The sequence below is a fragment of the Thiothrix lacustris DSM 21227 genome (genome assembly GCF_000621325.1).
Taxonomy (GTDB): Bacteria; Pseudomonadota; Gammaproteobacteria; order Thiotrichales; family Thiotrichaceae; genus Thiothrix; species Thiothrix lacustris.
In genome coordinates this window covers 1-55,181 of sequence record NZ_JHYQ01000023.1, presented here as the reverse complement: position 1 = coordinate 55,181, position 55,181 = coordinate 1, and the positions used below count along the sequence as shown (strand labels likewise).

Below are 55,181 nucleotides of genomic sequence, written 5' to 3'. Positions count from 1 at the left end.
GCGCTGCTGTTGGACGAAAATGAAGAAACCACCCTGTTAGCCGCCAAAACTGCGTGGCTGGATGCCCCCGTATGGCAACCGTTGCGCCATGCGATGGAAGACACCTTCGTTCTGGATGACTGGTTTGAAATCATGGTGGCGCAAAACATCGTGCTGGATGGGCTGATTTACCCGCTGGTGTACGAACGTTTCATCCCCGCGTTGACCGCGCAAGGTGGCGGTACTTTCCTGATGCTGACCCAGTTCATGAATGAATGGTATGGCGAAACGGTGCGTTGGACTAATCAGCTCATGAAAGTGACCGCTGCTGAATCCCCTGCCAACGCCGAGTTGCTAAGCGCATGGACAAGCCAATGGGTGGCACGTTTGGAGCAGGCTGTCCTGCCGCTGGCACAACTGGCGTTCGGCGAGAATGCTGCTGCGCAACAGGTGGCAGAAGTGAAACAGGAGTTGTTGGCACGGTTGGCGAAACAAGGCATCAAGGTGTAAGGAGGCTGATATGTCTGATGGCAAAGTATTCATGATTTTTCAGGACACGGCGGATGCGCGTCCTTTCATCGAGGCACTGACGCAGGAAAATCCTGCTGCCACCATCATCCATCAACCGGGCATGATTCGGTTTGAGGCGATGGGCGAAATTGGCATTACCCGCGCGGTAGTGGAAGAGCTGGCAGGCCGTGACGTGGACTTGCAGGAACTGCACCTGACGCTGATTTCACTGTCCGGCAACATTGATGAAGACGACGATTATTTCCGCATTACCCGTCATTGAACAGAGGAGGACTGAACATGGCAAAAAAATTAAACATGCGTAAGCGTTACGAGTTACTGACCCGTGGCTTGGGTTGGGAACCGACTTACCAATCGAAAGAAAAAGTGTTTTCCAACGAAAGCTACGAGGGCATCAAGATCACCGACTGGAGCAAATGGGAAGATCCGTTTCGCCTTACCATTGATGCTTACTGGAAATATCAGGCGGAAAAGGATAAGAAACTGTATGCTGTGATGGACAGTTTCGCCCAAAATAACGCCCATTTGAATTTGGCGGATGCCACCTATGTGAATGCGCTCAAGCTGTTCATTCAGGGAGTTACCCCGCTGGAATATCAGGCGCACCGTGGCTTTGCACGGCTAGCCCGCCAGTTCAGCGGCGAAGGTGCACAGATTGCCTGCCAGATGCAATCGCTGGATGAATTGCGCCATACCCAGACGCAAATCCACACCATCAGCCATTACAACAAGCATTTCAACGGGATGCATGACCCGTTCCACATGCACGACCGTGTGTGGTATTTGTCCGTACCGAAATCGTATTTTGACGATGCCAAATCTGCTGGGCCGTTTGAGTTCATCACATCGGTATCGTTTGCGTTTGAATACCTGCTGACCAATTTGCTGTTCGTGCCGTTCATGTCCGGCGCGGCGTTTAACGGTGATATGGCAACCGTGACCTTTGGCTTTTCCGCACAATCGGACGAATCACGCCACATGACGTTGGGCTTGGAACTCATTAAGTTCCTGCTAGAACAGCATGAAGATAACATCCCCATCGTGCAGGGCTGGATCGACAAACATTTCTGGCGTGCTTACCGCGTACTGGCGTTGGTGTCAGCGATGCAGGACTACATGTTGCCGGAAAGCCCGATGTCGTGGAAAGAAGCGTGGGAAATCTACTTTGTCGAGAATGCAGGTGCGCTGTTCAACGACCTTGCCCGCTATGGTCTGCGGATGCCGAAATACCACGAACAAGCGACTGCTGAAGCTGAACACTTGAGCCATCAGGTGTGGGGCACGCTGTATAACTACGCCCATGCTGCCTCCATGCATTTCTGGTTGCCGGACGAGAAGAAAATGGATTGGTTGTCTGAAAAGTATCCCAACACCTTCGACAAATATTACCGTCCGCGCTACGAAATGTGGGCGCAAATGGCGAAAGAAGGTAAGCGTTTCCAAAACGGTGGCTTGCCGCAATTGTGTCAGGTATGCCAGGTTCCGATGCTGTTTACTGAAGTCAGCAAAGATGACCCGATGCAGATTTCCTACCGCAGCAGTGAATTCAACGGTGAGAAATTCCATACCTGTTCCGACGGTTGCAAGGACATTTTCGATCACGAGCCGGAAAAATACGTTCATGCGTGGCTGCCAGTGCATCAAATTTTCCAAGGTAATTGTGGCGGCGCGGCGATTCCCGACATCCTCAACTGGTATCACTTTAAGCCGGAAGATGGCGGTGATTACGCCGGTTCTGCCGATGAAACCCGCTGGAAAGCCATGCACGGTGAAACCACGGGCGCAGCCAGCAGCGACACCGAATCCGCCGAAGAAAAAGCAGCAGCGTAAGGAGCAGAAATATGACTGTTAAAGCAATTCATGGTGAATACCCGGTGGTGATGATGGATAGCGTTGACCGCTTCCACGGCAACCAGTTGGTGTACATCGGTTGGGATTACCACACCAGCATCTCCACTGCTAATGCCTACCCGCTGCCGCCGGACATGCCGTTTGCGGCATTGACGGGCGCAGTGTTACCCAGTGTATTGGGGCCGCACCCAGAGTTCCCGCTGATTGAGTGGGACAAGGTGGAATGGATGCTGGATGGCAAACTGTTCCACCCCAATATGGGGCTGAGCCTCAAGGATAACGGTATCGGTCACAAGTCGCTGATCCGTTTCCGCACGCCGGGGCTAAAGGGTTACAACAATACCGGCAACTGACTGACTCCTCCACTGTCCGGTCTCCGCTTTGTCTCATGAGGGCAAAGCGGCTTTTTCAAGGAGATATTTGCCCATGACATACGAAATAACCATAGACCCCACTGGCGACACCATCGAGGTGGAAGCGGGACAAACGCTGCTGGATGCGGCGTTGCGGGCGGGGATTTACTTGCCACATGCCTGCGGGCATGGCTTGTGCGGAAGCTGCAAAGTCACGGTGCTGGAGGGTGAGGTTCTCCACGGTGATGCTTCGCCATTCGCGCTGATGGACATCGAACGCGAGGAAGGTAAATGTCTGGCGTGTTGTGCTACCCCGTTGAGTGACCTGACGATTGAGGCCGACGTTGAGGAAGAGCCGGATGCGCACAACCACCCGGTACGTGATTTCGTCGGGGTGGTCTCCAAGATCGACACTTTGACACCGCGCATCAAGAGCATCTTTCTGGCGATTGAACACGATGGCATCGACTTTCAAGCAGGGCATTACATCAACCTGCTGATTCCGGGCATGGAAGACACGCCGCGTGCGTTTTCGATTGCCAGCCCGCCATCTGAGCGTAATTTGATCGAGCTGAATGTGGCATTGGTTGACGGTGGCAAAGGTACAACCTGGTTGCATAACGAACTCAAGATTGGGGATGAAATCCGTTTCAGTGGCCCTTACGGGCGTTTCTTTGTGCGTGAGTCCGCGCCTGAGCCGATGATTTTCCTTGCCGGTGGTTCGGGGCTTTCCAGTCCCAAGTCGATGATTTTGGAGTTATTTGAGCACGGTGAAACGCGCTCGATCACTTTCATTTATGGCGCACGCAACCAAGCCGAACTGTATTACCGCGAACTGTTCGAGGAACTGGCGGCGGAACACCCCAATTTTACCTACTTGCCGGTCTTGTCCAGTGAGCCTGCTGATTCGGGTTGGGAAGGTTTACGCGGTTTCGTGCATGAGGCGGCACGGGAACATTTTGGCGGTAAGTTTGCTGGACACAAGGCGTATATGTGCGGGCCACCGCCGATGATTGATGCCTGTATCACTACCCTGATACAAGGCCGATTGTTTGAGCGCGACATGTATATGGAAAACTTCTACACACAAGCAAGCAAGGATGCCGCGCCCAAAAGCCCGCTGTTCAAAAGCATTTAAAGGAATACAGATGACGACACAAAATCCTGAAGTTGCCAATAGCCTCCGTGCTGCGGGCATTATGACCAATTACCATGACCAAGGCGCGGGCGAGCCGGTGTTGCTGATCCATGGTTCTGGCCCCGGTGTAAGTGCGTGGGCAAACTGGCGGCTGACCATTCCCGAACTTGCCAAGCAGTTCCGGGTGATAGCGCCAGATATGGCGGGGTTTGGTTTTAGCGAACGTCAAGCCAATGCTGTCTACAACATGGGTAACTGGGTGGCGCAGGCGGTGGGTTTGCTGGATGCGTTGGAGATTGAAAAAGCTTCGGTAGTAGGCAATTCCTTCGGTGGTGGCTTGGCATTGGCATTGGCTATCCATCACCCAGAACGGGTCAATAAGCTGGTGCTGATGGGGAGTGTTGGCGTGCCATTCACCATTACCGACGGGCTGGATCGGGTATGGGGCTATGAGCCATCCATCGAAATCATGAAAAGCCTGCTGGACATTTTTGCCTACAACCGTGCTTTGGTGACGGATGAATTGGCGGAATTGCGTTATCAAGCCAGCATCCGCCCCGGTTTTCAGGAATCGTTTGCCCAAATGTTCCCCGCGCCGCGTCAGCAATGGGTGGATGCGATGACCAGCCAGCAGGACGACATCCGTGCTTTACCGCACCACACGCTGATTGTGCATGGGCGCGATGACAAGGTGATTCCGTTGCAGAATTCCTATGACTTGCTGGGTCTGATTGACCGTTCTGAACTGCATGTGTTCGGGCAGTGCGGGCATTGGACGCAGATTGAACACGCTGCGCGGTTTAATGCGCTGGTGGCGGGGTTTCTTTAAGCCCCCCAAACATACGCATCCATCGCTAGCCCACCATAACAATATTCCGGCGTATAGCGGGTAAGCGTTTCATCCGCATCGCTTGCCCCTAACGTCACAAACAGCGGTAGCAAATGTTCCTCCGTAGGATGCGCTGCCGCACCATAAGGCGCTTGCTGGCGGTAATCTAGCAACGCAGGCACATCGCGAGCTGCCAGTTTTTCCCCTAACCAATCACTGAACACTTGCGCTTGTGGCACAGGTGCGCCCTGACGTGCCAGCCAGCCGAAGTTATGCGTCACCGCTCCCGATGCCATGATCAAAATCCCTTCTTCACGCAACGGTTGCAGCGCTTGCCCCAAGCGCCAATGCCATGCCGTGCCCGCCACCGGCTGAATCGCAAGCTGCACCACCGGCACATCGGCTTGCGGATACAGGCTGCGTAACGGAATCCACGCGCCATGATCCAGCCCGCGTTGGGCGTTTTGGGTCAGGGGAATGCCGTTGACCGCGAGGCATTGCGTGACCCGTTCCGCCAGTTCAGGCATTCCCGGCGCGGGGTATTGCATCTGGTACAGAGCTTGGGGGAAGCCGCCGAAATCGTGAATAGTACTGGGCTGGTTGGCAGTACTGATCACGGGTTGCGGTGTTTCCCAATGCGCCGAAATCAGCAAAATGGCACGCGGGCGCGGCAGGGTTGTACCCAGTTGTTGCCAGCATTGCAGGGTTGCACCGTCTTGCAGGGCTACATCCGGTGACCCGTGGGAAACGAAAACGAGTGGGCTAAGCATTGAGTCAGTATCCAGTGGTTAAGACATACCAACATTGTAGAGGGTGAACGTATGGTTGATAAATGCAGTAAAAGAAGATTATTTATTAAAATAAAGTTGAATATCGCAATGGAGATGACTTGATGAAATGCTTAAGCCAGCCTTGCCAGTTTCATCAATTAATCATAAAGCCAAGAGACTGATTTCATATAAATTATTGAAAATAATAGACTTTATATGATGGCATACCGATTGCTATACAAAGGCAAAGCTAGGGTTTCAACACATCAGTCGATGGAGGAGAGGAGATGAAAAAACTATTCGTTGTGGCGGTATTGAGCGGCATGTCATTGGGTGCTCACGCCGAAGGTCATTATGTGCCGGGCATTGAAGGTGTCAAAGCCGCGAGCGTGCCGCCTGCAGGTAATTACTACATTGGTTACGGCGTGAATTATTCGGTGGACTCGTTGAAAGTACCGGGGACAGACACCGATATTCCCGTCAGTAATGAAGGCAGTGTCACCGCTTTGGCACACCGTTTTGTCCACATGACTGACAAGAAAGTATTGGGTGCGGATTACGGTGTAGAAGCCATTGTGCCGATGATCCAAAAAGATTTTGACTTTACAGCGGCGGGTTACACCAAGAAAAAATCGGGGATTGGTGATGTCTATGTCGGCCCCTTAGTACTGGGTTGGCATGGCGATCGTTGGGATAGCGTCGCCGCTGCCGGTGTCTGGTTGGATACGGCTAACAGTGACGAGTTGGCTTCCCCCGGTAACGGTTACAAAGGCACGATGTTGACGGGTGGCGGGACAGCCTATCTGAATGCGGACAAGAGCGTGTCTGCCTCTGGTTTGCTGCGCTATGAAATGAATGGCGAAAAGGATACCGGTTTTGAGCCGGGTGATCAGGTGTCGCTGGAATGGGGTATCGGTAAAAAAGTCACGCCGGTACTGGAATTGGGGGTAGTGGGTTACGACCAGTGGCAGGTCAGCAAGGACAAAGGCACGGGTGCAACCGACGACAAGTTCAGCAAACATGCCGTAGGGGTAGAAGGCTCATACATGTCGAAAGCCCTGCGCGGCATCGTCGAGGCGGCTTACTACGACGAGTATGACGTGCAAGCAGGCAGCGGCCCCGCCCCTGCGGGCAGCACGTTCCGGGTTAATTTTGTGAAACCGTTCTAACCCGGCATTCATCAAGGAACCCCGTCATGTTTGGAATACCCACGCATAGCATCGCGATCCCAGCAACGGGAGAGCATTTTTCCTGCAAGGATCACGAGGCGTTGCTGGCAGCAATGGTCAAGCTCGGCAGGAGAGGCATACCCGTTGGCTGCCTCAATGGTGGCTGCGGCGTTTGTAAGGTGCGCGTCCTGAAAGGTTCAGTGGTAGCAACCGGCCCTATCAGCCGAGCGCATGTTTCGCAGGAGGAAGCAGATGCCAATATTACGCTGGCTTGTCGGACAGCCCCGACCAGCGATTTGGAACTGGAAATCCTCGGCAAGATGAAAAAGTCCTTTTTGGCGCAGTGTAGCAAACCCTAAGTGGGTGGATGCTGCGGGATTCATTACGTTTACTATCATTCAAGAGAGAGGAGAAACTCATGGGAGTGATGAGAATAGGTCATATCAATGTCAAGGTCATGGATATGGCAGCGGCTCTACAGCATTATGAAAAAGTGCTGGGTATGAAAACTGTCCACACGGATGCAGATGGCAATGCTTACCTGAAGTGTTGGGATGAATGGGATAAGTATTCCCTGATTCTCACCGAAACCGATCAAGCAGGTTTGAACCACGTTGCTTACAAGGTCGAAAAGGAAACCGATCTGGACGAACTCCAACAGCGCATTGAAGCCAGTGGCACTGCCACCGAAATGTTGCCGGAAGGCACAATGCCGTTCACCGGGCGTTTGCTGAAATTCAACCTGCCCAGCGGTCATGAAATGCGCCTGTATGCCACCAAGGAATGCGTGGGTACGGATGTGGGTTCGACCAACCCTGACCCGTGGCCGGATGACATTAAGGGTGCTGGTGTACACTGGCTGGATCACTGCTTGCTGATGTGTGAATTGAACCCGGCGGCGGGTATCAACAAGGTGGCTGAATCCACCGACTTCATGATGAATGTGCTGGATTTCAATATGGCTGAACGGGTCATGGTGGGGCCAAACGGTGATATTCCGGCAGCGACTTGGTTGTTCCGCACCTCTACACCGCACGACATTGCCTTTGTTGGCGGGGAACGCATGGGTTTGCACCATTTTGCGTTCTTCCTCAATGACTGGAGCGCTATTCTGAAGTCCGCTGACGTGATGGCGAAAAACAAGGTCAAAATCGACGTTGCCCCAACCCGTCACGGTATTACCCGTGGTGAAACCATCTACTTCTTTGATCCGTCAGGCAACCGCAATGAAACCTTTGCAGGCTTGGGTTATATGGCACAACCCGACCGCCCAGTGATTACGTGGACAGAAGACCAGCTCTGGCGCGGTATTTTCTTCCATTCCGGTGAAGAATCCGGCTCATTCACCACTGCGTATACCTGATTGCCTATGTCAAACATCAGTGTTACCCACACGCTGATTGACTGGGATGCTGCTGCCATTGCCGTGAAAGCGGCGGTGGCGGAAGCGGTGTCAATTGGGGTGAAAATCAATGTTGCCGTTGTCGACCGCTCCGGCGTGTTGGCGGCATTTTTACGGATGCCGGGTGCGCCTCTGCACTCGGTCGATATTGCCATCGACAAAGCCTATACCGCTGTGAGTTTTGGTTTGCCCACGCATTTGTGGTTGGATGCGCTCAAGGAACATTCGCCTGCGGTGCGTGAGGGGATTGTGCGGCGTCCGCGTTTCGTCGCGTTTGGTGGCGGTTTACCTATGGTGTCCAACGGGGAGCTGATCGGCGCGATTGGGGTTTCCGGGGCGAGCGAGGTACAAGACCAGCAGTGTGCACAAGCTGGTCTTAACGCCATTGGGGTCAATGGATGAACAAAGCCGGATAGCTTGCTTTTCATGTTCTCCCTGTTTGTAATGGCGTTTTAATCATTACAATCCCGGATGGGACATAGTGGAGAACAAATCTTGGACATTAATTTGCTGTTGATATTGCTGGCCTTGGGTGCTGTCGTGGGGGTTTTTGCCGGGTTATTCGGTGTCGGTGGTGGTGGTATCATGGTTCCAGCCCTGACGACCTTGTTCGTCGGCAAAGGCTTTCCCCCCGATCAGGTGGTGCATCTGGCGTTGGGGACATCAATGGCAGCCATTGTCATGACTTCCTTTTCCAGTATGCGGGCGCACCATGCCAGAGAGGCGGTGTTGTGGGCAGTAGTACGCCACATGACACCCGGTATTCTGCTGGGGACATTTGCCGCGACTTTTCTGGCAACTTACCTGTCTTCAAAACATTTGGCGATTTTCTTTGCCTGTTTCATGGGTTATGTCGCTTTGCAGATGATCCTGAACGTCAAGCCAAAACCGCATCGGGAATTGCCGGGGGCATTGGGGCTGGCTTCGGTCGGCATGGGGATCGGCGCGGTTTCGGCACTGGTAGCTATCGGTGGCGGTTCGCTGTCTGTGCCTTACCTGACTTGGTGCAATGTCAATATCCGCAATGCGATTGCTACCTCCGCTGCCATTGGCTTGCCGATTGCGCTGGCGGGGACACTGGGGTATTTGTTCAATGGCTGGGGGCAAGCCGGGTTGCCGGAACACACACTGGGTTTCATCTACTGGCCTGCGGTTGTCGTGATTTCACTGGTCAGTTATTTTACGACCCCGTATGGGGCACATCTGGCGCATTCACTGCCGATACCGACATTGAAGAAAGGCTTTGCGGTGTTGTTGGTGCTGTTGAGCCTGAAGATGCTGCATTCGGTGTTGTAGGTTGATGAAACTGAACCCCGTCCTTTTGTGTTACCTCGCCAGCCTGTTGTTGCTGGGGATGGCGGTCAGCAGTTTGTTGCACTTGCTGTATCCGTCATTGCCTGCTTGGGTCAGCGGCTTATGTGCGTGGCTGGTGCTGGGAATGTTGCTGTTGGCGGCACACCCGCGTCAGTTCCAGCAGTTTTTTCTGCTCTCTGGGGTGGGGCTGGCTTTCCTGCTATGGGGGTGGTGGCGTGGGGCAAGCGTTTCCTTGAATGATATTCTGCTACAAAACAATGGCTTGATGGTGATGTTGTACAGCGTGGGTTTCCTGCGTCTGGTGGCGACATCCGCACAGGCCGGTAACGAGCCATTACCTCAAGGGCGGCGGGCATTTGTGAATACCTTGCTGGGTGTGCATGTCTTGGGTGCGGTGATCAATATTTCCATTCTGATTCTGGTGGCGGAACGTTTGAAATCACAGGAGGCATTGGGCAGGCAAGCGGTAACTGTCATTGGGCGGGCGTTTTCGATGGCGGCGTTCTGGTCGCCATTTTTTGCCGCGATGGCGGTGGCGCTGACGTATGCGCCCGGCGCTGAATTGCATCCGGTGATCCTGACCGGGTTGGGGTTAACCGCTTTGGCAATGCTGGTGACGGTGCTGGAAATGGGCGGTAGTGGTTTGCACAAGGTGCAGGCATTCCGGGGTTATCCCATGCACGCTGGCAGTTTGCTGATCCCCATGCTGCTGGCAGTCACGGTGATGGTGTTGCATCAGTTGTTGCCTAATGTGCCGGTATTGATGCTGGTCAGTACCACGGCAGTGACGCTGGCAGTGATATTCCTGTTTTTGCGCCAGCCGGAGACAGCCAAGGCTGGGTTGAAACAGCATGTGTGGAACAGTGCGCCACGTCTGGCACGGGAACTGGGTTTGTTCATGGGGGCTGGCCTGCTGACCGTAGGTGTACAAGCCGTAACCCAGAGCTTTAGCGGTTTCCAGCCGTTCGCAGCGTTGGGAGGGCTAGAATTGAGCCTGTTGTTGGGTGGGGCGATTGTGGTGTCATTGCTGGGGGTACATCCGGTGGTCAGCGTGGCAGTGATCGGCCCGCTGGTGCAGCCCCTGTACCCAGACCCTAATGTGCTGGCGATGCTGTTTTTGTGCATCTGGAGCTTGGGTGTGGTAGCCAGCCCGTTTTCCGGCCTGAATGCCATCATGCGTAGCCAGCTTGAGGTGTCAGGGCGTGACATCATGCTCTGGAATATCGGCTATGTGGTGGTGATGTGGGTGATGGTTTCAGCAGTATTTTTCTTGATTGCAGGGAGTGCCTGATGAATCTTTAGGAGGCAACGTTATGAATCCCACGGATGCATTGCTACCGCTTTGCACTGGTTTGACTGAATGGAGGAATCCCGGATGAAATCTTTACGCGGAAGTTTTGTATCTATCGTTACGCCCATGCAGGGCGATGGTGCAGTAGATTTTAACGCCCTTGAACGCCTGATCAACTGGCAGATAGAACAGGGCAGTGACGGTATTGTGACGGTTGGCACGACGGGCGAATCCGCCACACTGGATGATGCAGAACATTGTGCTGTCATCCGTGAAACCGTGAGGATAGTTGCCGGTCGTGTCCCCGTGATTGCCGGGACAGGGGCGAATGCCACGACGGAAGCTATCCACTTGACCGAATGTGCTGCCAAAGCCGGTGTGGATGCCTGCCTACTGGTGACACCGTATTACAACAAACCTACTCAGGAAGGGTTGTTCCAGCATTACAAAGCGGTGGCTGAAGCCGTTGATATTCCCCAAATCCTGTACAACGTTCCGGGGCGTACCTGTTGTGACATGGCGAATGAAACAGTGATCCGGCTTGCTAAAGTCAGGAATATCATTGGGCTGAAGGATGCGACCGGTGAGTTGGGACGGCTACCTGCATTACGTTCCCGGCTTCCTGAAGGTTTCCTGCTCTACAGTGGGGACGATGCTACTGCCTGTAATTTCCTGTTGGCGGGTGGTGATGGTGTTATTAGCGTGACGGGGAATATTGCGCCCCAAAAGATGCAGACGATGGTTACTGCGGCTCTCTTGGCTGATGAGCCAACAGCACGAAGGTTTGACCAGCAATTACAAGGTTTGCACAAGCAATTGTTTATCGAAAGCAGCCCGATTCCGAGTAAATGGGCGCTGCATAAAATGGGTCTTATCCCTAACGGCATCCGCCTTCCCCTGACTTGGCTCACACCTGCCAGCGAAGCATCGGTTGCACAAACTATGCAACAAGCAGGAATTGAATAACGTACACGTATCAGCGAGAACAACATGGATTTACAGATTACTAACAAAACCGCGTTTATCAGCGGCTCGACCAAGGGTATTGGCTTCGCCACCGCATTGGGTCTGGCTAAAGAAGGCGTCAAGGTGTGGCTGAATGGGCGTAGTGAAATGTCGGTGGATGCTGCCAAAGCCCGCCTTCTGGCGGCAGTACCTGATGCCAGTGTCAGCGGCATTGCGGCGGATTTATCGACAGCAGCAGGCTGTAACGCAGTGGTCAATGCCTTACCTGCGGTGGATATTCTGGTCAACAATCTGGGTATCTTTGAACCCAAGCCGTTTGAGGCGATTCCCGATGAAGACTGGTTCCGCTTTTTTGAGACTAATGTCATGAGTGGTGTGCGCCTGTCACGCCATTACCTTCCCTTGATGAAACAGCAAAACTGGGGACGCATCATTTTCGTTTCCAGTGAATCGGCTATCCAGATTCCCGAGGAAATGATCCACTACGGCATGACCAAAACTGCCCAGATCGCGTTGGCGCGTGGGTTAGCAGAAAGCACCAAAGGCACGGCTGTTACGGTGAATACCGTGTTGCCCGGCCCCAGCCGTTCGGAAGGGGTGGAAACGTTCGTGCAGCAGATTGCCGACCAGCAGGGTATGACGTTTGGCGAAATGGAGCGGGAATTTTTCAACAATATTCGCCCCAGTTCCCTGATCCAGCGTTTTGCCACCCCGGAAGAGGATGCCAACATGATTGTCTACCTGTGTGGTGTTGGTGCTGCCGCTACCAATGGGGCGGCGTTGCGCGTGGATGGTGGTGTGGTCAGGGCTGCCCTTTAATTCCGACAAGACAGGAACTCTCATGCAAACCCCTTCAGCCAAAGTCTGGGACATCGCGTATGTGCGCCAGCAGTTTCCGGCGTTAAATGATCCTGAGTCAGGCAAACTGGCTTTTTTTGAAAATGCAGGCGGGACTTACGTGCCCCATCAGGTGGTCGAACACCTCAACCATTTCATGACCCATACCAAGGTGCAGCCCTATGGCCCTTACCGGGCTTCACAACAGGGTACGCAAGCGATTGAGCAGGCCACGGTGAAAATGGCGGAGATGGTTAACGCCGATGAAGATGAAGTGGTGATTGGGCATTGCACCACCATGAACCTTTACCTGCTGTCGATGGCGCTGCGCAAACAGTTTGCAGCCGGAGATGAAATCATCGTCACCGAGCAGGATCACGAATCCAACATCAGCCCGTGGTTACGATTGCAGGAATTCGGTGTAAAAGTCAGGTTCTGGCCTATCGACCCGCACAGTGGCAAGTTGGCATTGGACGATCTGGATACCTTGCTGGGTGAACGTACCCGGCTGGTGTGCATGACACACAGTTCCAACATTGTCGGTGATGTGAATGACGTGAAAGCAGTGGCTGACAAGGTACATGCCGTCGGTGGCTGGCTGTTGGTGGATGGGGTTTCCTATGCGCCGCACCATGCCATTGATGTGAAAGCCCTCGGTGTGGATGTGTATGTGCTCAGCCTGTACAAGCTGTTCGGCCCGCATCTGGGGCTGATGTATGTGCGGCGTGACTTGCACGGTCAGTTGCATAACCAGTCGCTGGAACAATTACCCAAACTCTATGCCGCCTACACCAACCCCGGTGCGCCCAATAATTTGCGTATCGCGCTGAATCCGGGGCTGGTGAACCATGAGGAAGTTGCTTGCCTGCTGGGGCTGGTGGCGTATTTCGATGACCTGCATCAGCATCACGGTTTTGCGGACGAACCTTCCTTCCAGCGACGGGTAAGCCGGGTGATGGCGATTGCCGGTGAACACGAAACCGCCTTGGCAAGGCAATGGCAAATCTGGTTGAAGACCCAGCCAGCCTTGTCACAGCTTGGTGGTGACAACACTGTTCTTAAGCAGCGTTCACCGACATGGGCGTTACAGTGTGGGAGCACGTCCCCACGTACTTTGGCGATAGCATTGGGAGAGCGTGAGATTGCTGTACAAAGTGGCAGTTTCTATGCTTGGCGTTGTCTGGAAAAACTCGGCGTCGATCCGCACAGCGGGGTGTTAAGGGTCAGTCTGGCGCATTTCAATTCCAGCGAGGAATTGATGAGATTATGTATAACTCTGGATGGGTTGCTGGAATCAGCAGGCGGCAAGCATGTATGAAGTCCTGTCAGTTGTTGTGCCTGTGTTTTTTATCGCCTTCAGTGGATACATTTACGGACGCTGGATCACAACGGATATTGGTGAGGTTAACCGCATCAATCTGGATTTATTCGTTCCCGCATTGCTGATCTATGTGCTGTCGGAGAAAATGGGCAATACCGCTGGGGTACAGGAAATGCTGTTGGCGGGATCATTGGTCGTGGCGGGTTCCGGCCTGATTGCGTGGCCTGCTAGCCGCTGGCTGAAAATTGATTTCAAGACCCTCGCGCCGCCGATGATGTTCAACAATTCCGCCAATCTGGGATTCCCGCTGGCAGTATTTGCGTTCGGGGATAGCATCCTGCCGTATGCGGTAGTGCTGTTTCTGGTGCAATCTATCAGCATGTTCACGTTTGGATTCATGATTTATGAGCGGCGTTTTTCACCGCAGCACTTGCTGAAAAACCCGATCATCATTGCCATGGGTATCGGGCTGTTTTTGTATGCTTCCGGCCTGCACTTACCTGCCATGATCCTGCCGGGGGTAAAGCTGCTGAGCGAGGTGTCGATTCCGCTGACACTGGTGACGCTGGGGGTGAAACTGGCGGAAGCAGACTGGTCGCACTGGCGTGATGGTTTGTGGGGTGCTGTCTTGCGTCCTTTGAGTGGGCTACCGTTCGGCCTGCTGGCCATCTGGCTGATACCGATGCCGGATGCGCTGAAACCGCTGGTGATCCTGTTTGCCGTGTTGCCGCCTGCTATCCTGAATGCACCACTAGCAGCACGTTACCGGCAGGAGCCGGAAAAGGTCGCCTCAATGGTAATGGTCGGCAACCTGCTGACGGTGTTGTACATGCCGCTGCTATTTTATGTTCTGCTGAAATACTGAAGCTGAGGAACGTTCTGATGAATTCAAGCTTTTCAGACAAAGCCCTGAGCGGGCGCAAGGCGTTGGTGTTCGCTGCATCACAAGGGTTGGGCAAGGCTTCGGCTGAAATGCTGGCAAGTATGGGTGCGGAAGTGGTGATCATGGCGCGTTCGGCAGTCCATTTGCAGCAGGCCGCGCAGGACATTCAGGCGCAAACCGGCAGACCTGTGCAGGTGGAATGCGTAGATATGCTGGATACCGTGGCTTTGAACGCCATGCTGATGCGGCATCAGGATAGCGATATTCTGGTGACAAACTGCGGTGGCCCACCCGTTGCGCCATTTGTGGAATTACCGATTGCTGCGTGGGATGAGGCTTACCAGATGATCGTCCGTCCGGTGGTACTGGCCTGCCAGACGCTAGTTCCGGCGATGGCGCAACGCGGTTGGGGACGGGTGGTGATGATCACCTCCAGCACGGTGGTTGATCCGCTACGGCATTTTGCCTTGTCCAATGCCTTGCGCAAATCGCTGCTGGGGCTGGCGGAAAGTCTGGCGCAGGAATACGCCGCCCGTGGTGTCACCGCCAATCTGGTTTGCCCCGGTCTGACCCGCACGGCGCGGATGGAATCGCTGGTGGCAACAACCGCAGCCCGTACTGGCAAGGATGAAGCTGCTGTCCTCAAGGAAATGCTCGCTGGAATCCCTGCCAAACGCATGGCGGAGCCGCAGGAAATCGCGGCAGCGGTAGCGTTTCTGTGTTCGGAGGCGGCCAGTTTTGTGCAGGCGCAGACTTTGGTGGTGGATGGTGGTGGCAAAGTCGGATGATAATTCAATGGCTTACTGAATTGCTGCATCGCATCTAAACCATCGTCTAATATCGGCCTCTATCCCTTCCTGATAGCATTTTTCCACACATTGCTAGGAGGAGAGATTAATGGCTGTACTCAATCGGATGGACTGGTATAACTTGGCCCGTTCCACCAACTGGACCCCCAAATACGTCACAGAAGACGAATTATTCCCACCCCAGCTTTCTGGCGACTTTGGCTTGCCGCTGAATGCTTGGGAAACATACGACGAGCCTTACAAGCAGACTTACCCGGAATACGTGAAAGTCCAGCGGGAAAAGGATGCTGGCGCGTATTCCGTCAAGGCCGCACTGGAGCGCAGCCGTATTTTCGAGAACGCCGATCCGGGCTGGAAATCGGTGATGAAGGCGCATTACGGTGCGATTGCGCGGGGCGAATATGCTGCTGCCAGTGCCGAAGCTCGCATGATGCGTTTTTCCAAAGCACCGGGGATGCGCAATATGTCGACGCTGGGCTGTATGGATGAAATTCGCCACGGGCAGATGCAGCTCTATTTCCCGCACGAACATATTACTAAAGACCGCCAGATGGATTGGGCGTTCAAGGCATACGATACCAACGAATGGGCGATGATCGCGGCACGCCACTTCTTCGACGACATCATGATGACCCGTGATGCAATCAGCGTTTCCATCATGCTGACCTTCAGCTTTGAAACCGGCTTTACCAATATGCAGTTCCTAGGCTTGGCTGCCGATGCGGCGGAAGCGGGTGACCATACCTTTGCCAACCTGATCTCGAGCATCCAGACGGACGAATCCCGCCATGCCCAGATTGGTGGGCCAGCACTGAAAATCCTGATCGAAAACGGCAAGAAAGAAGAAGCCCAGAAACGGGTGGACATTGCCGTCTGGGGTGCATGGAAGCTGTTTTCCGTACTCACCGGCCCGATCATGGACTACTACACGCCACTGGAACACCGCAAACAGTCCTTCAAGGAATTCATGGAGGAGTGGATCGTTGCTCAGTTCGAGCGGTCACTCACCGACATGGGATTGGAACTGCCTTGGTACTGGGACATTTTCCTGAATGACTTGAGTCAAACCCACCACGGTATGCACATGGGTTCCTACTTCTGGCGTCCCACCATCTGGTGGAATCCGGCGGCGGGTGTCACCCCAGCAGAGCGTGACTGGTTGGAAGAAAAGTATCCTGGCTGGAACGATACGTGGGGCGAATGCTGGGATGTCATCATCGACAATGTGGTCGATGGCAATATGGCTCAAACCTATCCCGAAACCCTGCCTTACGTCTGCAATATGTGCCAGTTGCCCATCCTCGGTACACCGGGCAAGGGCTGGAACGTCAAAGACTATCCGCTTGAATACAATGGTCGTTTGTACCACTTCGGTTCCGAGGTAGACCGCTGGGTCTTCCAGCAGGAGCCTGAACGTTATGCTGGTCATCTGAGCATCGTTGACCGTTTCCTCGCTGGTATGATCCAGCCGATGAATCTGGAAGGTGCGCTTGCCTATATGAATATCGCGCCCGGTGAATGTGGCGACGACGCCCATAACTATGCTTGGGCAGAAGTCTATCGGGCGCTGCGCACTGCCAAGAAAGCGGGCTGACCAGCAGGATTTTAACTACGGAGATTTTACCTATGGCTTTGTTTCCATTGACTTCCAATTTCGAGGGGGATTTCGTGCTGCAACTGCTGCCTATGGATACGGAAAACACCATGGACGAAGTGGCTGCCGCTGCTGCTGTCCATTCCGTCGGGCGGCGGGTGCGTGCTCGTCCCGGACACATCCTACGGGTACGTCGGCAGGACAGCACGGAGTTCCTGCCGCGCACCATGAAGGTTGTTGAGGCCGGGTTCATGCCGACCGAGACGGTGGAAATCATCTGGCAGGCAGCCGCTGCCTGACGCATGACCGGGAACAGGAGAAAAGCATGAGTTTTAGCAAGGTATGCACACTGGACGATGTGTGGGAAGGCGAGATGGCGGCCTACACGGTTAATGGTCACGAGATTGTGCTGGTCTGCGGCGATGGTGGCGAGATCAAGGCATTTCAGGGCGTTTGCCCGCATCAGGACATTGCGCTGGCAGAGGGCAAGTTCGATGGCAAGAAACTGATCTGCCGTGCCCACCTGTGGCAATTCGACGCCGCGACAGGCAAGGGAATCAACCCGGAGGATTGCGCTCTGGCTGCCTATCCCGTGCGCGTGGAAGGAGAAGACATTTTCGTGAGCACCGCAGGGGTTGAGCCTCTGTTTGCGCATACCTGATCCACACATTTGACAAGGAGATAACCATGAGCACGGTAGATTCGGGAAAAGCCTATCACAACAATAGGGTAGGGCCGGTGATGCGGGCTGGAGATTTGGCGTTGGCAGTCATTGAAGCCGCCAAACTCGACAATCCGGGTAAGGACATTTTCGTGGATGATAAACGGGCTTACATCCGCATTCACGCCGAGCAGGAAATGATCCTGCGCCAGTCCACTATCGAAGAGGAATTGGGACGACCATTCCGCATGAATGACCTGGAGGTGGATCTGAGTTCCTTCGCGGGTCAGATTGAGAGCCGGGATGACTCGGTGCGTTTTTATTTCACCAAGAAACTCTAGGAGGCATTCATGTCGGACGTTCAAGTGTTGAAACCCCAGAAAACTTGGAGCCATCTGGCGGCTCGCCGCCGCAAACCGAGCGAGTACGAAATCGTCAGTACCAACCTGCACTACAACAACCGTGATCCCAACGCGCCCTACGAGTTGGCCCCGGACGTGTTCATGAATACTTGGTACAAGCAGAACACCTTCGGCACACGCCTGAAGCACGCGGACTGGAATGCTTTCCGTGACCCGGATGAGGTGATCTACCGCACCTACAACCTGATGCAGGATGGACAGGAAACCTATGTCTTTGGCTTATTTGACCAGTTCAATGAGCGCGAGCATGACAAGGCATTAGACCCACGCTGGGCGGGTTCCCTTGCACGTCTGTATACCCCAGCACGCTATCTGTTCCACACCTTGCAAATGGCTTCCGCCTACGTGGGGCAGATGTCACCTGCCAGTACCTTGACCAACTGCAATTACTTCCAGATGGCTGACAGCTTGCGCTGGTTAAGCCATACCGCCTACCGTACCAAGGAATTGTCACTGGCTTTTCCTGACAAGGGTTTTGCTCAGAACGAACAACGTTACTGGGAAGAAGACCCTGCTTGGCAAGGATTCCGCGAGCTGATGGAAAAAGTACTCACGGTATGGGACTGGGGTGAAGCCATTGTGACCCTGAGTCTGGTGGTCAAGCCCGCCGTCGAGGAAGCGGTACTGCGGCGTCTGGGGGAATCTGCCCGGCATAACGGCGATACCTTGCTAGGTTTGCTTACCGATGCCCAGTTGATTGACGCTGCCCGCCATCGCCGCTGGACTGCGGCCTTCGTGGCAATGGCGACGGAGACACCGGGTAATCTGGAACAGATCAAAACATGGATTGCCAAGTGGGAACCCTTGGCGAATCGGGCTATCGAAGCCTACTGTGCTGCCCTGCCGGATGTATCGACAGCGGTCGAGGCCACTAAGCTGGCTACCCGTGATGTACGTCGTGGTTTGGGACTCTGACTGCCGGAGAAATACGATGAGTCATCCAGTCATTGTGAATGAGAAGGACGGTAGCCAGTTTGAGCAAATGCCAGAAGACACCGTTCTGCGGGCTGGGCTACGTGCCGGTATTGGTCTTTCCTACGAGTGTAATTCAGGTGGGTGCGGTGCCTGCAAGTTCGATCTGTTGCATGGTGAAGTTGAAACCCTGTGGGCAGATGCGCCGGGATTGGGCGAACGTGATCGGCGGCGTGGTCGCCATTTGGCCTGCCAGTGCCGCGCTTTGGGGTCGGTCACTATCAAGGCAGCGACAGGCAGGGAATACGTGCCACCGATCCATCCGCAACGGCGTCGGGCGGTATTCACTGGCTCAAGCGATATTACCCACGATCTGAGGGAATTCCGATTCACGACTGACGGCGCTGCGGATTTTCTTCCGGGTCAGTATGCCATGCTGGATTTGCCCGGAGTGGAGTCTTCCAGAGCCTATTCCCTAGCCAATACGCCTAACGAGCGGGGGGAATGGCATTTCCAGATCCGGCGGGTGCGGCAGGGCAAAGGTACGGGAATACTGTTTGATAGCCTGAGTCCGGGTGATGAGATCGGTTTAGATGGGCCTTACGGGGTGGCTTTCCTGCGGGCAAATTCGCCGCGTGACATCGTGTGCGTGGCGGGTGGTTCGGGGCTGGCTCCGATGCTTTCGATTACTAGGGGCGCAGTAGAAGCTGGATTACTAGAGAACCGTCGCCTACATTTCTTCTATGGGGCACGCACGCCGCAGGATGTTTGTGGTCGTTCAATGCTGGAAACACTGGAAGGTTTTGGTGAGCGGATCGTCTATTACCCGGTGGTCTCTGAACCGGGTGATATGGGATGGGAGGGTGCAACCGGATTTGTGCATTCACATCTCTCCACCGCTTTGCCTGACACATTGACCAGCTTTGAGTTTTATTTTGCAGGGCCTCCGCCCATGACCCAAGCACTGCAAGAAATGCTGATGGTGGATTGTGGCGTGCCTTTCGAGCAAATTCATTTCGACCGATTCTTTTGAGGCAAGCATGATTCCTGATGATGACATTGGTGGGGTGACAAAGCAGGTATCGGTGCGCGGGGTGGTGATCAATGCCGATGATGCGAAAGATGTGCGGCGGCAGAAGATGGCACAGATCATTCTGGATTCCATGTACCAGTTTTTAGGATTGCTGGATGTGGATGGTACTGTGCTGGAAATCAACCAAGTGGCCTTGGACGGCGCTGGGTTGAGCCTAGAAGATGTGGTCGGCAAACCTTTTTGGCAGGCACGCTGGTGGGCGGTATCAGAAGAAGTACGCCAGCGGGTGCGTGAGATGATTGGGGAGGCGCGTACCGGGCGTTTCGTGCGTTGCGATTTTGAGGTATTCGGTGATCTCCACGGCAGCAGAACCATTGTCATTGATTTTTCGCTGACACCCATTCTGGACGATGAGGGGCGGGTGGCTTTCCTGCTGCCGGAAGGGCGCAATATTACCGAGAAAATCGCTAACAGTGCGGCGCTTTCCCGGAAAAACGGCGAGTTGCAGGCGGCGCTGGAAAGGTTGAAGGAACTGGATAGCTACAAGACCCATTTCTTTGCCAATGTCAGCCATGAACTGCGCACGCCGCTGGCACTCATCCTTGGGCCGGTAGACCAGCTCATCAAAGAGAGTGAAGCCTTTGGGGAGCGGGAGCGTTTTCGGCTGGCAACCATTCAGCGCAATGCCCGCTTCTTACTCCAGCAGGTTAACAATCTCCTCGACTTGGCTCGCATTGATGCCGACCGTATGCCCATCGCCTATGTACACGCCAATGTGGTGGCCTTGGTACGGGAGGTCGCTGCCAGTTTTGAAGTAGTGGCGGAGGATCGGGGGATAACGCTGCTTGTGTGTGGAGAAGATGAACTCTACGCCGATGTGGATCGAGCTAAATTCGGACGGGTGCTGAGCAACCTGTTTTCCAATGCTTTCAAATTTACCCCAGCAGGTGGGCGTATCGCCTGTTTGGTGGAGCGTATTTTCCCGGAACGTCTGCTGATTAGTGTGCAGGACAACGGGGCGGGAGTATCCGATCCGATGAAGCAGCATATTTTCGACCGATTTACGCAGGGCAGTGATGGGTTGGGAGCTACTGGCAGTGGTTTGGGGCTGAATATCGTCAAGGAGTTGGTGGGGCTGCACTGGGGAAGCGTGGTGGTGGTGGATGCACCGGGCGGCGGTGCTATTTTTCAAGTGGAGCTGCCTATACGTGCCCCGGATGGGGTTTTCGTGCGTATGGGGGGAAAGGACGCTCTGGAACAGCAAGCAGTCGACATTGAGCTTTTACCTGCGCTGCCTCCATTGATCGAGGTGAACTTTCAACCAGGCAAGCCAAGGGTATTGGTGGCGGAGGATAATCCTGACCTGCGGCACTTCCTCTATGATGTGCTCTCGGATGAGTATAACGTGATTCTGCGGGAGGATGGAAAATCTGCCTTTCAGGCTTCTTTGGCTGATCCCCCGGATCTGATTATCACTGATCTGATGATGCCGGGCTGGGATGGTGAACGTTTTGTGCGGGCATTGAGTGACGAGCCAACGTTTCCGAACGTACCTGTGCTGGTGCTGTCGGCACGCGCCGACGATGCCTTGCGGGAGAATCTGCTGGAGGAACTGGTCAAGGACTACCTGACCAAACCATTTTCCGCGCAGGAGCTGCTGGCGCGGACGCGCAATCTGGTGACAGTAAAGCGCACGGTAGACATCCTTCAAAAGGAACTCAATTCCCAAGCATCGAATATCTTAGAACTCACGGCTGGGCTGGTTGAGAGTCGTAAGTATTTACAACACAGCCTTGCTGCATTGCAGGTGTCAGACCGCCGCTGGGTTGGTCTGTATGAAAATACTGCTGTTGGTATTGCCTTGGTAGATAGGGATGGAAAAATAGTGTTGGCCAATCCGGCTTTGCAACGCATGTTGGGCTACGGTCGGGAGGACATTGTTGGCGTATCTCTGATCGAGATTACCGAAGCCTCCCAGCGCGATATGACCAAGCGCAATGTGCATGGCTTGTTTGATGGTAAATTGCCTAATTACAAGGTGCAAAAGCGTTACGCGAAAAAAGAGGGGGGCTATTTGTGGGCTAATGTGTGTGCGTCACGGATTCCGGCGATTGCCCAAGATGGCCCTATGCTGGCGGTGATCCTTGAGGACATCACCTTGCGCATGGAGGCGGAACGTTCATTGGCAGCTACCCGTAATGAGTTGGCGCGAGTAGCGCGATTCACAGCCATGGGTGAACTGGTAGCCTCCATCGCCCATGAAATCAATCAACCCCTTTCAGCAGTCATCACCAACAGCGATGCGGCGTTGCGCTGGCTATCCCACGATTCGCCCAATGTGGATGAGGTGGCGGCGGCGCTTAAACGGGTCAATCGTGATGCCAATCTGGCAGGATCGGTTATTTCCCGTATCCGCAGCTTTCTCAAGGCTGGAGAGATCAAGCGGGAACGGGTCGATATTGGGCGAATGCTGGACGAGTTGTTGCAAATGCTCCAGATCATGTTGGCGGAGGTGGGTGTGAGGGTGAATGTTGACCTGCCTGCCGAGCCGCTGTATGTGATGGCTGATCAGGTGCAGCTACAGCAGGTGATTCTCAATCTGGTGGTCAATGCTGTGGATGCCATGCGTGAGTTGTACGGGCGGGAGCGCATCCTGACAATAACTGTGGCTGAAGCGTCTGCGGGAGGGCTGATCTGTTCGGTGCAGGATAGTGGCCTAGGCATTGCGGCAGGTACGGAAGAACGCTTGTTTGAAGCCTTCTTTTCCACCAAGTCGGATGGTTTGGGGATGGGCTTGGCGATTAGCCGCAGCATTGTGGAGAACCACGGAGGGCGTCTGTGGCTCGATACTGGCAAGAAACCGGGAGCGTGCTTCCTGTTTACCATACCCGATTGTTCATGAGAGGAATGCATAACATGGAATGCCGGGAACGGGTGTACGTGGTGGATGATGACCTCTCGGTCAGGGAGGCGCTCAGTAGCCTGATTCGCTCAGTAGGATTACAGGTGGAAACTTACGCATCGGCAGCAGAATTTCTGGCAGCACCTCGTCATGCCGGTGTGGCCTGCCTGGTGCTGGATGTGCGTATGCCGGGTCTGAGTGGGCTGGATTTGCAGGCTCAGTTGACCCAGTTTGGCGATTCCATTCCGGTTATTTTCATTACGGGGCATGGGGACATCCCGATGGCAGTGTGGGCGATGAAAAAGGGGGCGGTTGAATTCTTGTCCAAGCCCTTCCGAGATGACGATCTATTATCCGCCATCCGGGATGCCTTGACGCAGGCGCAGACTTCCCACCAGGAAGAGAGCGAAATCGGCGATATTCGGCGGCGCTACGCTTTGCTGACAAGTCGGGAAAAAGAGGTGGTCGCCTATATGGTAAAAGGTTCGCTTAACAAGCAGGCTGCTGCCGAACTCGGTGTTTCCGAGGTGACGGTAAAGGTACACCGTCACAACATCATGCAGAAGATAGGGGTGAAGACACTGCCTGACTTGGTGCGGATGGTGGAGCGTCTCAATGCTGTAACTGACAGCAATTGAGGTTTTTCCTCTCGATTTTCTGGGTGTTCCGCTTCCCGACTTCATGCTTGTCAGCATCCAAGGCAGCCAATGGCTGGATGTAACAAAAATCTTGACAGGTTTCCTGTATCAGATAGTATTAACGAACGTTAATTAACTTGTATGCCCATGAAACTTTGCCCGACCAAACCACGCATTCTAGAAACTGCCATCACCCTATTCTCAATGAAAGGCTACAGCGGTGTTTCCATGCGGGATATTGCCCGTGAGGTGGGGATCAGCCCACCAGCGCTTTATAACCATTTTGACAACAAGGATGCGCTCTACCGCGCAGCAGTTTCAGCCACGTTTGAAGACAAGTCCGCTCGCCTGTTTACGGCCATGTCAGCCAGCAAGGAGCCATTGCAGTGCCTGCAAGGGTTCATGGAAGCCATCACCACGGAAATCCAGGAAGACCGCAGCTTTCACCGCTTCATGCAACGGGAGATGCTGGATGCGGATGATGAACGGCTGGCGTTTCTGGGCAACTTTATTTTCAACAAGGTGCAACAGCCTTTCACCCAGTTGCTGGAAAAACTGAAACCGGGTTGTGATGCGGATTTGCTGTCAGAAATGATTTTCGGGATGGCAAAACAGCACTTCGAGATGACTCCAGTACGGCCTTACACATCCATGAATGCAGCAGGCGAGCGTACCGCAGCCGACGTGGCGAGGATGATATTGAGCGTACTTACCCCGTTTTTCCGTGAGGTGGACAAATGATCCAGTCCCGATATTCACCGTCTTTTTCAAGGAGGTTGCCATGAAATTACCACCCATACGGCGTGCACCTGCTATCGCTGGCACGATGTTGCTGCTGTTTCTGGGGGGCTGCCAGCCAGATCAGCAAGCGCCTAGCGGAGTAGGTGCTGCCCGCCCTCCGGCGGCGGTCGATGTCAGGACACTGGTCGCCAAGGATATTGAACTGAAAGAAACCAGTTCCGGGCGGGTAACGGCCTTCCGGGAGGCGGAAGTGCGTCCCCAGATCAGCGGCATTATCCAGAAGCGCTTGTTTGAAGAAGGCAGTAGCGTCAAAAAGGGCGATTTGCTGTATCAGGTTGACCCTGCGCCCTATCAGGCTACGCTGGAAAGTGCCAAGGCCGGGTTGACGGTGGCTCAGGCGAATCTGGACAGCACCCGTAACAAAGCCGAACGTTACCGTAGCCTTGCTGCACAATCAGCCGTCAGCAGGCAGGATGCGGAGGATACAGAAGCCGCGTGGAAACAGTCAGAAGCCCAGATACAGGTTGCCAAGGCTACGATCCAGAGCGCCCGCATCAATCTGGATTACACCCGGATCATTGCCCCGATCAGCGGTATTATCAGCCGTTCCAGTGTCAGCGAGGGTGCACTGGTATCGGTACAACAGGCGACTGCTCTTGCCACCATCCGCCAATTGTCCCCGGTGTATGTGGACATCAAACGTAATGCGTTGCTGGCGCTAAAATCCGCTCAGCAGGCCGAGATGGAAGTCACCCTTACCTTGGAAGACGGGACAGCTTATGCCGAAAAAGGCGTACTCAAGTTTTCCGAGTCCAGCGTGGATGAGGGGACGGGGATGCTGAATGCCCGTGTCCTGTTTGAAAACAGGGATGGTCAGTTGTTGCCGGGGATGTTCGTCCGTGCCAGCCTTGCCACGAAAACCCTCCAGAATGCGTTGTTGGTTCCCCAACAGGGCGTTACCCGTACCCCTAATGGCGGTGCTTCTGCCTTGGTGGTCAATGCAGAAAACAAGGTGGAGAGCCGCGAGGTTAGCGTTTCCCAAACCATTGGGGATCAGTGGCTGGTCAGTTCCGGCCTTGCAGTGGGTGAACGGGTGATCTATTCCGGTCTGCAAAAAATCAAGGTTGGCGATACGGTACAACCGCTTGAGGATGGCAAACCTGCTGGCGGTGGCAATAAGCCCACCACCGGGCAGAAACAGGAGTAGGTCATGGCTAACTTTTTTATTGACCGCCCGGTTTTCGCTTGGGTGATTGCCCTCGTGATCATGATGGCGGGTATTTTGTCGCTTAACCAGTTACCGATACAACAGTATCCAACCATTGCACCACCAGCTATTTCCGTCAGTGCCTATTATCCGGGTGCTTCCTCGAAAACACTGGAAGACAGCGTTACTCAGGTCATTGAGCAAAGCATGACTGGGCTGGACAACCTGCTGTATATGTCTTCACAAAGCGACAGCTCAGGCAACGCCACGGTTTCCCTCACGTTTGCTTCCGGTACAGACCCGGATATTGCCCAGGTGCAGGTGCAAAACAAGTTGAAGGCGGCAGAAGCGCTGTTGCCCAATTCAGTCAAACAGCAGGGGGTAAATGTCACCAAATCTTCCAGTGCGTTCCTGATGGTGGTGGGGTTGGTCTCCGGCGACGGCAGCATGAACCGTTACGATCTCGCCGACTATGCCTACAGCACCTTGCGTGACCCCCTGTCGCGGGTCAGCGGGGTTGGCAACATCCGCCTTTTCGGTTCCCAATACGCCATGCGTATCTGGATGAACCCCGAAAAACTGACGGCATTCGGCCTGACGCCTGTGGATGTGCTTAACGCCGTTTCAACCCAGAATACTCAGGTGTCTGCGGGGCAATTGGGCGGCCTGCCTGCTCCGAAAGGGCAGCAACTCAACGCTACCATCATTGCGCAGACGCGCTTTGAAAATACCCAGGAATTTGCCAATATTCTGCTCAAGGTCAACAAGGATGGTTCACAGGTACGCCTGAAAGACGTGGCACGCATCGAACGGGGTGCGGAAATCTACGGTGCGGATGCACGCTATAACGGACAGCCAGCCACTGGTATTGCCATTCAGTTGGCGACCGGGGCTAATGCCTTGGATACCGCAAAACGGGTGAAAGCCAAGCTGGCTGATCTGCAACCGTTTTTCCCCAAGGGGCTGGAAATTGTATATCCCTTTGATACCACGCCGTTTGTCAAACTTTCCATTGAGGAAGTGGTGTATACGCTGATCGAAGCGGTGGCACTAGTGTTTCTGGTGATGTACCTGTTCCTCGGCAACCTGCGTGCCACCCTGATTCCGACCATTGCTGTCCCTGTGGTATTACTGGGGACATTCGGTGTATTGGCGGCATTTGGTTTCAGTATCAATACCCTGACGATGTTTGGTATGGTGCTGGCCATCGGCTTGCTGGTGGATGATGCCATTGTGGTAGTGGAAAACGTTGAGCGCGTGATGGAAGAAGACAAACTCCCGCCGCGTGAGGCTACCCGCAAATCCATGGGGCAGATTATCAACGCGCTGGTGGGGATTGCGTTGGTGCTGTCGGCAGTGTTTATCCCTATGGCGTTTTTCGGTGGCTCGACCGGGGCCATTTACCGCCAGTTCTCCATTACGATTGTGTCAGCCATGATCCTGTCGGTGGTGGTGGCGGTGGTGCTGGCTCCTGCTTTGTGCGCCACGATCCTCAAACAACCCACGCACAGTGAGAAAGAACGTAAAGGCTTTTTTGGCTGGTTTAACCGCCTGTTTGGTCGGGCAACGGGGGGGTATGAACGCGGGGTGTCTGCTGTCATCAAGCGCCCTCTCCGTCTGATGGTCATCTACCTCGTTTTGCTATTGGGGCTGGGTTTCATGTACCAGCGTTTGCCTACCTCCTTCCTGCCAACGGAAGACCAAGGGGTGATCATGACTCTGGTGCAACTGCCCGCAGGTGCAACGCAGGAACGTACCCTTGGTGTGCTAGGGGAAGTCAGCAAGTATTTCCAGAAACAGGAAGATGTGGCTTCAGTCTTTACGGTGGCGGGTTTTAGTTTTGCTGGTCAGGGGCAAAACATGGGGATGGCGTTTGTCAAACTGAAAGACTGGGCTGAGCGTCCGTTGCCGTCGCAAAATTCCAGCGTCATGGTGGGCAAGGCATTTGCGGCGTTAAGCCAAGTTCGTGATGCCACCATTTTTCCCATCAACCTGCCGCCGATACCGGAGTTGGGCACGGCTGCCGGTTTCGATGTCATGCTTCAGGACTATGGCAATCAGGGGCATGAAAAGCTGATGGCTGCCCGCAACCAGTTGCTGGGCATGGCCGCGCAGGATGCACGGTTGACCGCTGTCCGCCCCAACGGGATGGAAGATGTCGCCGTGTTCCGTATTGATATTGATGAGGAAAAGCTCAGTGCGCTCGGTTTGAATATCAATGAGGTCAACACTACCCTGAGCGCTGCTTGGGGTTCCGCCTATGTGAACGACTTTATTGATGAAGGGCGGGTGAAAAAGGTTTTTGTGCAAGGCGATGCCGCCTACCGCATGAAGCCGGAAGATCTGGATCAGTGGCATGTCCGCAATGCGGCGGGCGACATGGTGCCATTCAGTGCCTTTGCCAGCACGCATTGGGACTATGGTTCGCCCCGGCTGGAGCGTTTTAACGGCTCACCCTCGCTGAACCTGCAAGGGCAAGCTGCACCGGGGTTAAGCACGGGTGACGCCATGAACGCGATTGAGGAACTGGTAGCTAAATTGCCCGGTGGTTTTGGCTTGTCTTGGTCGGGGATGTCTTTCCAGGAAAAGGCCAGTGGTGCACAAACCCTCCTGCTGTATGGCATTTCACTGATGGTGGTGTTCCTGTTTCTGGCGGCCTTGTATGAAAGCTGGTCGGTACCGTTTGCAGTCATGATGGTCGTGCCGTTGGGCATACTGGGCGCACTAGCGCTGACCATGGTGCGCGGGTTCAGCAATGATGTGTATTTCCAGGTAGGTTTGTTGACCACCATCGGCCTGTCTGCGAAGAACGCCATCCTGATCGTCGAATTCGCCAAAACGCTGGTGGATGAAGGCGTGGGTGTTGTTGAAGCCTCCCTGCGGGCTGCCCGGATGCGCTTGCGCCCGATCATTATGACCTCGCTGGCCTTCGTTTTCGGGGTATTGCCCTTGGCGATCAGCACCGGAGCGGGAGCTGCCAGCCGTCAGGCTATAGGTACGGCTGTGGTGGGTGGGATGTTGTCAGCAACGTTCTTGGCCATTTTCTTTGTTCCCCTGTTTTACGTGCTGGTCATGCGCCTGTCACAGCGCAAGCCTGACAAGACTAACAAGGAGGAGAACCCGTCATGATTTACCGTTTCATCCCTTTACTTGGTGTCGTGCTGGTGGCGGGTTGTGCCGCTACAGCGTCGAATTACCAGCGGCCTGATGTGCCCTCGGTCAATATCTGGCAGAGCCAGCAGTCCGGGAAGGTAGCACCATTGGGTTGGCAGCAGGTTTTTCCTGATGCTGCCTTGCAGCAGCTCGTCAAGACTGCGCTGGATCATAACCGTGACTTGAGTATCGCCACGTTGAATGTCATGGCTTACGAGGCGCAATACCGGATTCAGCGGGCGGCGTTGTTGCCCACGGTGGATATGGGTGCAGGCGGAACGCGCCAGCGTACCCCCGCCCGTTTCAGTACCAGTGGGCAGGCGACAACCGCCAGCCAGTACAGCTTATTATTGGGTACAACGGCTTATGAACTGGATATGTTCGGGCGGGTGCGCGGGCTTGAACGGCAGGCGCTGGAAAAGTATCTGGCGGAAGTGCAAAACCAGCGCACAGCCAGATTGTCGCTGGTCGCCAATGTCGTCAACGCTTATCTCACTTGGGTCGCTGACCGTGAGCAGTTACAACTGGCCAAAACCAATCTGGCAATTGAACAAAGTAACATTGATTTGGTGAACCTGCGTTTCCAGGAGGGTGTAGCCTCTGATCTTGAACGTTCACAGGCAGAGGGGGCATTGCAGGATGTCCTCGTGGCGGTAGCGCAATATCAACGTCTGGCTGAACAGGATCGCAACGCTCTGACGCAATTGCTGGGTACACCATTACCGACTGGGTTCCAACCAGCCGATACTTTGAATGCCTTGAAGGTCGGGCAAGTCCTTGCAGGTTTGCCCTCCAGCGTGCTGGATCAGCGCCCTGATCTGCTGGCGGCTGAACATCAGTTACAGGCTGCCAATGCCAATATTACGGTGGCAAAAGCGGCGCTATTTCCCAGCATCCGCCTGACTGCCAGTGGGGGAGCCTTGAGTCCAGACCTTGAGGGTTTGTTTGATGCGGGAACGGGTACATGGCTATTCAGCCCGCAAATCAGTGTGCCGCTATTCAATGGCGGGGCTTTGCGGCGTCAGGTCGATGTTACTGAAGTCCAGCAGAAAATCGCGGTGGCGCAGTATGAGTCGGCAGTACAGAATGCCTTCACCGAAGTGGCTAATGCTCTGAATGCCATTGATGGCTACCAGAAACAGCAAATCCACCAGACGGGTCGTTTGGCAGCCAACAAACAGTATTTCACCACCGCAGACCTGCGTTACCGTTCCGGCATTGACAGCATGTTGCCCCGTCTGGATGCCCAGCGCAGTTACGTGGGAAGCCAGCAGGCAATGATCAATACCCGCCTTGCGCTGTTACAGTCCCGTGTTGATTTGTACCGGGCATTGGGCGGCGGGTGGAGTGAACAAAAGTAAGCAAGCCTGTCTGCGGCGATGAAACACTACCCCCTTAAAATTCGTAGGAATACATCAATTGCAGATTCGTCTGGGAGTGGATGGAAGTCAGGCCGGTATTACTGTTGGTCTGCTTGACTTCCGGCGCATACGCCAGTGAAGTAGATACTTTTCCAGCTTTATTGACAGCATAAGTAAAGCCGCCAGTCACATGGTTCTCCACGATTGCCGGGAACAACGGGTTCAGGTAAGCATCCGGTACCGGATTCTTGGCAAGATTGAGTCCACCTCGTACCGTTAGTTTATTGCTGACATCATGTGCGACTCCGAGCTTTACCACTGTCTGGTCATCCCATTCCTGCTTCATGACAACATCTGCCGTTGCTCCCCCGAAGGATGGATCTGCTGTGAAATTCAGCTTGAAATCTTTCATGCTGTTTGACCAATTAATCTGGCTCACATCAGCAGCGACTGTCGTTTTGTCAGTGGCCTTATATGCCACTCCTACGCTGGTAGCCGCAGGAAACTGGAAGTCCTTGATGGTGTATTTGCCGGGAATGGTGGCAGCCGTTGCACCAGTGGTCAGGTCAACCAGTTTCATGCTCCCGTCACCGGTAAAATCATCCATGTCGGTTTTCATCCGGTAGCTGCCGCCTACGGTCAGCCTTGGGTTTACCTTGTAGGTTGCCCCCAGTTTGGCACTAACCCCGGCTCCACTGGTTTTGCCGCTGAAATCACTGTCATCGGAAAAATCAAATGCCGCCGAGGTGGTGGTAGGGCTTGTGACCATGCCTGCCAGCCCGCTTACCAATGTTCCGCTGGCTGAACCCAGCACCTGATTGCCGCCAAACGCAGGTGCAAAATCCCCGAAGGTGCCTGGCGACGGCTTCCCGCTACTGTCCAGCACGGGCATACCCAGTTTCATGTCCAGATTACCCCAGACATAATCCAGTGCCCCACCGACTGACAACTTGTCATTTACCTCATACGCCACTGGCAAAATCACCGAACCAACACCCAGTTCCGAACGCGCATTACCCCCGGCTGCTGCGCCCAGAAAAGTATTCGCGCCGTATTCTGTACCCATCCCGCCTTGTGAGAAAACTCCCACACCGTAGCTTAGTTTGCCCTGCTTGCGGACATACCCGGCTGCTGGCATCAGGTAAGAGTCTCCGCCAGACGAGGCTGACGCAGACCCGGCAGAGGTTGAAACATCCGGGCGCAGGTTGCCGATTGCCACATCCACCTGTTGTTCGCCATCTTCCATCATGGTGAGCGTGGCAGGATTATTAGCCATACCTGAGGTGCCAATATCCAGTGCCGAGGCAGCCCCGCCCATCCCGGTTGATAGGGGGCCATAGCCCTCCATTACCATACCGTTGGTGGCGAATGCCTGTTGTGTTCCAAGCGCCAGTACGACTGACGATGCCAGCAAAGTTCTGTTTAATAAGTGACGCATACCTATCCTCCATATAACTACTTATAAAATAATACTTTTTATTGAGACTAATGTGCTTATAACTTGTGTTTGTTTCTTCCTTTGCAAATGCCTTACAGGGTCTTTAGTCGACTTTAAAACCCAGCATCCTTTTGAATGTGGAGTCTTTATTGATAAGGCTATGCTTGATTGTGGCAGCCACATGGATCAGCACGGCAATAATCAGTAAGGTTTTACCCAGACCGTGAATGATTTCCCCAGTTTCTGCCAGTATTTCATTCTTGTCACCCGCAGTGATCAATTCTAGGCCAAAGATGCCAACCGAATAGCCAGACCCTAGTGACATCATGATGCCCGATACGGGCATGAAAATGGTGGCAGCCAGCAGGAAAATGTGCAGGGCTTTTGCCGCTCGTTCCTGCCAGACAGGTGAAGCGGACAGCGGTGGAAAAAAGCCTTCGAGCATACGCCACAGGATGCGCAGGGATGCAGCAAACAGTATCAACATGCCGACCGATTTATGAATGCTGATCAATGGCACTTTGTCTGGCTCATCCGGCAAGCCTTCCAGATAAAGCCCAAAAATGACACTGCATATCATGGCTATGGCAATGAGCCAGTGGAAAATAACGGTTGTTTTGCTGAGCTGGAACAGGGATTTCATGAATGACGGCCTCTAAATATCTTTCTTGAAAGATAAATATAGGAGGATAATATCTTTCTTGCAAGATATTATTTTTATTGTAAGATGAGGATTCAATGGAGTCGTCAGGATGATGGAATGCGTAATAATGACCGTTACAGAACGGCAGACATAGTGGCTGCTTGCCAACAATATTGGCCAGAAACGCATATGCTGGCTCATTCACTCGTCATCTATTTGAACCGGATGAATGAGCATCAAATGATGGAGGGGAGTAAGAGCTTGTTGGGATTCGGTCTTAGTCTGACTGAATTTGATGTTTTGGTGACTTTGCGCCGTTCTGCCTCACCGCATGTGTTGACACCTACCGAATTGCAACGCTCATTACTGGTTACGTCTGGGGGGCTGACCAAATTGCTTTACCAATTGGAAGCACGTGGTCTCGTGAGTCGCTCGGTGCAGATGCAAGACAAGCGCAGCAAGCTTGTCCATTTAACCGGACAGGGCTGTGAATTGGCAGAAAAAGTCATGTACGCCATTCTGGCTGCAAGCACCAAACGGTTTGATGCCGCACTGAACAAGAAAGAGCAAGAACAACTGATCAAGCTTCTGGGCAAGATAGCATTAGCTACCGAAGGGGGATGAAGCATATGCCCCGTTCTATCCTGTGGGAAAAAGGCAAGCAGATTGGTCAGTTAGCGGATATTTTTCTGTGCCTTGGGGAACAGCCAGAATGCAAACCAGCGGGTAAAGCGCGGCATCAGTACATACGCCATCAGCGGCATGACCACGGCTGTCACTAGGAAAGTACGCAATAACAGTGGAATTTGTGCCAGTTGCCCGCCAAACAGCCAGAAAATCAGGGTAACTGTCGGATACAGTGCCAACCAGCTTACCACCGTCATCTTGTATTTGGGCGGTGGCTGTACGGGATTCCTGCCCGGTAGGGTAAACCAAGTGGTAAGCCCCGACAGGGTAGTGACTGCACTGGGTTCTTCCAGCAGTACTTCTATTTCAATGAGGCATTGTGTCCGCTCGTTTGAACTGAACCAGTGATCCAGATGCTCTTGGGTATCGAACTTGAAGATAATCCGGTATTCTGGGTCATCAGGGGAACTGGGGCGCAACATGAATGCCCCCCGATGACCGGGGAAGCTGGTAGCCGTTTCCGTCATGCGGGAACTGAGTTCCTCAAATTTGGCCTCGTTGCCCTTTTTAACCCGGCGGGAGATGACAACCGTAATGGGGGATTCCGGTTCAAGGGGGCTATTTGTGTTGCTCACGCGGTCTTTTCCTTTGCCAGTTCCTGTAACACCTGATGCGTAATCCCCGCTGTCAGGCGGATGTGCTGTTCGGTTTCACGGCAAGCGGTTTCCACATCCCGCGCTAAGGCAGCGGCGTAGATGCGCTGATGTTCGTCATGCACATCGCGTTTACCGAGATTGGCGATCAGCGAAATGTTGCGGTAGCGTTTATGTTGGTCGTAAAGGATATTGTAAAAATGTAGCAGCCACTTGGAAGTACAGGCTGAAATCAGCGCCCAGTGAAAATCGTGGTTGCGCTGTTCCCATACCGCCAGATTCTCGAACAAGTCTAGTTCCTCTACCTTGCTGAGCTGGTAATAGGTGGCGACCACCCGTGATTCCCAGTCATCCCCACCGTGCAGAAGGCTACTTTTGAGGGCTTTCAGCTCCAGCATAATGCGCAGTTCGGTCACATCATCTAGGTCAGCGGCAGACGTGGGGGACACCCGGAAACCGCGTTGCCCTTCAGTAATCACGAATCCATCCGAACTCAGACGACTCAAAGCCTCACGCAACGGGGTAGCGCCCACCTTGTACTCACCGCGCAAATGCTCAATCTTGAGCTTGCTGTCAGGTATGAGCTTGCCCTGAATAATATCCTCGCGCAGTTGCCCATACACATAGTCGGTCATGGTCTTGGGGGCTTGGTCGGCAGACGGCAAACTGGTTGTCATGAGGGTACTTTCATCAGGTTTGGGAAGGATCATCTATATTATATCAATAAGTCCGGTTTCTTTAGCAAATCATCCAAAAACTTCTGATCTGGATGATTCACAATAATATCGACAAAATATTTAAATATCGACAAAACTACGGTATGCTTGATCCATTCATCAGTACTTGGAAGTCTGGCAATGAAAGAGATCAAGCATTTCATCAATGGCGAGTTTGTCGGTTCGGCATCCGGCAAAACTTTCGCCAACATCAATCCTGCAACCAATCAACAACTTGGCATTGTCCACGAAGCGGGCAAGGCCGAAGTTGATCAGGCTGTCGCCGCCGCCAACGCCGCGCTCAAGGGGCCGTGGGGCAAAATGCCGGTAGCCGAGCGCATGGCCATCCTGCACAAGGTTGCCGACGGCATTAACGCCCGCTTCGACGAATTCCTCGAAGCCGAATGCCTGGATACCGGCAAGCCCAAATCGCTGGCGTCGCACATCGACATTCCACGTGGGGCGGCAAACTTCAAAGTCTTCGCTGACCTGTTCAAGAACGTCCCCACCGAAAGCTTCATGTTGGATACTCCCGACGGTAAAGGCGCGTTGAACTACGCCATCCGCAAGCCCAAAGGTGTGATTGCGGTGATTAGCCCGTGGAATCTGCCGCTGCTGTTGATGACATGGAAAGTCGGCCCGGCGCTGGCCTGCGGCAATACCGTGGTGGTCAAGCCTTCCGAAGAAACCCCGCGCACCACCACCTTGCTGGGCGAAGTGATGAATGCGGCGGGCGTACCCAAAGGTGTTTACAACGTCATCCACGGTTTCGGCCCCAACTCGGCGGGCGAATTCCTCACCACGCATCCTGACATCAACGGCATTACCTTCACAGGCGAAACCCGTACCGGTGCGGCAATCGTCAAAGCCAGCGCCGATCATATTCGCCACGTCTCGTTTGAATTGGGTGGCAAAAATCCGGCAGTCGTGTTCGCCGATTGCGATATGGATAAAGCCATCGAAGGCACGCTGCGTTCGGTATTTGCGAACTGCGGGCAGGTTTGCCTCGGTACTGAGCGTGTGTATGTGGAACGCCCGATTTTCAACGAATTCCTGTCACGCCTGACCGAAGCAGCGGAAGGGATGCAACTGGGGGCATGGGATGATGCCTGTACCAGCATGGGCCCGCTGATCAGCAAGGAACACCAGCAGAAAGTGCTGTCCTACTACGCCAAAGCCATCGAAGAAGGCGCAAACCTCATCACTGGTGGCGGCGTGCCTGAAATGCCCGGCGCACTGGCGGAAGGTAACTGGGTACAACCCACCATCTGGACGGGTTTGCCGGAAACCGCCACGGTGGTGAAGGAAGAAATCTTCGGCCCTTGCTGCCATGTCCAACCCTTCGATAGCGAAGATGAAGTGGTCGCATGGGCCAACGACACCAAGTACGGTTTAGCCGCCGCCGTTTGGACAGAAAACACTTCCCGCGCCCACCGCGTTGCCGCGCAACTCGATGCAGGCATTGTGTGGGTGAACTCATGGTTTCTGCGTGATCTGCGTACCCCGTTCGGCGGCATGAAACATTCCGGGATCGGGCGGGAAGGCGGCGTACATTCGCTGGAGTTTTATACCGAATTGAAAAACGTCTGCGTGAAATTGTAAGGAAATTCCATGTTACAACCAGAACAAATCCAGACCTTTGCCGACGAGCTGTACCACGCGCTACGTCACCAGCAAATGCTTGCGCCGCTGACCGAACGTGCGCCCGACATCACCATCGAAGATGCCTACGCCATTTCGTCCGCCTTGCTGCAAAAGCGCATTGAGATCGACGGCGAAAAAGTCATTGGCAAGAAAATCGGCGTGACCAGCAAAGCCGTGCAAAACATGCTCGGCGTACACCAGCCTGACTTTGGCTACCTGACCGACGCGATGGTGGTGGACGAAAGCGAACCGCTGTCACTCACCACCAGAATGATCCAGCCGCGTGCCGAAGGTGAAATTGCCTTCGTGCTGAAACACGACCTGATTGGCCCCGGCGTGACCGCGACTGACGTGCTGCGGGCTACTGATTTCGTCGTACCGTGTTTCGAGATCGTCGATTCGCGTGTTAAGGACTGGAAAATCAAGATTCAGGATACCGTCGCCGACAATGCTTCCTGCGGCTATTTCCTGCTCGGTTCGCAAGCGGCTGATCCGCGCAAGCTCGACCTCTCCACCGTCGGCATGGTGGTGGAACTCAATGGGCAAGTCATTTCTACCGGTGCAGGCGCGGCAGCCCTCGGCTCTTCCCCGGTCAGTTGTGTGGTGTGGTTGGCGAATACGCTGGGTAAGTTCGGCGTACCGCTGAAAGCGGGCGAAGTGATTTTGTCCGGCTCACTGGTGCCGTTGCAACCTGTGAAAGCGGGCGATTACATGAGCGTGAGTATTGGCGGGATCGGGCGTACTGCGGTGCGGTTTACCTAAGAGTTTGGCTAGGAAGGGAAAGAAAACATGAAAATACGTTGTGCTTTGATCGGCCCCGGCAATATCGGCACCGATCTGTTATACAAATTGCTACGCAGTGATGTGCTCGAACCCGTGTGGATGGTGGGGATTGACCCGACTTCCGACGGTTTGGCGCGGGCGCGTGACATGGGCTTGAAAACTACCCACGAAGGCGTGGATGGGTTGTTACCGCACATTGAGGCGGACAATATTCAAATCGCCTTTGATGCAACTTCGGCGTATGCCCACGCGGAAACCTCACGCAAGTTGGTCGAAAAAGGCGTGAAAGTGATTGACCTGACACCCGCCGCGATTGGCCCGTTCTGCGTGCCGCCCGTGAATCTGCTGGATCATCTGGATAAGGGCGAAGAAAACGTCAATATGGTGACGTGCGGCGGGCAAGCCACCATTCCGATGGTGTTTGCAGTCAGCCGCGTGCAGCCCGTGCGTTACGGCGAAATTGTTGCCACCGTCTCCTCACGTTCCGCAGGTCCAGGCACACGCAAAAACATCGACGAATTCACCGAAACCACCTCCAGCGCGGTGGAAAAAGTTGGCGGCGCTGCCAAAGGCAAAGCCATCATCATCCTTAACCCGGCTGATCCACCACTGATGATGCGTGACACCATCCATTGCATTACTGAAACCGAGCCACAACAAGATGCGATCATTGAATCGGTCAAGGCGATGGAAGCCGAAGTACAGAAATACGTTCCCGGCTACCGCGTCAAAGAAGGCCCGGTATTCGACGGCAATCGTGTCAGTGTGTTCGTGGAAGTGCGTGGACGTGGCGATTACTTGCCGGAATACGCAGGCAACCTCGACATCATGACCGCCGCTGCTGCGCGTACCGCCGAAATGTTCGCCGAACAAATGCTCAAAGCCTGAAGGAAGGAGTGACACATGAATTTGAAAGGTAAAAAAATCCGCCTGCACGATATGTCGTTGCGCGACGGGATGCACTCCATCCGTCACCAATTCACCCTGCAAAACATGCAGGACTTGTCGCAAGCCCTCGACAAAGCCCACGTTCCTTTGATCGAAGTGACCCACGGTGATGGTTTAGGTGGTTCATCGGTCAACTACGGTTTTGGTTTGCACAGCGACCGCGAATACCTCGAAGCGGTGATTCCGCATTTGCAACACGCGAAAGTGTCGATTCTGCTGATTCCCGGCATTTCCACGATCAAAGATCTGAAAGCTATCGAAGATTTAGGGGTTAGCACAGTGCGCGTCGCCACGCATTGCACCGAAGCGGATGTTGCCGAACAGCACATCAAATACGCCGCCAAACAAGGTTTTGACACCGTGGGCTTTTTGATGATGAGCCACATGGTTAAGCCAGAAAAAATTCTGGAGCAAGCCAAACTCATGTACGGCTACGGCGCAAACTGCCTGTACATGACGGATTCCGCCGGACACATGCTGCCGGAAGACGTGAAGGAAAAGATTGGTTTGCTGCGTAGTGAATTTCCAGACGAGATCGAAATTGGTTTCCACGGGCATCACAATCTCGCAATGGGTGTTGCCAACTCCTTGGCAGCAGTCGAAGCGGGCGCAACCCGCATTGACGGTTCAGTGGCTGGCTTTGGTGCAGGTGCAGGCAATACGCCGTTGGAAGTGTTCGCTGCCGTGTGTGATATGTATGGCATCGAAACGGGTGTCCATGTCAATGCACTAATGGACGCTGCTGAAGACGTTGCCGTGCCGATGATGGGTGAGAACTTGCCACGCATTAACCGCAACGCCCTGACACTGGGTTACGCGGGTGTGTATTCCTCGTTCTTATTGCACGCCAAACGTGCCGAGGAAAAACACGGTGTTCCGGCACGCGAAATTCTGCTCGAACTGGGGCGGCGCGGTACAGTCGGTGGGCAAGAAGACATGATCGAAGACGTGGCGTTAGAAATGTTGCGTAAACGCGGAGGCTAAGCATGAGTACCTTGAGCAGGGCAACCATTGCCCAATTGGCGGAACACTTGGAAAACGCCGAGTTACAAGCCTTCGATGTGACCAAGATTACCGACGATTACCCCGACATGGATTGGGAAGATGCTTATGACATTCAGTGGGAGATTCGCAGCCGCAAACAGGCTCGCGGCACCAAAGTCGTTGGGCTGAAAATGGGGCTGACTTCCTACGAAAAAATGAAGCAAATGGGTGTGGATGTGCCCGTCTATGCGTTTTTGGCGGATTACTTCAATGTCCCCGATGGCGGTACGGTGAAAACAGCGGAATTGATTCACCCCAAAGTCGAAGCGGAAATTGCGATTATCACCAGCAAGCCGTTGCGTGGCCCCGGCTGTACCGTGGCACACGTCTTGGCGGCGACCGAAGCGGTGTTGCCAGCGGTGGAAGTGATTGACTCGCGTTACCGTGATTTCAAATTCGACCTGAAAAGCGTGGTGGCGGATAACGCTTCTTCTGCGCGTTTTGTCACGGGTGGCAATCTCAAGCGTGTTGACCAAGTGGACATGAAAACGCTGGGCGTGGTGATGGAAATCAACGGTCAAGTCGTGGCAACGGGTGCAGGTGCTGCCGTTTTGGGGCATCCGGCAGCCAGTGTGGCGATGCTGGCGAATATGCTGGCGGAACGCGGTGAAGAAATTCCCGCAGGCACGTTCATTATGACCGGCGGGATTACCGCTGCGGTGAGTGTGAAGGCGGGTGATAGCGTGTGTGTGCGTTATCAGGATTTGGGCAGTATCAGCATGACGTTTGTGTGAGGAGATTCCCATGCCATTAATTCAAGTCACCATGATTCAGGGGCGTACCCCGGAACAAAAGAATGCTTTCTTCGAGCAAGTCACTGCTGTTGCGGTTGAAACGCTGGGGGTAAAACCGGAACAGGTGCGTGTCGTTATCAACGAAGTGCCAGCCGAACACTGGTGTATCGGTGGCCTCAGCAAAGCCGTGATTGATGCCCGTAACGCCGCCAAAGGATAAGCCATGAGCCACAAAATTCTTGTTTTGCCCGGGGACGGTATCGGTCCCGAAATCATTGCCGAAGCAGTAAAGGTGTTGGATGTATTCCGCGCGGAGGGTAGTTTAAACGCCGAATTTGAATACGCCCACTTGGGTGGTGCGGGCTATGATGCAGCCGGACACCCTTACCCGGAAGCAACCCGCATACTGGCAAAACAGTGCAATGCCATCCTGCTAGGTGCTGTCGGCGGCCCGCAATATGACACCCTGCCACGAGAGTTGCGCCCGGAAAAAGGCTTGTTGAGCATCCGTACCGATCTGGGGCTGTTTGCCAACCTGCGTCCGGCGATTCTGTACGATGAACTGGCGGATGCATCCACCCTCAAAAATGAGGTGGTGGCAAGGCTGGATCTGATGATCGTGCGTGAACTTAACCACGGTATTTACTTTGGGCAACCACGTGGTATTCGCGTGCTGGAAAACGGTGAACGGCAAGGTTACAACTCTGCTACTTACACCGAATCACAGATTGAACGCATTGCCCGCGTCGGCTTTGAAACCGCCATGCAGCGCAATAAACGCCTGTGTTCGGTCGACAAGGCCAATGTGCTGGAAGTCTCCGAACTGTGGCGGGAAATCGTCTGCAAGGTCGGTGAGGAATTCCCGGAAGTGGCGCTTTCCCATATGTACGTCGACAATGCGGCGATGCAGTTGGTGCGTGCGCCCAAACAGTTTGACGTGATCGTCACCAGCAATATGTTTGGCGATATTTTGTCGGATGAAGCCGCCATGCTGACAGGTTCTATCGGCATGTTGCCATCGGCCTCGCTGAATGCTAGTGCGGTGGGGATGTACGAACCCAGCCACGGTTCTGCACCGGATATTGCAGGGCAGGGGATTGCCAACCCGTTGGCAACGATTCTTTCTGCCGCCATGCTGTTGCGTTACAGCCTGCAACTGCCGCAATTGACTGATCGTGTCGAAGCGGCGGTCAAAATTGTGTTGAAACAGGGACTGCGTACTGGTGACATTTTTGTTGCCGGGCGCGAAAAAGTAGGGACGGCGCAGATGGGTGATGCCGTGGTGGCGGCCTTGCGGATGATGTAGAAAAACCATGAATACACTGCCGAAGGTTTAAATTCTCGTTTCTGGTTCAATCTTATTGGGTGGGCTGCAAACCATTCTCCAGCCGTTGCCGGTCATCTTGGGCAACGCGCTGCGCGGTTTTTGCGGAAACTGGCTTGGGAAACACCGGCAAGGCCATTTAGGGTAAAAATAATGGGGTTCTATAATTTGGAACGTGCTACCTCATTTCTTACCACTGCTTTACATATGATAATGCCTTTTATCATATGCTAACTGACTCCCGGAAACCCCATCCTAGGGTAGGCACAAATCAGGTGGCAGACAGCGCCTGTTCCAGCTCCCCATGCTCGAAAGCAGGCTCGAACTTGTCCCTTTCCGTTCCAGACATGCCTATCTTGGCAGCCAGGTTGCACCAGTTCTTCACCGGGGTCGTGACTTCCTTCAGGATGCGGGTCGTGTCTGCCTTGTCCAAGCCAAAGTAACGTGCCACCGTCAGGCAATCCCGGATGCTGCCACTGGGACCGCTGTCCTCACTGATCCAAGTTTTGAGTTCCCGCTGTTTGTCCGGGAATGGGTTCAAATCGAAAGCTGGGGATAATACCCACTGTCCATGGCCCCGATGCAGGAAACCGTGATTGTTGAGGTGGTCATCCACATTGGTGATAAGGATGTTGAACACCATCCTGCGCCATAACTCCGCCATGTCCTGTTGGGCATGGGGGCTAACCTTGCGGATCACGTCCACCATTTCCGTGTAACTGTGATCCTCATCCGGTTTCGCACTGAGCATGGTTCTGGCGGACACATACAGGATACGGCCTCCTGCTTCACGGTCAAACCGGCGGATGAGGGCTACAGGTGTGTCTTCCACCATTTCCACGCGGCCTTTGGCGGCATTGATGCCAGCGGCATCAGCCAATGCCAGTGCGAGGATTTCGCCTTTGGTCACAGCCCTGTCATCGCCGATACTGGGAAACTTTCCCAAACAGAGGGAGCCGTCGTGATCTATGACGGTGCATTTGGGGCGCATCCCTCCGAGTGAAGTGCCTTTGCCCCGCAGGTAAGCCAAATCGGCAGCCGTTTCTTTTTCCTGTTCCACCGCGAGGCTGGCCCGGTAAATCTTGCCGAGATCAATCAACGGGGGTGTACCCCGTTCCGCATCATGGTGGCTGCGTTGGGGAATACCTGATTCATCCAGAAACCGTAATGCCCCTACCCTGCTGATGTCGTCAACTGCCAACAGGTAGTCCAAGGCGTTCAGTGGTTGGGTATTGGGAGCCAAGCCTTGTTGCAGGGATTGTTTACGGCGTTTGGTGTGATCCCGCAGGATAACGCGCTTGCCCCACCCATCGGGTTCCGTGTCGGCAATGCAATCAAAGAATGTAGACCCATCTCTGGTTCTGGGGTGAAACATCATACCGGCCTGCAATGGCAGGTCTGGTGACAGGGCAAAGCGTTTCGGGGATACCAGCCATTCAGGATGGTAAGCGAAACTACAAATTTCCCGATTGCCGCTGGTTTCATACAACAGTGTACCCACGGGTTCTTTGGCTTCACCGATGCAGACTTGAATACGACGGTTCATAATGCCCCTGATGGCTGTTTTGGGGGATGTACCCGTTTGGGTAATCTGGCTTCATCCAGCAGCAGACCTGTTTCATCCCGTGAAATGTCCAACAGGTCGTTGATCCTGTCGGCTTCGCCCAGCGCGAACAGCACCATGCAATAGATGCCGAAAGAAACGTTAGGGTCGCCTTTTTCTACCCGCAGGTAAGTGGGTTTGGAGATGCCAGCACGTTGCGTCATCATGGCTACCGTCAGTTTCCGCCGCCGCCTTGCTGTATTAATGTCATGCCCCAGCTTCCTGATGGCGCGTTTCAGGTTAGCGGGCATGATTGCTTCAATCTTTGACATTTTAAGGTAAACCATAGCTATCTTTGTAATTATCATGGTATCTTGTAGATTACCTTAAAGCAATGAAAGGCATTATGTTACTGATCAGCACACCCCAGAATTCTGCCATCGTCACCCTCGGCAATGCCGAGTTGCCGGTCGTGGTCAGTGCTGCCGGTGAACGTGCCACTTACCGTTTCGTCGAGTTCTTCACGGCCCAGATCCGTAACCCCAATACCCGGCGTGCGTACCACACGGACATCAGCCAGTTTTTCCTTTGGTGCCATTCCCAGAACCTGCAACTCCATCAGATACACTCCATTCATGTGGCCACCTATGTTGAGCAGTTGCAGCAACATGTTTCTGCGCCGACGGTAAAGCAGCATATGGCGGCCATCCGTAAGTTGTTTGACTGGCTGGTGGTGGGACACGTGCTGGAAACCAATCCATCACAGGCGGTGCGTGGCCCCAAGTATGTGGTCAAGCGTGGCAAGACGCCGATCCTGACCCCTGAAGATACCCGTGCCCTATTTAATAGTATTCCTGTGGATACCCTGATTGGCTTGCGTGACCGAGCCTTGCTGGCCCTGATGGTCTACAGCTTTGCCCGTGTGGATGCGGCTGCCAAAATGCGGGTCAAGGATTACTACCCGAATGGGAAACGCTGGTGGATCCGTTTGCACGAGAAAGGTGGCAAACACCATGAAATGCCTGCCCACCATACCCTGGAACAGTATCTGGATGAGTATATCGAGGCCGCTGGGATCAGGGATGACCCAAAAGGTTTCCTGTTCCGCACTTTCAAGGGCAAGACAGGAATCATGACCGAAAACCGGATGTTACAAACCTATGCCTGGCAGATGGTGCAGCGCAGGGTTGTAGCGGCAGGGCTTTCCCTGTCAGGTATCTGCAACCATTCTTTCCGGGGAACCGGGATCACAACCTATCTGAAGAATGGTGGGACGCTGGAAAAAGCCCAGCAAATGGCCAACCACGAATCACCGCGCACCACCAAGCTCTACGACCGTACCTATGATGAAATTTCACTGGATGAAGTGGAAAAGATCATTATATGAATGCTTTGGTTCACGAGGAGAAAAGCTGGTTTAGCTCAATAACACTATTAAGAGCATTAGATTTACTGCATGAGTTTGATGGAGGCAGTATGCCAACATATGAACATGCCGCGCCTTTCCGTTGGCAAACAGATAGGCATCCAGATATTGTCCTTTTTATATCACATCGATGGCGAGATCTCTGTAATCCTGATCCTGATGGGGCAACGCTTCGGGCATTACGAAATTTATTGTTAGCTATTGATAGTTTGGCGCGTGGTATCGATCCTGCTTGTAATGCAGAAGTGCCAGATCTGCGTCTGCCATATATGCTGCAAGCAAGTGTTATTTTTAGTCGTTTAATTGAGGTTCGATTTGATGGGGAGGCAGCCCTTGCAAATATTGCTATATTCTATGATTACAGTTGTCTTCCTCAAGGTGAGGGTGTCAGAGACAGGGAGTTACTCCTTAAAGGGTTATCCTGTTTTCCTCACTTCATACCTGATTCACGAGTAACATTAGTAGCCATACGTTCAGATGGTGATCATTACGAGAAACGAGCTTGGTGCGTTGCGGAAGCTGTTTTGTCTGTACTATTTGAACAACAACGCCCATGGGCAGAACTTTTCCCGCTTCGTCTGGATATTAACCCCCAACCCTATGAAATTACCTATCCAATATTGCGAGATGCTATTGAATTCTGGGTTCAGGATGTTTCTGGCCGAGTAAGTATTTCAGGGGAACAATTTCTGGCTTGGCAGAGAATTATCGATTATTGCGTGGAATGGTTCACTCAGGAACGCGAAGGTGCTTCCAAACAAATTCATCATTCAGGGATGGCCTCAGATATTTCTTTTCGGATGTTTCTTGAAACCATGATTCGCTTGGCTGAACAAGGAAATGGTGTAACTGACATTGTTCCCGCTATTGTCGCTGGGGCAATTGAGGTCGGTTTGGAGTGTTCAAAAATGGATGATCTTGTGCCAGCGGGGTTGTTAATCTTGTCAAGTCTTCGTTGGGAACAGCTTAATCGTGGCGAAGATCAATCCGCTCCAGATGTTTGGCAAGAAGCCTTTGAACGCTACTGTAATGGTCAGCCACTTAAGGCAGAAGTACGTCTACGTTCGGCAGAAGAAACGGGCAAACTTAAGTTGCCACGCATCAAGTTATGTAATTGAATATTTGATGGTTTCTCATTAATCGTTTGTCATCTTTCCTTATAAATATGTTAAGGGCTTTGGAAGGGGTATCCCCAACTTGCGCACACCAAGTTACTGTAAGGCCGCCAATTCTTCAGCGAGTTCGAGCAAGCTGATGACCTCCACCCCATTCCCCAGTGGGTAACGGTCTTGTCCTGCATACACAATAAATGTCCGTGAGGGTTGTAGATCTTCCCGCGCATGATGGAATCCCTTTGTGGGTACTGGCGCGAGGCTACGCTTGATTTCTACAGCCCATAATCCATGTTGCCCACCCAATTCCAGCACCAGATCCATCTCTGCCCCAGCCGCAGTGCGGTAAAAGCTGGCTTGCGTGCGTTGGGGGGCAGCAGCTAACAGGTTCTCAATCACGAAACCTTCCCAACTCAGGCCAACCACAGGATGCCCTGCCAGAGTGTTGAGGTCGCCTATCCCCAGCAAGGCATGAACCAGACCGCTGTCGCGGATATAGGTGCGGGGGGACTTGACCAAACGTTTGCCAATGTTGGTGTGATAGGGTTGTAGGCGTCGCACCAGCAACAAATCCACCAATAAGCTGATGTAGTGGTTAACAGAAGGGGAACTCACCCCCAACCCCGCAGCAAGTTGTGAGACATTGAGTAATGCACCTTGTTGGTGGGCAAGCATTGTCCACAATCGCCCGACGATTTCGGCGGCAATTCGGAAACCAAATTGTGGAACATCCCGTTCCAGATAGGTGCGAATGAAGCTCTGTCGCAGACTTAGGCTGTCAGCATCATCACCAGCGAGGAAGCTGTCAGGGAAACCACCGCGTAGCCACAGCCGATTCAGGATGCTATCACCTTCGCCTACCTCAAGAATATCCAGTGGCCCCATATCCACGTACTCGATACGCCCTGCGAGGGTTTCGCTGGCTTGGCGCAACAAGTCAATGGAGGCCGAACCAAGAATCAGGAATCGCCCGGTACGTTTACCATTACGCCGCCCCTTGTCGATCAGCCCGCGTAGGCTCTGGAACAATTCCGGCATCCGGTGGATTTCGTCCAGCACCACCAGCTTGTTTTCCTGTTGGCCAAGAAACAATTCAGGGTCATGCAGCTTGTTACGGTCAGTGGCTGATTCAAGGTCAAGGTAAACGGATGGGCAGGTATCTGCCAGCGCATAAGCCAACGTGGTTTTGCCAACTTGGCGGGGACCAATAATGGCAACAGCAGCTTGCCGGTTGAGGGATTGCTGTACGGTAGAAGTGATGTGTCTAGTAATCATCCTTGTAATTTATAGGTCTGTCTTTAAATTTGCAAGGATGAATGGCGGTGTCCTTGTCAGTACCCCTTCCGTTATAGCCAGCCATGCTGGAGTCAAAATTCACTAGGGGCTTCGCCCCACGCGCCCCGCAAGGGGTATCCCCAACCTTCCGCGTTCACTGCGTTCCCTTGTGCAGGCCGGGTGATCCCCCTCCCCTTGCGGCTTGCTACCCCCACGCTTCGCCAGCGAGGCAAGGGTTGCCGGGCTTTGAGCTGGCAACCTTTTAAATCAACTGGAGAAGAGCGATGAAAGCAAGGACAGGTTTCTGGATAAATGTTGGTTTCCGCGTGGAAGCCGAGACTATCAGCAAGGAAGAACTGGTCAGGCAGTTGACCGAGTGGGCAGAGGAACACCACTCATTGGATGGCTTCAGGCTGGAGAATGGTGAAGAACCAACGCTTGAGTCTGTGCATTTTGAATGTGATGACTGCTAGGGGGAACGGGTATGGACAAGGAACAATATTACCCTACCCCTGTCAGTCTGGCAGTGAGAATGTGGGAAGCCTTTCGTGATGGATCCTATCTGCATCGGGATAGGCATATCCTTGAGCCGAGTGCTGGGACGGGTGAGCTGGTGAAAGCCATGCCAGAATCACGTTATGGCAGTAACCGGCCTATCGTGGATGTGTGTGAGATTGCCCCTGAGCGGCTGGAGATATTGGGCAATACCGCTGGTGTGAGTGTTGTGGGGCATGATTTTTTGGCGTTCGAGCCATCGCGCCTGTACACCCATATCATTATGAACCCACCGTTCAGGCTGGGAGCCAAACACCTGATCCATGCGTGGCAGATTGTCAGGAATGCCGAGATTGTTTGCCTGTTGAATGCCGAGACACTCAGAAACCCCAATACCAAGGACAGGGAATACCTTCAGGAGTTGATCGGGGCATATGGTAGCGTTGAGTATGTTGACGGGGCATTCCTTGCACCGGATACCCAACGGACAACCGCCGTTGAATGTGCCTTGGTGTGGTTGAAAAAGGAAACGCCGGTTGCCCACAGCTATCTGGATGGCCTGAAGCTGGACCATGAAACCTTTGAGTTTGGGGAAATCCGGGGGGATGTGACTGACCTTTGCTTGCCGGAGAACATTATTGAAACATCCGTCAGGGTTTACCGGGCGGCGCGTGATGTGCTGTACCGGAAACTGGAGTCTGATGCTGTTCTGGCCTGCGAGTATGCCCGCTGGTCAAGCATTCTTGGTGGTTCTTTGTTGGAGTCGGATCAGGAACGCAACAAACGGGTCATGCAGCAACAGGCAGCCCGTGCCGTCGACAGCCGCAGCGTGCAAGACCAGTTCAACAAGGAACATGACAAGCTGAAAGAGAAAGCATGGAACTACATTCTGTCCGGGATCAGGTTCTATGAGCAGCTCAGTACGGCAGCACTGAAAGCCTTTCAGGCGGAATACAAAAAAGTTGCCCAACTGGAATTCACCGAAGCCAATATCCACGGTTTTCTGGCAGGTGTTGCCCTGCAACGTACCGCGATGACCGATGAAATGATGATCGACATTTTCGACCGTTTTACCGAACGTTACCCGGATAACCGCGCCTATTACCGTGCATGGCAATCGAATGCCAAACACCGGGCGGCAGCTTGGCGGATCAAAATGAGCCGGATCATTATCCCAGTCAATTGCAAGCGTTGGGGAAATTACCTTGACCGTGAGGCACGGGAGGCGTTGGGCGACATTGACAAGAGCTTTGCGGCACTGGATGGCAAGGATGTGGGTGGCATCTATGGGTTAGTAAAGGCAGCCCTCGACAATCCTATCGAAAACTCAAGACGCCATGAGTCTGATTATTTCGAGTTCCGTTACTACCCCGGTGCGCAGACCGTACACCTGTACCCTAAGCGCAAAGACCTGATAGACCGGCTGAACCGGACAGTTGGGCGGCTACGCCAATGGCTACCCAACGAGGAAGGTGCTGTCACCGCCGCATTCTGGCAACAGTATGAACAGGCCGAGAAAGTCACCAACCAGATGTCCATCCATACACAAGACTTGTCCCGCTACCAGTGCAGGCTGGATAACCCGGAGTATGTCGAGCGGCTCATTCAAGCACATACCGAAACCTGTGTCAGGCTGGATATACCGCTTGATGGTTTGCTGGCTAGTCCAGCAGCAGGACAGGGAGGCCAGCAACTGCTGCCTGTACTGCCATAGCACACAAGGTTGGGGCAGGTTGCCTGCCCCAGTCACCATAACCTGCCAGTGCTGGTGACAGCACTGGCAGGTTATGAAGATGCTAGGGGCTTCGCCCCACGCGCCCCGCAAGGGGTATCCCCAACCTTCCGCGTCCACTGCGTTCCCTTGTGCAGGCCGGGTGATCCCCCTCCCCTTGCGGCTTGCTACCCCCACGCTTCGCCAGCGAGGCAAGGGTTGCCGGGTTCTGAACTGGCAACCTTTTAAACCAAGCTGAAGAAGGAGAACGCAATGAAACTGTTTACCCAAGCGCAATATGCCCAACTGCTGGCAAATGGACGGAAACAACAGGAGGCGATGGCAAAGAATGAAGAGTTTGATCCGATGCCGGTTATTAAATTGTTCACCCCGGATGCCGCAGCCACTTGGTTACTGAGCGAGATTGACCCGGAAGAACCTGACATTGCTTTCGGGCTATGTGACCTTGGGTTGGGGTTTCCTGAGCTGGGGAGAGTCAGTTTGACTGAAATCCGTGCTGTTCGTGGTCGGTTCAAGTTGCCGGTTGAGCGTGATCTGGGATTCAGGCCGGACAAAACACTGTCTGCCTATGCCGAAGAAGCGCGGCAACATCGCCAGATTATTGCCTGACCTACTTGGGCGGGCAGTGTTTGCTGCCCGCCATACTGACCACAAGGAGAAAAGCCATGCCGCAATATATTGTTTACGCGCAGCAAGTGCTGTATGTGGAGCGGGTGATTGATGCACCCGATGAGGAAGCTGCTGCCACTATCGCCGATCAACTGGTACAGACTGGGATGTTGCAGCCGGTCAATTCGGTTGAGTTTGAGAATGGGGTTTTGTGTGAGGTGGTGGAAGCGGATGTACCTACCAAGGAAGCACCACCCACTTCAACCCTGCTGGATGTGTTTGGGGAACCGCCTTCAGATGCCCCAGCCTTTGGAAAAAACAAACTGGATTTTCTGGCAAAAAGCCGTCTTAATACCATTCTGTTTGCCACCGAACCACGTAAAATTGGCAAAACATGGTGGGTCTATGCTGTCTATAACAGCGCATTTTTTCCGGGGGGCAATGCCACGGAGATGTACTTCTATGACCCGAATACGTCAGTGTGGCTGGATTCACGGCAACATCCCCGCTATGACGATCATGATGGCGAGTATGCCGGGTTGCCCAAAGGGTTGCGCCGCCTGTATGAAGACCATGAACAGGCTGTTCGCGCTGCATTGTGTCAAGACTGGCAGCCCGGACAGGCAGGATAATGGGTGATAGCAACCGCAGACCCGCCCGGCATGGTGGGTCTGCTTTTTTGGTGAGCCAGTGCAGCATACCTGCCACAATGCCTGCATCCAACCAGCATTATGGAGCAGGCAGCCTGATGGTCAGCGCAGTACAGATAGAAAACAGCCTAAAGGCATTGGGCAACGCCGCTCACGCTGCCGATGCCCAACGCTTCTTCAAGACAGGCGTTGGGGAGTATGGCGAAGGCGACCAGTTTTTGGGAATCCGTGTGCCGGTATTGCGCCAACAGGTGAAACAATACCAGGGCTTGCCGCTGGAGGAAGCCCTGTTGCTGCTGCATTCCCCGCTCCATGAGGTGCGCCTGTTTGCGTTGTTGTTGCTGGTTGTGCAGTTTCAGCGCGGTACACCGCAGCATCAGGCTGACATCCATGCGCTGTACCTTGCCAACACGCAGTACATCAATAACTGGGATTTGGTAGATACCTCTGCCCCGTACATTATGGGGATCTACCTGCACGGGCGGGATAAACAAGTGTTGTACACACTGGCAGTATCCAGCAGCTTGTGGGAACGGCGTATTGCCATGATTGCCACTTTTTTCTTTATCCGTCAGCACCAGTTCGGGGATGCGCTGGCTATTGCCAAACTGCTGTTTGCTGACCGGGAAGATCTCATCCACAAGGCCGTTGGCTGGATGTTGCGGGAAATTGGCAAGCGTGACCGGGCAGTTGAAACCACCTTCCTGCAAGCCCATTACCGGATTATGCCGCGCACGATGTTGCGCTATGCCATTGAGCATTTCAGCCCAGAAGAACGGCAGCGGTATTTGCAGAAATGAACCGGCAGTCGTGCCCGCCAGTATCAGGCGGGTGGCAGGGAAGCCAGTTTCAATGCGGCAGATTCCCGTTCTGTGGGGATGACTTCCCCGGCAGGTGAACCGTCCAGGTGGTATCTAAGCGGCTGCTGCATCAGGTTATGCAGGTATTGCATAGTCGAGGTGTGACGGTGCAGCAGTTGCTGCACGACCCGTTTGCTGGCACTGATGTGGTTTGTGCTGATGTAGCGGAAAATGGCTTTTTCGATACCCACTGCCAGCGGCAGGTGGTCACGCCATGCCCTAAAATGCCCCTGCAATTGCTGGTCAAGTTCCTGCGCACGGATAGTGCTGGGGGGTATGACTACCTTTTTGGGGGCAGCCGTTTTTTTACGGGGTGCTTTCCCTTTGGCAGGTTTGTTGCGCGGTGGGGATGGGGTGGTGGATGCTTCACGCCGTATGACCCGTTTGCCTGCAATGGTCTTGATGCTCGATGGGGAGGTTCCATCGGATTGATCTGTTTTTCTGCCCAGTGACAGGGTTTTGCGTGGCTTGTCGGTCATGGTGTCAGGCTTGTTGTCCAAGGTTATCCAGCGTGTACACGGATGCAATATCTGTGTGCTTGTCCTGCCAATCTATCACGGGATTTCAAATTTACAAGACAGCGGGTTGCCCTGTGGGCCGGGCTGCTCCAGGTTCCGCTATCGCTGCATCCCTGCGGGACTTCGCCTTGCACATCCCTAACCCCTCCAAAAGTGCCAGCTACGCACGCACTTTTTCCGCGCTACCGCTTGGCGTTGGGACACCAGACCTGCTTGCAGCAGGACTGGTGGCAGTGGTTTGTCCTGGTGGGGGTGCTTCCCCCGTCTGAGTCAATGACAGGCTACGTGCCAACCGGGGTTTCCCCAACCTTCCGCGCTCACTGCTGTTCCCTTGTGCAGGCCGGGTGATCCCCCTCCCCGCCTGGCATCATTGACGCCGCCTCCCCCGTTCTCGCCGAAGGGCGTAAGCCGCAGTGCGGCTGTGACATGGCATTTTTAAAGGAGGACAAGACGATGCAAGACATGGAAAAGCTACACCACCTTGGCGGTGGGGAGTTCTGTTTCAAGTGGGATGGCAAAGGTGATGTGCGGGGCTACCGACCACCCGCAGGGTTTGAGGCAACGGCAGACCTGACCGACCGTCACCCGGTGACAGGTGAACAACTGGCGGTTTCTGAATGGTGGATGTTCCTGAAACCCGAAGGAGGTGAACAATGAATGTACTGGAACTGATGGATGATGTGATCCATGCCCTGAACCAGCTACCCAATACGCGGCTGTCTGGCAGGTTCAAGAATACCTACGGGTTGATGGCTGCACTGGAACAGGCACAGCGGCAAAACGGTATCCGGCTGGAAATCCGGGGAGGTGTGTTGCAAACGCCAGTCATGGCTGATTTTGCCCAAGGTATCCGGGTGGAACTGTTTGACCATGATGATGGTGGGCAGTCAATCGTTGCGGTGGTGGATAAGGAGGAGGTTGAGCATGGATAATCCAGACCAAGCTAAAATCTGTACACGGTATTCACACCGGGAAAACCTGAAACGGGCAAGGCAGGCAAGGGAATACTTCCAGCACCTACAGGCCATGACGGTCAGGACAGATGCACCGGACAGTTTGCAGGCATTGCGCCAGCACCGCCAGCAACTGCGCCAATGGCGGGGGTTGATGGTCTACTGGATGGATGCCGCCAGTGAAGGCAGGCGGCAGTACCAGCACCGCAAGGCGGTTGATGACCCGCAGTTACACCGTTTCCGCTTTGTGACCGGCTCATTTGTCGCTTACAACCCGACAGTTTCCCGTCAGTAGCAAGCCTTTTGGGTATCCCGGAGCGCGGCTACCCTGCCTAGGTTGGCAGGGTAGCCGGGTTAAGCCGCACCGGGTGCGGGTTTATTTTCCGCCGTGCCGTCGGGGGTCAGGGCTGCCAGCCTGCCTTTCAGTTCCGCTGCGGTTGTCTTGGCCTGTTCTTCAGCCTGCTGGCTTTGCTCCAGCCGTTGTTTCAGCTCCCCTTCCCTGCTGGCTGCATCCTCCAGCCGGGTTTGGAGGATAGCAAGCTGTTGCTGGACTTCCTGCTGCCCTGCCCTTGCCTGATCCCGTGCGGTTCTCAGGCTGTCTTGCTGTTGTTGGGCGGCGGTGAGTTGCCCATTCAGTGCCTGTTGGGTGCTTTCGGCGTTTTTCAGGTCGGCTTTCAGGGTGTTGTTTTCCAGCTCAAGCTGTTGGTGCGCCAGGCTGGCGGCTTCCAGCTTGCCTTGTAGTGTGTTGATGGTGGTTTGCTGTTCCCTCACCTGCCCTTCCAGTATCCGGGTTTGGGTTTCGTTGACGGTTAGCTGCTTTTCCAGTTCGCGGTTACGGGCTTTTTCATCTTTGGCTTCCAAGGTGGCTTTCTCGGCCTTGTCGGTCATGGTCGTCAGCCTTTCCTGCAAGCGGGAATTATCGGCACTGACCCGTTTGAGTTCCGTCTGAAGTTGTTCCACTGCTTCCTGTAGGCGGGCATTTTCGCTGTCCAGTTGTTCAACGGTGTCCATTGCTTCTGCCACTTCCACCTCGGCGGTTTCCTTGGCCTTGCGGGCGGCGGCAATGGTTTCACGTACACGGGATTCGGCAACTTCCTGCGCCCTGCCATACATCCGCATGGCCAGCTCATCCAGGCTGCCTTTGGTGGCAGCCAGTGCATCGGCAAATTCAGTCGGCAATTCCACCCGGTGGGATACCACCTGCCCTTCCAGGGCATTTTGCTGGCTTTCTTCCCAGATGGTTTTGATTCGGGCTGGATTGCCACCTCCCAGAATGTTGCGGATGGCAAAAGGTGTGACCCGTTTCTTATCCGCCAGCAATTGCATCCCTGCTTCGATGATCTGTTCGTTGGTGTAGGTGGCTGGCTTCATGTGGGTCACTCCTGATTTGTCTGCCAACCATTATATATTAACTTTACTTACATAACAAACTAACTTAACATACTTACTTAACAAAACAGCTACAACCATGAAGCCATGTATACAAGCAGACTCTGGGTACATTCTGAAAAGCGGCGTTATTACCGGGCATCCGTGTATAAGGATTTGCTGGGGCATTGGGTAATGGTCAGGGATTGGGGGTCACTGGACACGAAACTGGGTGGTACAAAGACCGAATTGCTGGAGGGTTTCGGGCAAGGGAAGGCGCAACTGGAGGCGGTTGGCAAGCGGCGGGCAAGCCACAGTTATCGGCTGGTGGAAGCTGATGGTGTCGGCCTTGGTGTTTGTTAATTGCTTAATATGTAATCAATATGTGGTATATTACTGTTTTATTGGGGCGGTTTCCGGTTAAGCCATCGCTTATGCACGGCGTTATCCACAGATTCTGTGGATAGGTTATGGGTAGCTTGGCTATTGGTCGTGCAAAGCTATGGTGTAATGGTGAGTATCAGACTGTCAGTGATCCATGCGGTCGGCAGATGGTGCAGTGTTATGAATTTTTTCAACCAAGACAGAAGGATAGGTATTCCATGTCCAGTATTGATATATCCAATTTGAGTGTTGCCGAGCTTGCGGCATTAAAAGGCAGCATTGAAAGTATCATCGGTGGCCGCCGTGAAAGTGAATTGATCCGGTTGCGTGAGACGTTTGAGGACATGGCCGCAGAGTCAGGTTTTACTCTTGAAGAGGTCATGCAGGCTACCCCTTCCAAGAAGCGTGCTGCTGTTCAAGCTAAGTACCGCAACCCGGATAACCATGAACAGACTTGGACTGGGCGTGGCAGGAAACCACTTTGGGCTGTAGCGTTGGTGGAATCAGGTGGTAGTTTGGAAGACTGCTTGATCTGACTGAAACTCGGTAGGGTAGGAGCAACTGATAGGAAGTCAGATGCTCCATTTCCTGCGTAAAAAACACTATCCACCGACAAGTGGTAGGTTTATGATTCTGGTTATTGAGTGACCAACTAAGTCCTTCGGGGGGAAATCCCTATTTATTATTTCGAGTGCTGGTGTTTTAGCATATATTCACGCCAATACTTAATATTATTAATCGATATTTTCTGAGGAAGTCATGAACTCTATAGAGCAGCTTTTTTCCGAAATAAGAACAAAAGGAACATTAAACGATAAAGATCAAGTAGAACTCTATATTGAGAAACTGAAGTCAATATTGGATGATTTCTATAAAATAAATTACGATTTAAACGAAATTTTAAAAGGACTTGGAGTGCCAGCCTCCGATGGATATATTGGTCGTGCTTGTGAACTAACAGTAGCTCATTATTTCTTAATGAATTTTCCAGAGAAGTTCATGTATCAAGTTGAAAGCAATTTGGCAAGTTCTGGTTCTGAATCAGACCCAAGAAAAAACTTTGATTTCTCATTTTCATCAAATGGCATTAGATATAATGTTGAAGTAAAAACATTCGCATTAAAACCTCCAAGTGATAATGCAATGCCTATAAAATTTTTTCTCACCCAAGATCAGATAAAATCTCTGTATGCCCAAGGAGCGAGACCCACTCGAAATTGCTTGCCTCGTTTGGGAAGATTCCTACGCGATGCTAATGAACAATTAGTTCGTCCAATGAGGGTGTAGAAAAACCCGAATCTGATCATCCCATCCAGATCGGGCAGTCATTTTTTTGAACATCCCAAACGACCGGGCGTTTTTTTCAGCGTTGCCGACTTCCTGCTTCCCCATAACGCCCTGAATGCCACCTGATACGCTCAATACGGTGCATTTTTGCGTGTTTGGCAGCATCATTTCCCCCTTCATGCGACATACCCGTAATGTGCCAGCTTTTCGAGGTTGTGCATCAGGCAAAACAGTTTCCATTGCCCGTCCACTTTGGCTTTGCTGCGCAAGGTGAAGCGGTGCAGGCGTTTGTTGCCGCGCAAGTTCCCAAACACGGGTTCGACGGTGGCGAAGCGTTGGGTGATCATG

General features: G+C 53.6%; 61 protein-coding genes (1 of these 61 running past the window's edge). 50 read left to right on the top strand and 11 right to left on the bottom strand.

Going from position 1 to position 55,181, the window contains the following annotated elements; translation table 11 throughout:
* From Q394_RS0112150 to Q394_RS0112125, 6 genes are all read left to right on the top strand, one after another.
* Positions 1-489, top strand: partial view of an aromatic/alkene monooxygenase hydroxylase subunit beta gene (locus Q394_RS0112150; RefSeq protein ID WP_028489524.1) — the 3' portion only. Its footprint begins 513 nt before the window's first position; the window shows 489 of its 1,002 coding nt (coding positions 514-1,002); its start codon lies beyond the left edge, outside the window; the stop codon is at positions 487-489.
* A gap of 10 nt (positions 490-499) precedes the next feature.
* The gene (locus Q394_RS0112145) at positions 500-772 is read left to right on the top strand and encodes an MmoB/DmpM family protein (protein WP_028489523.1); all 273 of its coding nucleotides are present in this window, start codon (positions 500-502) and stop codon (positions 770-772) included.
* Between the two features lie 17 nt (positions 773-789).
* Entirely contained in the window at positions 790-2,340 is a 1,551-nt protein-coding gene (locus tag Q394_RS0112140; RefSeq protein ID WP_028489522.1) for an aromatic/alkene/methane monooxygenase hydroxylase/oxygenase subunit alpha, read from the top strand.
* Between the two features lie 11 nt (positions 2,341-2,351).
* The gene (locus Q394_RS0112135; RefSeq protein ID WP_028489521.1) at positions 2,352-2,714 is read left to right on the top strand and encodes a phenol hydroxylase subunit P4; all 363 of its coding nucleotides are present in this window, start codon (positions 2,352-2,354) and stop codon (positions 2,712-2,714) included.
* Positions 2,715-2,787: 73 nt separating this feature from the next.
* Positions 2,788-3,852, top strand: a complete 1,065-nt coding sequence (locus tag Q394_RS0112130) for an NADH:ubiquinone reductase (Na(+)-transporting) subunit F (protein WP_028489520.1) — start codon at positions 2,788-2,790, stop codon at positions 3,850-3,852.
* 10 nt (positions 3,853-3,862) lie between these two features.
* Complete coding sequence (locus Q394_RS0112125; RefSeq protein ID WP_028489519.1) at positions 3,863-4,681, top strand: alpha/beta fold hydrolase; 819 nt, start codon at positions 3,863-3,865, stop codon at positions 4,679-4,681.
* Here the strand turns inward: Q394_RS0112125 and Q394_RS0112120 are convergent.
* On the bottom strand, positions 4,678-5,451 hold the full coding sequence (locus tag Q394_RS0112120; RefSeq protein ID WP_028489518.1) for a dioxygenase family protein: 774 nt from the start codon (positions 5,449-5,451) through the stop codon (positions 4,678-4,680). The two genes, Q394_RS0112125 and Q394_RS0112120, sit on opposite strands and share 4 nt — an antisense overlap.
* Before the next feature lie 287 nt (positions 5,452-5,738).
* Here Q394_RS0112120 and Q394_RS0112115 point away from each other — a divergent pair, with 287 nt between their 5' ends.
* The 23 genes from Q394_RS0112115 to Q394_RS0112005 all read left to right on the top strand — a co-directional run bounded on the left by Q394_RS0112115 (position 5,739) and on the right by Q394_RS0112005 (position 30,067).
* Positions 5,739-6,620 (top strand): SphA family protein, encoded by an 882-nt coding sequence (locus Q394_RS0112115; RefSeq protein WP_028489517.1) that lies wholly within the window; start codon positions 5,739-5,741, stop codon positions 6,618-6,620.
* A 26-nt stretch (positions 6,621-6,646) separates the two neighbouring features.
* Entirely contained in the window at positions 6,647-6,979 is a 333-nt protein-coding gene (locus Q394_RS0112110) for a 2Fe-2S iron-sulfur cluster-binding protein (protein ID WP_028489516.1), read from the top strand.
* Positions 6,980-7,047: 68 nt separating this feature from the next.
* Positions 7,048-7,983: a catechol 2,3-dioxygenase gene (locus Q394_RS0112105; RefSeq protein ID WP_245606788.1), complete on the top strand. Its 936-nt coding sequence runs from the start codon at positions 7,048-7,050 to the stop codon at positions 7,981-7,983.
* Positions 7,984-7,989: 6 nt separating this feature from the next.
* The gene (locus Q394_RS0112100; protein WP_028489514.1) at positions 7,990-8,424 is read left to right on the top strand and encodes a GlcG/HbpS family heme-binding protein; all 435 of its coding nucleotides are present in this window, start codon (positions 7,990-7,992) and stop codon (positions 8,422-8,424) included.
* 93 nt (positions 8,425-8,517) lie between these two features.
* Positions 8,518-9,318 (top strand): sulfite exporter TauE/SafE family protein, encoded by an 801-nt coding sequence (locus Q394_RS0112095; RefSeq protein ID WP_028489513.1) that lies wholly within the window; start codon positions 8,518-8,520, stop codon positions 9,316-9,318.
* Positions 9,319-9,322: 4 nt separating this feature from the next.
* Positions 9,323-10,627, top strand: coding sequence for a hypothetical protein (locus tag Q394_RS0112090; RefSeq protein WP_028489512.1), 1,305 nt, complete (start codon positions 9,323-9,325; stop codon positions 10,625-10,627).
* A gap of 84 nt (positions 10,628-10,711) precedes the next feature.
* Positions 10,712-11,593, top strand: coding sequence for a 4-hydroxy-tetrahydrodipicolinate synthase (gene dapA / locus Q394_RS0112085; protein WP_028489511.1), 882 nt, complete (start codon positions 10,712-10,714; stop codon positions 11,591-11,593).
* Between the two features lie 24 nt (positions 11,594-11,617).
* The gene (locus tag Q394_RS0112080) at positions 11,618-12,412 is read left to right on the top strand and encodes an SDR family NAD(P)-dependent oxidoreductase (protein ID WP_028489510.1); all 795 of its coding nucleotides are present in this window, start codon (positions 11,618-11,620) and stop codon (positions 12,410-12,412) included.
* 22 nt (positions 12,413-12,434) lie between these two features.
* A complete protein-coding gene (locus tag Q394_RS0112075; RefSeq protein ID WP_028489509.1) occupies positions 12,435-13,748 on the top strand; it encodes an aminotransferase class V-fold PLP-dependent enzyme in 1,314 nt (437 codons plus the stop codon).
* The gene (locus Q394_RS0112070) at positions 13,741-14,616 is read left to right on the top strand and encodes an AEC family transporter (RefSeq protein WP_028489508.1); all 876 of its coding nucleotides are present in this window, start codon (positions 13,741-13,743) and stop codon (positions 14,614-14,616) included. The genes Q394_RS0112075 and Q394_RS0112070 overlap by 8 nt, the downstream gene beginning before the upstream one ends.
* Before the next feature lie 17 nt (positions 14,617-14,633).
* Positions 14,634-15,422, top strand: coding sequence for an SDR family oxidoreductase (locus Q394_RS0112065; RefSeq protein ID WP_038141396.1), 789 nt, complete (start codon positions 14,634-14,636; stop codon positions 15,420-15,422).
* A 109-nt stretch (positions 15,423-15,531) separates the two neighbouring features.
* Positions 15,532-17,037 carry an aromatic/alkene/methane monooxygenase hydroxylase/oxygenase subunit alpha gene (locus Q394_RS0112060; protein ID WP_028489506.1) on the top strand — a complete coding sequence of 502 codons (1,506 nt, stop codon included), beginning with the start codon at positions 15,532-15,534 and terminating at the stop codon, positions 17,035-17,037.
* Between the two features lie 32 nt (positions 17,038-17,069).
* Positions 17,070-17,336 carry a toluene-4-monooxygenase system B family protein gene (locus tag Q394_RS0112055; RefSeq protein ID WP_028489505.1) on the top strand — a complete coding sequence of 89 codons (267 nt, stop codon included), beginning with the start codon at positions 17,070-17,072 and terminating at the stop codon, positions 17,334-17,336.
* A gap of 26 nt (positions 17,337-17,362) precedes the next feature.
* Positions 17,363-17,698, top strand: coding sequence for a monooxygenase system ferredoxin subunit (locus tag Q394_RS0112050; protein WP_028489504.1), 336 nt, complete (start codon positions 17,363-17,365; stop codon positions 17,696-17,698).
* A gap of 26 nt (positions 17,699-17,724) precedes the next feature.
* Positions 17,725-18,039 carry an MmoB/DmpM family protein gene (locus tag Q394_RS0112045; protein ID WP_028489503.1) on the top strand — a complete coding sequence of 105 codons (315 nt, stop codon included), beginning with the start codon at positions 17,725-17,727 and terminating at the stop codon, positions 18,037-18,039.
* Between the two features lie 9 nt (positions 18,040-18,048).
* Complete coding sequence (locus tag Q394_RS0112040; RefSeq protein WP_028489502.1) at positions 18,049-19,035, top strand: aromatic/alkene monooxygenase hydroxylase subunit beta; 987 nt, start codon at positions 18,049-18,051, stop codon at positions 19,033-19,035.
* 16 nt (positions 19,036-19,051) lie between these two features.
* Positions 19,052-20,065, top strand: coding sequence for a 2Fe-2S iron-sulfur cluster-binding protein (locus tag Q394_RS0112035; RefSeq protein WP_028489501.1), 1,014 nt, complete (start codon positions 19,052-19,054; stop codon positions 20,063-20,065).
* Positions 20,066-20,072: 7 nt separating this feature from the next.
* On the top strand, positions 20,073-22,967 hold the full coding sequence (locus Q394_RS0112030) for an ATP-binding protein (RefSeq protein ID WP_038141393.1): 2,895 nt from the start codon (positions 20,073-20,075) through the stop codon (positions 22,965-22,967).
* Positions 22,968-22,981: 14 nt separating this feature from the next.
* A complete protein-coding gene (locus tag Q394_RS0112025) occupies positions 22,982-23,605 on the top strand; it encodes a response regulator transcription factor (protein WP_156946856.1) in 624 nt (207 codons plus the stop codon).
* Positions 23,606-23,746: 141 nt separating this feature from the next.
* Positions 23,747-24,346 carry a TetR/AcrR family transcriptional regulator gene (locus tag Q394_RS0112020; RefSeq protein WP_084260447.1) on the top strand — a complete coding sequence of 200 codons (600 nt, stop codon included), beginning with the start codon at positions 23,747-23,749 and terminating at the stop codon, positions 24,344-24,346.
* A 40-nt stretch (positions 24,347-24,386) separates the two neighbouring features.
* A complete protein-coding gene (locus tag Q394_RS0112015; RefSeq protein WP_028489497.1) occupies positions 24,387-25,553 on the top strand; it encodes an efflux RND transporter periplasmic adaptor subunit in 1,167 nt (388 codons plus the stop codon).
* 3 nt (positions 25,554-25,556) lie between these two features.
* Positions 25,557-28,682 (top strand): efflux RND transporter permease subunit, encoded by a 3,126-nt coding sequence (locus tag Q394_RS0112010; RefSeq protein WP_028489496.1) that lies wholly within the window; start codon positions 25,557-25,559, stop codon positions 28,680-28,682.
* Positions 28,679-30,067 (top strand): efflux transporter outer membrane subunit, encoded by a 1,389-nt coding sequence (locus Q394_RS0112005; protein WP_028489495.1) that lies wholly within the window; start codon positions 28,679-28,681, stop codon positions 30,065-30,067. The genes Q394_RS0112010 and Q394_RS0112005 overlap by 4 nt, the downstream gene beginning before the upstream one ends.
* Before the next feature lie 34 nt (positions 30,068-30,101).
* On the opposite strand, the gene Q394_RS0112000 is transcribed toward Q394_RS0112005, so the two are convergent.
* Together Q394_RS0112000 and Q394_RS0111995 are read right to left on the bottom strand one after the other, a co-directional pair.
* Positions 30,102-31,505, bottom strand: coding sequence for an OmpP1/FadL family transporter (locus tag Q394_RS0112000; protein WP_051543363.1), 1,404 nt, complete (start codon positions 31,503-31,505; stop codon positions 30,102-30,104).
* Positions 31,506-31,608: 103 nt separating this feature from the next.
* Positions 31,609-32,148, bottom strand: a complete 540-nt coding sequence (locus tag Q394_RS0111995; protein ID WP_028489493.1) for a cytochrome b — start codon at positions 32,146-32,148, stop codon at positions 31,609-31,611.
* A 117-nt stretch (positions 32,149-32,265) separates the two neighbouring features.
* On the opposite strand from Q394_RS0111995, the gene Q394_RS20135 reads away from it, so the two are divergent.
* Positions 32,266-32,772: a MarR family winged helix-turn-helix transcriptional regulator gene (locus Q394_RS20135; RefSeq protein WP_051543362.1), complete on the top strand. Its 507-nt coding sequence runs from the start codon at positions 32,266-32,268 to the stop codon at positions 32,770-32,772.
* Between the two features lie 50 nt (positions 32,773-32,822).
* On the opposite strand, the gene Q394_RS0111985 is transcribed toward Q394_RS20135, so the two are convergent.
* A complete protein-coding gene (locus tag Q394_RS0111985; RefSeq protein ID WP_028489492.1) occupies positions 32,823-33,410 on the bottom strand; it encodes an antibiotic biosynthesis monooxygenase in 588 nt (195 codons plus the stop codon).
* A complete protein-coding gene (locus tag Q394_RS20130) occupies positions 33,407-34,105 on the bottom strand; it encodes a GntR family transcriptional regulator (RefSeq protein ID WP_038141412.1) in 699 nt (232 codons plus the stop codon). The genes Q394_RS0111985 and Q394_RS20130 overlap by 4 nt, the downstream gene beginning before the upstream one ends.
* Before the next feature lie 180 nt (positions 34,106-34,285).
* On the opposite strand from Q394_RS20130, the gene Q394_RS0111975 reads away from it, so the two are divergent.
* The 7 genes from Q394_RS0111975 to leuB are packed head-to-tail and all read left to right on the top strand — an operon-like array spanning position 34,286 to position 40,603.
* Positions 34,286-35,746, top strand: a complete 1,461-nt coding sequence (locus tag Q394_RS0111975) for a 2-hydroxymuconic semialdehyde dehydrogenase (protein ID WP_028489491.1) — start codon at positions 34,286-34,288, stop codon at positions 35,744-35,746.
* A 9-nt stretch (positions 35,747-35,755) separates the two neighbouring features.
* Positions 35,756-36,550, top strand: a complete 795-nt coding sequence (dmpE, locus tag Q394_RS0111970; RefSeq protein ID WP_028489490.1) for a 2-oxopent-4-enoate hydratase — start codon at positions 35,756-35,758, stop codon at positions 36,548-36,550.
* Between the two features lie 27 nt (positions 36,551-36,577).
* Positions 36,578-37,459 (top strand): acetaldehyde dehydrogenase (acetylating), encoded by an 882-nt coding sequence (locus tag Q394_RS0111965; RefSeq protein WP_028489489.1) that lies wholly within the window; start codon positions 36,578-36,580, stop codon positions 37,457-37,459.
* 15 nt (positions 37,460-37,474) lie between these two features.
* On the top strand, positions 37,475-38,503 hold the full coding sequence (gene dmpG / locus Q394_RS0111960) for a 4-hydroxy-2-oxovalerate aldolase (RefSeq protein WP_028489488.1): 1,029 nt from the start codon (positions 37,475-37,477) through the stop codon (positions 38,501-38,503).
* A 2-nt stretch (positions 38,504-38,505) separates the two neighbouring features.
* Complete coding sequence (gene dmpH / locus Q394_RS0111955) at positions 38,506-39,297, top strand: 2-oxo-3-hexenedioate decarboxylase (RefSeq protein WP_028489487.1); 792 nt, start codon at positions 38,506-38,508, stop codon at positions 39,295-39,297.
* Positions 39,298-39,307: 10 nt separating this feature from the next.
* The gene (locus tag Q394_RS0111950; RefSeq protein WP_028489486.1) at positions 39,308-39,517 is read left to right on the top strand and encodes a 2-hydroxymuconate tautomerase; all 210 of its coding nucleotides are present in this window, start codon (positions 39,308-39,310) and stop codon (positions 39,515-39,517) included.
* A gap of 3 nt (positions 39,518-39,520) precedes the next feature.
* Entirely contained in the window at positions 39,521-40,603 is a 1,083-nt protein-coding gene (gene leuB / locus Q394_RS0111945) for a 3-isopropylmalate dehydrogenase (protein WP_038141391.1), read from the top strand.
* 289 nt (positions 40,604-40,892) lie between these two features.
* Here the strand turns inward: leuB and Q394_RS0111935 are convergent, their stop codons facing one another.
* Entirely contained in the window at positions 40,893-42,167 is a 1,275-nt protein-coding gene (locus Q394_RS0111935; RefSeq protein WP_028489484.1) for a type II toxin-antitoxin system HipA family toxin, read from the bottom strand.
* Positions 42,164-42,496 (bottom strand): helix-turn-helix domain-containing protein, encoded by a 333-nt coding sequence (locus tag Q394_RS0111930; protein ID WP_038141411.1) that lies wholly within the window; start codon positions 42,494-42,496, stop codon positions 42,164-42,166. The genes Q394_RS0111935 and Q394_RS0111930 overlap by 4 nt, the downstream gene beginning before the upstream one ends.
* 74 nt (positions 42,497-42,570) lie before the next feature.
* Between Q394_RS0111930 and Q394_RS0111925 the strand changes: the two genes are divergently transcribed.
* Positions 42,571-43,551, top strand: a complete 981-nt coding sequence (locus Q394_RS0111925) for a tyrosine-type recombinase/integrase (RefSeq protein WP_051543360.1) — start codon at positions 42,571-42,573, stop codon at positions 43,549-43,551.
* Positions 43,548-44,708: a hypothetical protein gene (locus tag Q394_RS0111920; protein WP_028489481.1), complete on the top strand. Its 1,161-nt coding sequence runs from the start codon at positions 43,548-43,550 to the stop codon at positions 44,706-44,708. The genes Q394_RS0111925 and Q394_RS0111920 overlap by 4 nt, the downstream gene beginning before the upstream one ends.
* Before the next feature lie 93 nt (positions 44,709-44,801).
* Here the strand turns inward: Q394_RS0111920 and Q394_RS0111915 are convergent, their stop codons facing one another.
* Positions 44,802-45,977, bottom strand: coding sequence for an ATP-binding protein (locus Q394_RS0111915; RefSeq protein ID WP_028489480.1), 1,176 nt, complete (start codon positions 45,975-45,977; stop codon positions 44,802-44,804).
* Between the two features lie 284 nt (positions 45,978-46,261).
* Between Q394_RS0111915 and Q394_RS0111910 the strand changes: the two genes are divergently transcribed.
* The 5 genes from Q394_RS0111910 (at position 46,262) to Q394_RS0111890 (ending at position 50,263) form a co-directional block, all read left to right on the top strand.
* Complete coding sequence (locus tag Q394_RS0111910; protein ID WP_028489479.1) at positions 46,262-46,450, top strand: hypothetical protein; 189 nt, start codon at positions 46,262-46,264, stop codon at positions 46,448-46,450.
* 11 nt (positions 46,451-46,461) lie between these two features.
* On the top strand, positions 46,462-48,186 hold the full coding sequence (locus tag Q394_RS0111905; protein ID WP_028489478.1) for a DUF4942 domain-containing protein: 1,725 nt from the start codon (positions 46,462-46,464) through the stop codon (positions 48,184-48,186).
* A 270-nt stretch (positions 48,187-48,456) separates the two neighbouring features.
* Complete coding sequence (locus Q394_RS0111900; RefSeq protein WP_028489477.1) at positions 48,457-48,813, top strand: DUF2958 domain-containing protein; 357 nt, start codon at positions 48,457-48,459, stop codon at positions 48,811-48,813.
* Between the two features lie 56 nt (positions 48,814-48,869).
* Positions 48,870-49,445: a hypothetical protein gene (locus Q394_RS0111895; protein WP_028489476.1), complete on the top strand. Its 576-nt coding sequence runs from the start codon at positions 48,870-48,872 to the stop codon at positions 49,443-49,445.
* The gene (locus Q394_RS0111890; RefSeq protein ID WP_211248807.1) at positions 49,445-50,263 is read left to right on the top strand and encodes a DNA alkylation repair protein; all 819 of its coding nucleotides are present in this window, start codon (positions 49,445-49,447) and stop codon (positions 50,261-50,263) included. Before Q394_RS0111895 ends, Q394_RS0111890 begins: the two co-directional genes overlap by 1 nt.
* Before the next feature lie 23 nt (positions 50,264-50,286).
* Here Q394_RS0111890 and Q394_RS0111885 read toward each other — a convergent pair whose 3' ends face one another.
* Positions 50,287-50,823 carry a ProQ/FINO family protein gene (locus Q394_RS0111885; RefSeq protein WP_051543358.1) on the bottom strand — a complete coding sequence of 179 codons (537 nt, stop codon included), beginning with the start codon at positions 50,821-50,823 and terminating at the stop codon, positions 50,287-50,289.
* A gap of 444 nt (positions 50,824-51,267) precedes the next feature.
* Here Q394_RS0111885 and Q394_RS20125 point away from each other — a divergent pair, with 444 nt between their 5' ends.
* Genes Q394_RS20125 through Q394_RS0111870 form a run of 3 tightly spaced genes read left to right on the top strand, consistent with a single transcriptional unit; the run spans position 51,268 to position 52,089 of the window.
* Positions 51,268-51,498 (top strand): hypothetical protein, encoded by a 231-nt coding sequence (locus Q394_RS20125; RefSeq protein ID WP_425426761.1) that lies wholly within the window; start codon positions 51,268-51,270, stop codon positions 51,496-51,498.
* Positions 51,495-51,773: a hypothetical protein gene (locus Q394_RS0111875; RefSeq protein WP_028489473.1), complete on the top strand. Its 279-nt coding sequence runs from the start codon at positions 51,495-51,497 to the stop codon at positions 51,771-51,773. Before Q394_RS20125 ends, Q394_RS0111875 begins: the two co-directional genes overlap by 4 nt.
* Positions 51,766-52,089, top strand: a complete 324-nt coding sequence (locus tag Q394_RS0111870) for a hypothetical protein (protein WP_028489472.1) — start codon at positions 51,766-51,768, stop codon at positions 52,087-52,089. The genes Q394_RS0111875 and Q394_RS0111870 overlap by 8 nt, the downstream gene beginning before the upstream one ends.
* A gap of 59 nt (positions 52,090-52,148) precedes the next feature.
* Here Q394_RS0111870 and Q394_RS21520 read toward each other — a convergent pair whose 3' ends face one another.
* Positions 52,149-53,165 carry a DNA-binding protein gene (locus tag Q394_RS21520; protein ID WP_028489471.1) on the bottom strand — a complete coding sequence of 339 codons (1,017 nt, stop codon included), beginning with the start codon at positions 53,163-53,165 and terminating at the stop codon, positions 52,149-52,151.
* 105 nt (positions 53,166-53,270) lie between these two features.
* Here Q394_RS21520 and Q394_RS22435 point away from each other — a divergent pair, with 105 nt between their 5' ends.
* The 3 genes from Q394_RS22435 (at position 53,271) to Q394_RS0111850 (ending at position 54,833) form a co-directional block, all read left to right on the top strand.
* A complete protein-coding gene (locus Q394_RS22435) occupies positions 53,271-53,525 on the top strand; it encodes a hypothetical protein (RefSeq protein ID WP_156946852.1) in 255 nt (84 codons plus the stop codon).
* Positions 53,526-53,764: 239 nt separating this feature from the next.
* Positions 53,765-54,082, top strand: a complete 318-nt coding sequence (locus Q394_RS0111855; RefSeq protein ID WP_028489470.1) for an H-NS histone family protein — start codon at positions 53,765-53,767, stop codon at positions 54,080-54,082.
* 223 nt (positions 54,083-54,305) lie between these two features.
* A complete protein-coding gene (locus Q394_RS0111850; RefSeq protein WP_028489469.1) occupies positions 54,306-54,833 on the top strand; it encodes a hypothetical protein in 528 nt (175 codons plus the stop codon).
* 176 nt (positions 54,834-55,009) lie between these two features.
* On the opposite strand, the gene Q394_RS23090 is transcribed toward Q394_RS0111850, so the two are convergent.
* Positions 55,010-55,180 (bottom strand): transposase, encoded by a 171-nt coding sequence (locus Q394_RS23090; RefSeq protein WP_038140026.1) that lies wholly within the window; start codon positions 55,178-55,180, stop codon positions 55,010-55,012.
* Position 55,181 lies beyond the last annotated feature (1 nt).

What these genes read in the sequence shown, in the direction of transcription:
- Q394_RS0112145 (WP_028489523.1), top strand. Translation starts at nt 500, where the DNA reads ATGTCTGATGGCAAAGTATTCATGATTTTTCAGGACACGGCGGATGCG.
- Q394_RS0112140 (WP_028489522.1), top strand. Translation starts at nt 790, where the DNA reads ATGGCAAAAAAATTAAACATGCGTAAGCGTTACGAGTTACTGACCCGT.
- Q394_RS0112135 (WP_028489521.1), top strand. Translation starts at nt 2,352, where the DNA reads ATGACTGTTAAAGCAATTCATGGTGAATACCCGGTGGTGATGATGGAT.
- Q394_RS0112130 (WP_028489520.1), top strand. Translation starts at nt 2,788, where the DNA reads ATGACATACGAAATAACCATAGACCCCACTGGCGACACCATCGAGGTG.
- Q394_RS0112125 (WP_028489519.1), top strand. Translation starts at nt 3,863, where the DNA reads ATGACGACACAAAATCCTGAAGTTGCCAATAGCCTCCGTGCTGCGGGC.
- Q394_RS0112120 (WP_028489518.1), bottom strand. Translation starts at nt 5,451, where the DNA reads ATGCTTAGCCCACTCGTTTTCGTTTCCCACGGGTCACCGGATGTAGCC.
- Q394_RS0112115 (WP_028489517.1), top strand. Translation starts at nt 5,739, where the DNA reads ATGAAAAAACTATTCGTTGTGGCGGTATTGAGCGGCATGTCATTGGGT.
- Q394_RS0112110 (WP_028489516.1), top strand. Translation starts at nt 6,647, where the DNA reads ATGTTTGGAATACCCACGCATAGCATCGCGATCCCAGCAACGGGAGAG.
- Q394_RS0112105 (WP_245606788.1), top strand. Translation starts at nt 7,048, where the DNA reads ATGAGAATAGGTCATATCAATGTCAAGGTCATGGATATGGCAGCGGCT.
- Q394_RS0112100 (WP_028489514.1), top strand. Translation starts at nt 7,990, where the DNA reads ATGTCAAACATCAGTGTTACCCACACGCTGATTGACTGGGATGCTGCT.
- Q394_RS0112090 (WP_028489512.1), top strand. Translation starts at nt 9,323, where the DNA reads ATGAAACTGAACCCCGTCCTTTTGTGTTACCTCGCCAGCCTGTTGTTG.
- dapA (WP_028489511.1), top strand. Translation starts at nt 10,712, where the DNA reads ATGAAATCTTTACGCGGAAGTTTTGTATCTATCGTTACGCCCATGCAG.
- Q394_RS0112080 (WP_028489510.1), top strand. Translation starts at nt 11,618, where the DNA reads ATGGATTTACAGATTACTAACAAAACCGCGTTTATCAGCGGCTCGACC.
- Q394_RS0112075 (WP_028489509.1), top strand. Translation starts at nt 12,435, where the DNA reads ATGCAAACCCCTTCAGCCAAAGTCTGGGACATCGCGTATGTGCGCCAG.
- Q394_RS0112070 (WP_028489508.1), top strand. Translation starts at nt 13,741, where the DNA reads ATGTATGAAGTCCTGTCAGTTGTTGTGCCTGTGTTTTTTATCGCCTTC.
- Q394_RS0112065 (WP_038141396.1), top strand. Translation starts at nt 14,634, where the DNA reads ATGAATTCAAGCTTTTCAGACAAAGCCCTGAGCGGGCGCAAGGCGTTG.
- Q394_RS0112060 (WP_028489506.1), top strand. Translation starts at nt 15,532, where the DNA reads ATGGCTGTACTCAATCGGATGGACTGGTATAACTTGGCCCGTTCCACC.
- Q394_RS0112055 (WP_028489505.1), top strand. Translation starts at nt 17,070, where the DNA reads ATGGCTTTGTTTCCATTGACTTCCAATTTCGAGGGGGATTTCGTGCTG.
- Q394_RS0112050 (WP_028489504.1), top strand. Translation starts at nt 17,363, where the DNA reads ATGAGTTTTAGCAAGGTATGCACACTGGACGATGTGTGGGAAGGCGAG.
- Q394_RS0112045 (WP_028489503.1), top strand. Translation starts at nt 17,725, where the DNA reads ATGAGCACGGTAGATTCGGGAAAAGCCTATCACAACAATAGGGTAGGG.
- Q394_RS0112040 (WP_028489502.1), top strand. Translation starts at nt 18,049, where the DNA reads ATGTCGGACGTTCAAGTGTTGAAACCCCAGAAAACTTGGAGCCATCTG.
- Q394_RS0112035 (WP_028489501.1), top strand. Translation starts at nt 19,052, where the DNA reads ATGAGTCATCCAGTCATTGTGAATGAGAAGGACGGTAGCCAGTTTGAG.
- Q394_RS0112030 (WP_038141393.1), top strand. Translation starts at nt 20,073, where the DNA reads ATGATTCCTGATGATGACATTGGTGGGGTGACAAAGCAGGTATCGGTG.
- Q394_RS0112025 (WP_156946856.1), top strand. Translation starts at nt 22,982, where the DNA reads ATGGAATGCCGGGAACGGGTGTACGTGGTGGATGATGACCTCTCGGTC.
- Q394_RS0112020 (WP_084260447.1), top strand. Translation starts at nt 23,747, where the DNA reads ATGCCCATGAAACTTTGCCCGACCAAACCACGCATTCTAGAAACTGCC.
- Q394_RS0112015 (WP_028489497.1), top strand. Translation starts at nt 24,387, where the DNA reads ATGAAATTACCACCCATACGGCGTGCACCTGCTATCGCTGGCACGATG.
- Q394_RS0112010 (WP_028489496.1), top strand. Translation starts at nt 25,557, where the DNA reads ATGGCTAACTTTTTTATTGACCGCCCGGTTTTCGCTTGGGTGATTGCC.
- Q394_RS0112005 (WP_028489495.1), top strand. Translation starts at nt 28,679, where the DNA reads ATGATTTACCGTTTCATCCCTTTACTTGGTGTCGTGCTGGTGGCGGGT.
- Q394_RS0112000 (WP_051543363.1), bottom strand. Translation starts at nt 31,505, where the DNA reads ATGCGTCACTTATTAAACAGAACTTTGCTGGCATCGTCAGTCGTACTG.
- Q394_RS0111995 (WP_028489493.1), bottom strand. Translation starts at nt 32,148, where the DNA reads ATGAAATCCCTGTTCCAGCTCAGCAAAACAACCGTTATTTTCCACTGG.
- Q394_RS20135 (WP_051543362.1), top strand. Translation starts at nt 32,266, where the DNA reads ATGCGTAATAATGACCGTTACAGAACGGCAGACATAGTGGCTGCTTGC.
- Q394_RS20130 (WP_038141412.1), bottom strand. Translation starts at nt 34,105, where the DNA reads ATGACAACCAGTTTGCCGTCTGCCGACCAAGCCCCCAAGACCATGACC.
- Q394_RS0111975 (WP_028489491.1), top strand. Translation starts at nt 34,286, where the DNA reads ATGAAAGAGATCAAGCATTTCATCAATGGCGAGTTTGTCGGTTCGGCA.
- dmpE (WP_028489490.1), top strand. Translation starts at nt 35,756, where the DNA reads ATGTTACAACCAGAACAAATCCAGACCTTTGCCGACGAGCTGTACCAC.
- Q394_RS0111965 (WP_028489489.1), top strand. Translation starts at nt 36,578, where the DNA reads ATGAAAATACGTTGTGCTTTGATCGGCCCCGGCAATATCGGCACCGAT.
- dmpG (WP_028489488.1), top strand. Translation starts at nt 37,475, where the DNA reads ATGAATTTGAAAGGTAAAAAAATCCGCCTGCACGATATGTCGTTGCGC.
- dmpH (WP_028489487.1), top strand. Translation starts at nt 38,506, where the DNA reads ATGAGTACCTTGAGCAGGGCAACCATTGCCCAATTGGCGGAACACTTG.
- Q394_RS0111950 (WP_028489486.1), top strand. Translation starts at nt 39,308, where the DNA reads ATGCCATTAATTCAAGTCACCATGATTCAGGGGCGTACCCCGGAACAA.
- leuB (WP_038141391.1), top strand. Translation starts at nt 39,521, where the DNA reads ATGAGCCACAAAATTCTTGTTTTGCCCGGGGACGGTATCGGTCCCGAA.
- Q394_RS0111935 (WP_028489484.1), bottom strand. Translation starts at nt 42,167, where the DNA reads ATGAACCGTCGTATTCAAGTCTGCATCGGTGAAGCCAAAGAACCCGTG.
- Q394_RS0111930 (WP_038141411.1), bottom strand. Translation starts at nt 42,496, where the DNA reads ATGTCAAAGATTGAAGCAATCATGCCCGCTAACCTGAAACGCGCCATC.
- Q394_RS0111925 (WP_051543360.1), top strand. Translation starts at nt 42,571, where the DNA reads ATGTTACTGATCAGCACACCCCAGAATTCTGCCATCGTCACCCTCGGC.
- Q394_RS0111920 (WP_028489481.1), top strand. Translation starts at nt 43,548, where the DNA reads ATGAATGCTTTGGTTCACGAGGAGAAAAGCTGGTTTAGCTCAATAACA.
- Q394_RS0111915 (WP_028489480.1), bottom strand. Translation starts at nt 45,977, where the DNA reads ATGATTACTAGACACATCACTTCTACCGTACAGCAATCCCTCAACCGG.
- Q394_RS0111910 (WP_028489479.1), top strand. Translation starts at nt 46,262, where the DNA reads ATGAAAGCAAGGACAGGTTTCTGGATAAATGTTGGTTTCCGCGTGGAA.
- Q394_RS0111905 (WP_028489478.1), top strand. Translation starts at nt 46,462, where the DNA reads ATGGACAAGGAACAATATTACCCTACCCCTGTCAGTCTGGCAGTGAGA.
- Q394_RS0111900 (WP_028489477.1), top strand. Translation starts at nt 48,457, where the DNA reads ATGAAACTGTTTACCCAAGCGCAATATGCCCAACTGCTGGCAAATGGA.
- Q394_RS0111895 (WP_028489476.1), top strand. Translation starts at nt 48,870, where the DNA reads ATGCCGCAATATATTGTTTACGCGCAGCAAGTGCTGTATGTGGAGCGG.
- Q394_RS0111890 (WP_211248807.1), top strand. Translation starts at nt 49,445, where the DNA reads ATGGGTGATAGCAACCGCAGACCCGCCCGGCATGGTGGGTCTGCTTTT.
- Q394_RS20125 (WP_425426761.1), top strand. Translation starts at nt 51,268, where the DNA reads ATGGCATTTTTAAAGGAGGACAAGACGATGCAAGACATGGAAAAGCTA.
- Q394_RS0111875 (WP_028489473.1), top strand. Translation starts at nt 51,495, where the DNA reads ATGAATGTACTGGAACTGATGGATGATGTGATCCATGCCCTGAACCAG.
- Q394_RS0111870 (WP_028489472.1), top strand. Translation starts at nt 51,766, where the DNA reads ATGGATAATCCAGACCAAGCTAAAATCTGTACACGGTATTCACACCGG.
- Q394_RS21520 (WP_028489471.1), bottom strand. Translation starts at nt 53,165, where the DNA reads ATGAAGCCAGCCACCTACACCAACGAACAGATCATCGAAGCAGGGATG.
- Q394_RS22435 (WP_156946852.1), top strand. Translation starts at nt 53,271, where the DNA reads ATGTATACAAGCAGACTCTGGGTACATTCTGAAAAGCGGCGTTATTAC.
- Q394_RS0111855 (WP_028489470.1), top strand. Translation starts at nt 53,765, where the DNA reads ATGTCCAGTATTGATATATCCAATTTGAGTGTTGCCGAGCTTGCGGCA.
- Q394_RS0111850 (WP_028489469.1), top strand. Translation starts at nt 54,306, where the DNA reads ATGAACTCTATAGAGCAGCTTTTTTCCGAAATAAGAACAAAAGGAACA.
- Q394_RS23090 (WP_038140026.1), bottom strand. Translation starts at nt 55,180, where the DNA reads ATGATCACCCAACGCTTCGCCACCGTCGAACCCGTGTTTGGGAACTTG.